At 48.8% G+C, this 57,115-nt stretch carries 45 protein-coding genes and 1 pseudogene; 27 read left to right on the top strand and 19 right to left on the bottom strand.

Annotated features, from left to right (window positions below; genetic code table 11):
- On the top strand, window positions 1-292 hold a 292-nt coding region (locus KKE17_04040; GenBank protein ID MBU1709156.1), incomplete at its 5' end, for a sigma-54-dependent Fis family transcriptional regulator.
- A 15-nt stretch (window positions 293-307) separates the two neighbouring features.
- Here the strand turns inward: KKE17_04040 and KKE17_04035 are convergent.
- Together KKE17_04035 and KKE17_04030 are read right to left on the bottom strand one after the other, a co-directional pair.
- A complete protein-coding gene (locus tag KKE17_04035) occupies window positions 308-730 on the bottom strand; it encodes a hypothetical protein (GenBank protein MBU1709155.1) in 423 nt (140 codons plus the stop codon).
- A 102-nt stretch (window positions 731-832) separates the two neighbouring features.
- Window positions 833-1,582, bottom strand: a complete 750-nt coding sequence (locus tag KKE17_04030; GenBank protein MBU1709154.1) for a choice-of-anchor N protein — start codon at window positions 1,580-1,582, stop codon at window positions 833-835.
- A gap of 297 nt (window positions 1,583-1,879) precedes the next feature.
- On the opposite strand from KKE17_04030, the gene KKE17_04025 reads away from it, so the two are divergent.
- Both KKE17_04025 and bioD read left to right on the top strand, forming a co-directional pair.
- Window positions 1,880-3,349, top strand: coding sequence for an alpha/beta fold hydrolase (locus KKE17_04025; GenBank protein MBU1709153.1), 1,470 nt, complete (start codon window positions 1,880-1,882; stop codon window positions 3,347-3,349).
- A gap of 219 nt (window positions 3,350-3,568) precedes the next feature.
- The gene (gene bioD / locus KKE17_04020) at window positions 3,569-4,285 is read left to right on the top strand and encodes a dethiobiotin synthase (protein MBU1709152.1); all 717 of its coding nucleotides are present in this window, start codon (window positions 3,569-3,571) and stop codon (window positions 4,283-4,285) included.
- A gap of 154 nt (window positions 4,286-4,439) precedes the next feature.
- Here bioD and KKE17_04015 read toward each other — a convergent pair whose 3' ends face one another.
- The 7 genes from KKE17_04015 to KKE17_03985 form a co-directional block, all read right to left on the bottom strand.
- The gene (locus KKE17_04015; protein ID MBU1709151.1) at window positions 4,440-6,164 is read right to left on the bottom strand and encodes a bifunctional sulfate adenylyltransferase/adenylylsulfate kinase; all 1,725 of its coding nucleotides are present in this window, start codon (window positions 6,162-6,164) and stop codon (window positions 4,440-4,442) included.
- A 131-nt stretch (window positions 6,165-6,295) separates the two neighbouring features.
- Window positions 6,296-6,520: a DUF2892 domain-containing protein gene (locus tag KKE17_04010; protein MBU1709150.1), complete on the bottom strand. Its 225-nt coding sequence runs from the start codon at window positions 6,518-6,520 to the stop codon at window positions 6,296-6,298.
- A gap of 71 nt (window positions 6,521-6,591) precedes the next feature.
- Window positions 6,592-7,881, bottom strand: a complete 1,290-nt coding sequence (locus KKE17_04005) for a hypothetical protein (protein ID MBU1709149.1) — start codon at window positions 7,879-7,881, stop codon at window positions 6,592-6,594.
- 6 nt (window positions 7,882-7,887) lie between these two features.
- Complete coding sequence (locus tag KKE17_04000) at window positions 7,888-8,685, bottom strand: outer membrane lipoprotein-sorting protein (GenBank protein MBU1709148.1); 798 nt, start codon at window positions 8,683-8,685, stop codon at window positions 7,888-7,890.
- A gap of 65 nt (window positions 8,686-8,750) precedes the next feature.
- Window positions 8,751-11,360 (bottom strand): MMPL family transporter, encoded by a 2,610-nt coding sequence (locus KKE17_03995; GenBank protein MBU1709147.1) that lies wholly within the window; start codon window positions 11,358-11,360, stop codon window positions 8,751-8,753.
- A gap of 299 nt (window positions 11,361-11,659) precedes the next feature.
- Window positions 11,660-11,944, bottom strand: coding sequence for a metalloregulator ArsR/SmtB family transcription factor (locus KKE17_03990; GenBank protein MBU1709146.1), 285 nt, complete (start codon window positions 11,942-11,944; stop codon window positions 11,660-11,662).
- Between the two features lie 117 nt (window positions 11,945-12,061).
- Entirely contained in the window at window positions 12,062-12,895 is an 834-nt protein-coding gene (locus tag KKE17_03985; protein MBU1709145.1) for an SAM-dependent chlorinase/fluorinase, read from the bottom strand.
- A 343-nt stretch (window positions 12,896-13,238) separates the two neighbouring features.
- Here KKE17_03985 and KKE17_03980 point away from each other — a divergent pair, with 343 nt between their 5' ends.
- The 4 genes from KKE17_03980 to KKE17_03965 all read left to right on the top strand — a co-directional run bounded on the left by KKE17_03980 (window position 13,239) and on the right by KKE17_03965 (window position 15,439).
- Window positions 13,239-13,652: a transcriptional repressor gene (locus tag KKE17_03980; protein MBU1709144.1), complete on the top strand. Its 414-nt coding sequence runs from the start codon at window positions 13,239-13,241 to the stop codon at window positions 13,650-13,652.
- Between the two features lie 243 nt (window positions 13,653-13,895).
- Entirely contained in the window at window positions 13,896-14,471 is a 576-nt protein-coding gene (locus tag KKE17_03975; GenBank protein MBU1709143.1) for a rubrerythrin family protein, read from the top strand.
- Window positions 14,472-14,552: 81 nt separating this feature from the next.
- Window positions 14,553-14,927 (top strand): desulfoferrodoxin, encoded by a 375-nt coding sequence (locus KKE17_03970; GenBank protein ID MBU1709142.1) that lies wholly within the window; start codon window positions 14,553-14,555, stop codon window positions 14,925-14,927.
- A gap of 2 nt (window positions 14,928-14,929) precedes the next feature.
- On the top strand, window positions 14,930-15,439 hold the full coding sequence (locus KKE17_03965) for a ferritin (protein ID MBU1709141.1): 510 nt from the start codon (window positions 14,930-14,932) through the stop codon (window positions 15,437-15,439).
- Window positions 15,440-15,864: 425 nt separating this feature from the next.
- On the opposite strand, the gene KKE17_03960 is transcribed toward KKE17_03965, so the two are convergent.
- Both KKE17_03960 and KKE17_03955 read right to left on the bottom strand, forming a co-directional pair.
- Window positions 15,865-17,745: an Rne/Rng family ribonuclease gene (locus tag KKE17_03960; GenBank protein MBU1709140.1), complete on the bottom strand. Its 1,881-nt coding sequence runs from the start codon at window positions 17,743-17,745 to the stop codon at window positions 15,865-15,867.
- Entirely contained in the window at window positions 17,714-18,646 is a 933-nt protein-coding gene (locus KKE17_03955) for a radical SAM protein (GenBank protein ID MBU1709139.1), read from the bottom strand. Before KKE17_03955 ends, KKE17_03960 begins: the two co-directional genes overlap by 32 nt.
- A gap of 681 nt (window positions 18,647-19,327) precedes the next feature.
- Between KKE17_03955 and ilvD the strand changes: the two genes are divergently transcribed.
- The 8 genes from ilvD (at window position 19,328) to KKE17_03915 (ending at window position 30,535) form a co-directional block, all read left to right on the top strand.
- Window positions 19,328-20,989, top strand: coding sequence for a dihydroxy-acid dehydratase (gene ilvD / locus KKE17_03950; GenBank protein ID MBU1709138.1), 1,662 nt, complete (start codon window positions 19,328-19,330; stop codon window positions 20,987-20,989).
- A gap of 191 nt (window positions 20,990-21,180) precedes the next feature.
- On the top strand, window positions 21,181-23,388 hold the full coding sequence (lptD, locus tag KKE17_03945; GenBank protein MBU1709137.1) for an LPS assembly protein LptD: 2,208 nt from the start codon (window positions 21,181-21,183) through the stop codon (window positions 23,386-23,388).
- 55 nt (window positions 23,389-23,443) lie between these two features.
- Complete coding sequence (locus KKE17_03940; GenBank protein MBU1709136.1) at window positions 23,444-24,409, top strand: acetyltransferase; 966 nt, start codon at window positions 23,444-23,446, stop codon at window positions 24,407-24,409.
- Window positions 24,406-25,449 (top strand): lytic murein transglycosylase, encoded by a 1,044-nt coding sequence (locus KKE17_03935; GenBank protein MBU1709135.1) that lies wholly within the window; start codon window positions 24,406-24,408, stop codon window positions 25,447-25,449. Before KKE17_03940 ends, KKE17_03935 begins: the two co-directional genes overlap by 4 nt.
- Before the next feature lie 112 nt (window positions 25,450-25,561).
- On the top strand, window positions 25,562-26,713 hold the full coding sequence (locus tag KKE17_03930) for an MltA domain-containing protein (protein MBU1709134.1): 1,152 nt from the start codon (window positions 25,562-25,564) through the stop codon (window positions 26,711-26,713).
- A 266-nt stretch (window positions 26,714-26,979) separates the two neighbouring features.
- A complete protein-coding gene (locus KKE17_03925; GenBank protein MBU1709133.1) occupies window positions 26,980-28,155 on the top strand; it encodes a PilT/PilU family type 4a pilus ATPase in 1,176 nt (391 codons plus the stop codon).
- A gap of 132 nt (window positions 28,156-28,287) precedes the next feature.
- Window positions 28,288-29,001 carry a hypothetical protein gene (locus KKE17_03920; protein MBU1709132.1) on the top strand — a complete coding sequence of 238 codons (714 nt, stop codon included), beginning with the start codon at window positions 28,288-28,290 and terminating at the stop codon, window positions 28,999-29,001.
- Between the two features lie 295 nt (window positions 29,002-29,296).
- The gene (locus tag KKE17_03915; protein MBU1709131.1) at window positions 29,297-30,535 is read left to right on the top strand and encodes an alpha/beta fold hydrolase; all 1,239 of its coding nucleotides are present in this window, start codon (window positions 29,297-29,299) and stop codon (window positions 30,533-30,535) included.
- Between the two features lie 48 nt (window positions 30,536-30,583).
- Here KKE17_03915 and KKE17_03910 read toward each other — a convergent pair whose 3' ends face one another.
- Together KKE17_03910 and KKE17_03905 are read right to left on the bottom strand one after the other, a co-directional pair.
- Entirely contained in the window at window positions 30,584-32,713 is a 2,130-nt protein-coding gene (locus KKE17_03910; GenBank protein MBU1709130.1) for a response regulator, read from the bottom strand.
- A 6-nt stretch (window positions 32,714-32,719) separates the two neighbouring features.
- The gene (locus KKE17_03905; protein ID MBU1709129.1) at window positions 32,720-33,586 is read right to left on the bottom strand and encodes an HDOD domain-containing protein; all 867 of its coding nucleotides are present in this window, start codon (window positions 33,584-33,586) and stop codon (window positions 32,720-32,722) included.
- 291 nt (window positions 33,587-33,877) lie between these two features.
- Between KKE17_03905 and KKE17_03900 the strand changes: the two genes are divergently transcribed.
- The 3 genes from KKE17_03900 (at window position 33,878) to KKE17_03890 (ending at window position 36,007) form a co-directional block, all read left to right on the top strand.
- Window positions 33,878-34,249 (top strand): hypothetical protein, encoded by a 372-nt coding sequence (locus KKE17_03900; GenBank protein MBU1709128.1) that lies wholly within the window; start codon window positions 33,878-33,880, stop codon window positions 34,247-34,249.
- A 152-nt stretch (window positions 34,250-34,401) separates the two neighbouring features.
- On the top strand, window positions 34,402-34,965 hold the full coding sequence (locus tag KKE17_03895; protein ID MBU1709127.1) for a M15 family metallopeptidase: 564 nt from the start codon (window positions 34,402-34,404) through the stop codon (window positions 34,963-34,965).
- A 151-nt stretch (window positions 34,966-35,116) separates the two neighbouring features.
- On the top strand, window positions 35,117-36,007 hold the full coding sequence (locus KKE17_03890; GenBank protein MBU1709126.1) for an NAD(P)/FAD-dependent oxidoreductase: 891 nt from the start codon (window positions 35,117-35,119) through the stop codon (window positions 36,005-36,007).
- Between the two features lie 69 nt (window positions 36,008-36,076).
- Here the strand turns inward: KKE17_03890 and KKE17_03885 are convergent, their stop codons facing one another.
- Window positions 36,077-37,102, bottom strand: coding sequence for an ABC transporter permease (locus KKE17_03885; GenBank protein ID MBU1709125.1), 1,026 nt, complete (start codon window positions 37,100-37,102; stop codon window positions 36,077-36,079).
- Between the two features lie 6 nt (window positions 37,103-37,108).
- Entirely contained in the window at window positions 37,109-37,993 is an 885-nt protein-coding gene (locus tag KKE17_03880) for an ABC transporter ATP-binding protein (protein ID MBU1709124.1), read from the bottom strand.
- Between the two features lie 639 nt (window positions 37,994-38,632).
- On the opposite strand from KKE17_03880, the gene KKE17_03875 reads away from it, so the two are divergent.
- Window positions 38,633-39,043, top strand: a complete 411-nt coding sequence (locus KKE17_03875; protein MBU1709123.1) for a DUF2914 domain-containing protein — start codon at window positions 38,633-38,635, stop codon at window positions 39,041-39,043.
- 87 nt (window positions 39,044-39,130) lie between these two features.
- Complete coding sequence (locus KKE17_03870; GenBank protein MBU1709122.1) at window positions 39,131-39,796, top strand: YkgJ family cysteine cluster protein; 666 nt, start codon at window positions 39,131-39,133, stop codon at window positions 39,794-39,796.
- A gap of 131 nt (window positions 39,797-39,927) precedes the next feature.
- Here KKE17_03870 and KKE17_03865 read toward each other — a convergent pair whose 3' ends face one another.
- From KKE17_03865 to KKE17_03850, 4 genes and pseudogenes are all read right to left on the bottom strand, one after another.
- Entirely contained in the window at window positions 39,928-42,909 is a 2,982-nt protein-coding gene (locus KKE17_03865) for a caspase family protein (protein ID MBU1709121.1), read from the bottom strand.
- Window positions 42,910-43,088: 179 nt separating this feature from the next.
- The gene (locus tag KKE17_03860; GenBank protein ID MBU1709120.1) at window positions 43,089-43,670 is read right to left on the bottom strand and encodes a hypothetical protein; all 582 of its coding nucleotides are present in this window, start codon (window positions 43,668-43,670) and stop codon (window positions 43,089-43,091) included.
- Window positions 43,667-43,900: a hypothetical protein gene (locus KKE17_03855; GenBank protein MBU1709119.1), complete on the bottom strand. Its 234-nt coding sequence runs from the start codon at window positions 43,898-43,900 to the stop codon at window positions 43,667-43,669. Before KKE17_03855 ends, KKE17_03860 begins: the two co-directional genes overlap by 4 nt.
- A 338-nt stretch (window positions 43,901-44,238) precedes the next feature.
- Window positions 44,239-45,747: pseudogene (locus tag KKE17_03850) on the bottom strand (catalase).
- Between the two features lie 546 nt (window positions 45,748-46,293).
- Between KKE17_03850 and KKE17_03845 the strand changes: the two are divergent.
- The 7 genes from KKE17_03845 to KKE17_03815 form a co-directional block, all read left to right on the top strand.
- Window positions 46,294-47,871, top strand: coding sequence for an OFA family MFS transporter (locus tag KKE17_03845; protein MBU1709118.1), 1,578 nt, complete (start codon window positions 46,294-46,296; stop codon window positions 47,869-47,871).
- A gap of 395 nt (window positions 47,872-48,266) precedes the next feature.
- Window positions 48,267-48,932 (top strand): hypothetical protein, encoded by a 666-nt coding sequence (locus KKE17_03840; GenBank protein ID MBU1709117.1) that lies wholly within the window; start codon window positions 48,267-48,269, stop codon window positions 48,930-48,932.
- Window positions 48,929-50,170, top strand: coding sequence for a glycosyltransferase (locus KKE17_03835; GenBank protein ID MBU1709116.1), 1,242 nt, complete (start codon window positions 48,929-48,931; stop codon window positions 50,168-50,170). Before KKE17_03840 ends, KKE17_03835 begins: the two co-directional genes overlap by 4 nt.
- 253 nt (window positions 50,171-50,423) lie before the next feature.
- Complete coding sequence (glgX, locus tag KKE17_03830; GenBank protein MBU1709115.1) at window positions 50,424-52,622, top strand: glycogen debranching protein GlgX; 2,199 nt, start codon at window positions 50,424-50,426, stop codon at window positions 52,620-52,622.
- Entirely contained in the window at window positions 52,619-53,821 is a 1,203-nt protein-coding gene (glgA, locus tag KKE17_03825) for a glycogen synthase (protein ID MBU1709114.1), read from the top strand. Before glgX ends, glgA begins: the two co-directional genes overlap by 4 nt.
- A gap of 183 nt (window positions 53,822-54,004) precedes the next feature.
- Entirely contained in the window at window positions 54,005-56,020 is a 2,016-nt protein-coding gene (locus KKE17_03820) for an alpha-1,4-glucan--maltose-1-phosphate maltosyltransferase (GenBank protein MBU1709113.1), read from the top strand.
- A 211-nt stretch (window positions 56,021-56,231) separates the two neighbouring features.
- The coding region (locus KKE17_03815; protein ID MBU1709112.1) for an alpha-amylase at window positions 56,232-57,115 on the top strand (884 nt) is incomplete at its 3' end.

Here is a 57,115-nt window from a genome sequence, read left to right as displayed (position 1 = left end):
GAATATCCGGCAATTGCAAAGGGAAATAGAGCGACTGGTTGCCCTTACACCTGAGGGAAAACCGATCACGGTTGAACGCTGTTCTGATGAAGTTAAGGGGGCGAGTCCGCAACTACAGAGCGAAAAGGAGACGTCCGGGACATTACCGGAACAAATTTCCGCCCTTGAAATACAAGAGATAAAAAAAGCACTTGAGGATTCAAAGGGAAACAAGGTTCAGGCGGCGGCAGTACTCGGAATTACCCGGCAGGGATTATACAAGAAGATGAAGCGATTTGGTTTGGCAGGTTGAGTCTGATCCGGGGGGTTACTGAATAGTTAGAGGGGATGAGAAAGCACTCTCATCCTCGGTGTTATCACTGTATTTTACATAGGCGGTCATGACAAAACTTAAATCTTTTGCGATTACAGGATTTGTGAAAGCTGACATGGGTATTTTCAGCTCTATGGGTTTTTGCTGGTCAGTCCGGTTTTTGTAGTAATCGATATCGAAGTGGGATGGAAAATTTGCTGTGTCCAGTGATATGGTGTTGTTTCTATCGCTATATAAAAGGAGCTTGTTTGAATCACTATAAAAACGGAAACCGGTAAGGTTTGGCACCATAGTCAAGTCATAGGTGAAAGTTATGGTTAAGGTTTTTACTGGGCTTGAAGGATCATCTCCCCCGCCGCCCCCGCATGAGGAAATGGAAAAAAAAATGAATAGCGGGATGAGAAGTATTTTTTTCATGAGAGAAAATCGGGGTAAAACACCTACCCCTTGCAGGGGTTTGTTTAGTAAGAAGTGAAGTTAAACAATACCATGCAAGGGGCAGGATACAAATACAAATATTTATTTTTTCTTCTGCTTGCCGATTAACGCAAGGCCGACAAGTCCGGTGCCGAAAAGAAACAGCGTGCCTGGTTCGGGAACGTCATGGCTTTCTGCATCATGGGAAAAAGGAGCCACGATGTTTTCATTGTTTTTCTTCCCTAGATTATAAAAACCATAGGCGTCGAAGTGGACCCTTGAAAATCCAGCGATGGTCACGGTATACACATTAATTTGCCCGGTGGCTGGAAAAGTTGATGGGAAGCCACCGATGAAGTCTCCAACAGGTGAATCTGTTAAAGTCAGGTCGCCGAGACTCCATTCAAAAAAGCTCACCCCTGCTTTGCCCAATTCTCCATGGCTCGGTAAGGCTTTGCCACGGGAGTCAAGTGGAATTTTGCCGTCATTGTCATAGGGGTCTGATGTATTCAGGTTCGGGGCAACAGGGATTGAGGGATCTGTCACCACGCTTGTCGTTGTTGAAGATAATGAAATAGATCCGGTGGCTAACTCTGAAGTAAGGACCGCAGCGGAGAGTTTCACGCCAGAAAGAGGACCCTTGTTTTCTGAACCGCCAGTATTCCCTATAACCCAGAGTTTGAACGGGTCAGCGGAGTCTATGGTCCATGATTCGGTTGAAGAGTCATATGTTGCGCCTTCCATGTAGATTTGTAAGAGCGGGACTGCCTCTGCTTTAGGAGAAACAGGCAGTGTCCCTAATGTCAAAACAAAAAGGATGGCGATTATTTTACTGAATTTTTTTTCTAACATGATGCTTTTCCTGATTAAATTTTAAGGTGAAGTAAAGTATAGATAATGAGAAATGAATATATTTCAATGATAATCTGATGCAAAAGTTGCACCAATAAACGACGAGGTGTGTAATCTTTTTTTTAAAAGTTATATCAACATGTTACACTTTTGCTTAGGGGCGGAGACGCAGAGGATGGGGTGAATCACCCTGATTATTTCCGGGAATCCGGACCGGATTCCCGGAAAACGTACTTTGTCAAAGATGGAAATCTTCTCCCCATGCCTTGGGGAAAACAACAGAAATTTAATATTCTAATGAAAGAAACTGTGCAACATAAATTCAGTCGAACAGGGCCTGAAAATTTTTCGGGCCTTCCGGTTTTTTTTATCCCGGGCTGGGGCTTTACGTTCGAAAGTGTGGGCCTTGCCGGTCAGGAAAATTCTTTTTATCACCCGGAAATTTTTGTTGATCCGACGAGTTTCGTGAGCGATCTGCAGGAATTTCTCGATTCAGAGAAGATTGACCGCATTATTCTTGCAGGCTGGTCCATGGGCGCGAATCTTGCCCTTGATTTTGCCAAGGTTTATCCTGAAAGGGTTTCAAAACTTATTTTGTTGTCATTGCGAAAAAGTTGGCCGCTCCAGGAGGTTGAGGATATCAAGGCCGGACTTGCTGAAGACTATCAGGTTTTTCTGAGATCATTTTACCGGAAATGTTTTTTAGGTCATAAGGACGCTTACAGGAAATTTCAAACTATTCATCAAGAAAAGCTTCTGGCGAAGATTGACCCAGAACTCCTTGCCATGGGGATGGATTATCTCCATAAAGATGAAGTTATTCCTGTGCAGGGGGTCGAGACGATTCTGCTCCATGGCAAAAAGGATATCATCGCCCCGGTTGAACAGATGCCGGGCTTTCCAGGATGTCGCACTGAGATCGTTGAACATTGCGGGCATCCGGTTTTTTTGGCAGAGCAGTTTAGCAAACTTCTTTCTGTGTCTCCTTCATCCAAAAAAGAAAAAATCAAGGCAGGATTTTCCAAAGCGGCTGGCACCTATGATTTATATTCCCGGGTCCAGAATGATGTTGCTCTTCAATTGAACACAAAGTTTCAACAATCGTCCACTGTTAAGACGGTTTTGGAAATCGGCTGCGGTACTGGAAATTATACATTGATGCTGGCAGAAAAATTTCCTGTGGCAGATATTACCGGGCTTGATTTTTCAGAAGCGATGATTGCTCAAGCTCGAAAGAAATGTTCCGGCAAGGCGCGCGTCAAGTTTCTCTGCGAGGACGGGGAGCGTTTCCTGAGGCAGACAGGAAAAAAGTTTGATTTTGTAACCTCCAATGCCACCATGCAGTGGTTCGATGATACCAGGCAGGCAGTAGAAGGCATCAGCAGGATTCTGCAACCGGGCGGCAGCTTTACCGGCTCTTTTTTTGGACCTCGATCCCTTGAGGAAGTGAGCAAGGGGCTTTCAGCAATTATGAATCGCGATGTTGATCTACCGGCCAGGAAATTTCACGGAAAGAACGAACTGGAAATTTTTTTTGAGCCACATTTCCAGACCGTATCAGTTGAAAGTGAATTTGTCAGGAAGCAATACAGTTCGTTTCTGGATCTCATGGCCCATATTAAAATGACCGGAACCGGCGGCTGGCAGGCGTCGGCGCCTCTGGTTCTGACAAGAAAAAGGCTGGCTGCTCTTGATGCATGGTTTACAGAGCAGTATGGGGGGTATTGTATGAGTTATGAGATTATTTATATTGTGGCGAGAAGGTGAAAGGTTTTAGCTGAAGGCTGATGACAGATGGCTCAAAGCTCAAGGCTGAAAGGCAAAAGCTGGAAAGGACAGCTTAAAGGTCAAGGGGCAGAGCTGAAAGCGAACAGATGGAAGTTGAAAGGTCAAAGCGGAAAGGAAATTAACACATCTCGTTTCACAAGTTCGTTTTTTTCTTGAACCTTGAGCTTTCAGCTTTGAGCAGATGTTTTTTGGTAACGAATGAATACGATTAACAAAACACATAACGTTATATTCATCACCGGCACGGACACGGATGTGGGAAAGACCTTTGTTTGCGCCTTGCTGCTGCGGTTTTTCCGGGAAAAAGGCATTGATGCCTGCTATCAGAAATGGGTGAGCACCGGAAGTGCCGAGATTTCTGGAGATCTGTTCCGGTGTCTTGATTTTGCCGGGATTAATAAAGAATCAATCAATCTTGACGAACTCTCACCATACAGGTTCTCCCTGCCTGCTTCGCCGCATCTTGCTGCGGAAACAGATAAACGGGCCATTGATTCTGCGGTACTTATAGACTGCACCAGGAGTTTGGCGTTAAAGTACGAGATTGTCCTCCTTGAGGGCGTCGGTGGTGTGCTTGTGCCGTTACGGCGCGATCTGCTCCTTGCCGATCTTATCTCAGGGTGTAAGTTCCGGACACTTGTTGTGGCCAGAAGCGGCCTTGGAACGTTGAACCACACCCTGTTGACCCTTGAAGCACTACGAAACAGGGACATTCCCATAACCGGAGTGATTCTTTCCGATTCCTCGCCGGATGAAAATGAACACCTGGTGGAAGATAATATGCGGAGTATTGTTGAAATAGGGGATGTGAAAGTCTTCGGAAGAATACCCTGGTGTGAAAATCTTGATGATGCCTATGGATTCTTCAGGCCAATTGGGGAAAGAATTGTGAAGGAGCTGAAAGCTCAAGGCTGATTGACTTTCTCACGCGGTCAAAATACTTTTCCTCACCCCTCACCCCTCACCCCTCACCCCTCACTCAGCACTCAGCACTCAGCACTCAGCACTCAGCACTCAGCACTCAACACTCAGCACTCAGCACTCAGCACTCAGCACTCAGCACTCAGCACTATTTTATATACCCCTGTTCTTCAAGATACAGCAGGACTTCCTGGGTTGCCTCGGCCGGGGTCATTGTCGAGGTGTCGATGGTGATTTCAGGATTTGAGGGCGGGATATACGGATCGGAGACTCCGGTGACTCCCTTGATTTTTCCGGCCCGGGCTTTTGCGTAAAGGCCTTTTCTGTCGCGCTGCTCGCAGACTTCCATGGGGGTTGACATGAACACTTCAATGTAGCCGCCGTACTGGCTGATCATCTTCCGGCTTATCTGTCGTGATTCCTCATAGGGCGCGATGGGCGCACAGAGGGCGATGCCGCCGTTCTTGGTGATTTCGCTTGCCACGAAACCGATTCTGGTGATGTTGAGATTCCGGTGTTCTTTGGAGAAGTTGAGCTCGCTGGAAAGATTTTTTCTGACAATATCGCCGTCAAGCAGAGTAACCGGGCGATCGCGCATTTCCAGGAATTTCACCATCAAGGCCTTGGCAATAGTGGACTTTCCTGCACCGGACAGGCCGGTGATAAAGATTGTAAAACCCTGTTTGGAGCGGGGCGGAAAGGCGTAGCGCAGCTCTTTTACCACTCCGGGGAAAGAAAACCATTCAGGAATCTCAAGGCCGTTTTCCAGGCGGCGCTTGAGTTCGGTTGAGGTGATATTCTTTACGGTCATGCCTTCCTGTACCTCATCCTCCAGGACATACTGGGCCTTATCCTCAACATAGACCATGTTTCTGAGCGGCACCATGATGATGCCGGTTTCTTCCTCATACTTCTTTACAAGCTCCTGAGCCGATCCTCGTGTATACAAGGGGCCGTTGCTCTTGTTGTTGGCGTTGGGATCGCCGTGGTCCTCGGCAATAATGATATGGCTGCAACCATAGTTTCTTTTGATTATTGCATGCCAGAGGGCTTCACGGGGGCCGGCCATGCGGCTGGCCAGGGGAAGCAAGCCCAGAAGGATCATGTTTTTGGGGAATTGTTTGGCAATTTCCTGGTAGCAACGGACATGGGTATAATGATCAAGATTTCCTGGATGGCCCAAACCGACAACCGGTTGCAGGAGGATATTTGCCCCGGCTTCGCGGGCGGCGCGCAGGATCATTTCCTTGTGAGCGCAATGAAGATATTTATCCGTATGAAAGCCGACAACCTGCCGCCAGCCGCTTTGTGAAAAGAAACGGTGCGTTTCAGAAGGAGTGAGGCGGAGTTCCTTGAAATCAAAATGCAGGGGGAGATGGAGTCCCTCCAGACTGCCGCCCACATACCAGGATTCGGTCTGCTCCAGAAGATTTCTGACTCCGGAATGTTTGTCCGGATCATCGGTTTCGAAAACAGCTTCAGCCTCGAGTTTTTTGTCAGGTCTCCAGATGCTTTCAACGGTGAGAACCGCCAGCATGAATCCTTCCTGGTCGTTCAGCGCCAGTTGTTGGCCGGGCTTTATTGACGTGGCTGTTTTTTCATCAATATCAAGGCAAATGGGCATGGGCCAGAGGGTGCCATCGGCGAGGCGCATGTTTGCAAGCACATTTTCGTAATCCCCTTTATTCATGAAGCCTCTAAGGGGATAAAAAGCTCGGTTCAACAGCATTTCCAGGTCGCAGAGCTGGCGGTGGTTCAGGTCGATTGCCGGAAAAGACAGGGCTTCCTGGCGGAGGCTTTCGATGCGTCTGAAATGAACCAGCAGGCTTTCGGAGTAGTCGGCCGACTTCAGGGGAGTGTTTTGGTCCGGCATGTTTGTTTCCCAATTTGAGGTGGGGGTATTTTACAAAAAAGAAGGTTCAAAGCTCAAATTAACAAAGAATGGCCAGGTTGTAATCAAATGTTTTGCTCCCCCAGATCTGTGTCGTTTTTTGAAATATCCGATCAGGTGTTTTTCGGGGATGCACAGCAGGAAGATTTTGTTTCAGGTATGCCGAGTTTTTTTAGGATGATGCCCATGGGGCAGAATTTTGTAAAGCCGAATTGGAGAAGATTTGCACCAACAAACGCTGTGAAAAAATACCAGTAGGGATGGACCCAGGTGCCAAGGGCCAGGCTTATGAGAATAAATGATCCGGCAATAGAATGGATCCAGTCGTTAACAATCATGTTGAGCTCCTTTAAAGTCAGTAAATAGTGATGAGTGACGAGTAAACGGTAAAGAGTATAGGGAGTTGTGCTTAAAAACTCAGGCGGGTCCCGGCATAGATATTGGTGTTGTCCTCAAACTGTCCCCAGAAGGTATGATCGTTTTTTCCCCGGAACAGGTTGCCACCGGCTTCGATTGACCAGTTATCGTTAAGCTTATAATTTGCTTTGGGGCGAATATAGGCATCCTCGTCAGATGGGGAAAAGTAGGTGAAAACCGATAAGCGCAGATTCTGGTTCATCAGCAGTTTGGTGAGGCGCAGGGTGATTAAATGGCGGTATTCATCTTTTTTCCGGGCACCGGCCGGCATGCTGCTTTCATATTGCGCGTAATCCTCCATGTACTCGAGATAATACTGCAAGCCACCGGAAAAGTTTCTGGCAATCTCCCTTTCATAGCCGGCAAGAAAACGGATTTCACTGTTGCGGATCAACGGGTCGTCGCCGCCGGGGTCCTGTCGTGAATCGTAATAGCCGATTTCGGTATTGCCGATTCCGCCCAATATGGCTTTCCTGGCGCTTGCACCGTAGACGGAAAGGCGCGGATAGATGAGTTCCATGGCAAGGGGATCAACGCCCTCAGGAGTATTCCAGAAGCCGTTGTAGAAATAAAGGGCAAGTTCGGTGCCATTGAGGTTTTTCGAGAGCCGCAGGGCATATTCGCTGTCCCGGGAAAAGTGGTTTCTTTCCTGGTCGGTAAAGATGAAGTCGCGTCCGGCAATTCTGCTCTGCATCGAGTTCCAGTAAGAAATGCGCGATCCATCGATATATTTAGAGCCGTTAAAGACCGGAACATAAACCAAGTCAAGGTTGAAGGCGTCAAGAAACAGGCTGGTTTTGATCGCATCACTGGGCGCTTTAAGATACTCGTCATCCCGGCCGATGAAGAAGGACTCCCAGTCTTTTGGGAAAAGGTCATTGATAAACAGCAGGTCGCCGGTTCCCCAGGTAAGCACCTGACGTCCTGCCTTGATATCCACTGTATCAAAGGGAGAGGAGACAACATTGAGTTCCCGGAGTTCAGCAGTCAGCTCTTCGGTTACAAGATCGCCCAGAATATCGCCTTTCAATTTCAGGGTTCCCCATGTGGCATTTTTCCCGAAATCCAGCTGCAGACGCGTTTCGGCGATTGATGCATCCTTTTCATCGACAGTGTTGTCTATTCTGCCGCCGGCCCGGGCCTCGATAAAACCATTGAAATCTATCTGATATTTATCAGACAGATAGTCCTGTGCCGTTGACACGCCCATCGCGAATACCGGCAAGGGCATGAAGAATAAAAGGGCAGTCAGGACTACTAATGTGTTTTGGCGATAATACATGATCCGTTATCTCACTTCTCTGGGCGCGCGCCGGAGATAGCGTTCCGTGAAGATGTTGTCGGCCAGGCCGATATCATATTGTATTTTGGTGAACTCCGTAACCGTGTTCCCGCCTGAATTCAGATCCTGCACCCGTGAAGAAAGAACCGTGGGGAGACCCTGAATAGTATCGGTTTTGAGCGCTTCAACGGTGCGGTATTTTTTGTTGTTGCTGTCAAAGTATTCGGCTTTCATCGGCAGAAAAGTTTTTTTATCTATCCAGACGGTATAAGAACTGAATTCTACGCTTTTCAGATCTTTGGGGATATTTTTAAGAACATATGAGGAGTCTGTGGTTTCGATGAGTTCGTGGTTGTCTTCGGTTGCCGATCGCCCGGATACATCTTCGTATAAAAAATGGGAGCCGACAAAACTGGTTCGCTTGTCCGCGGCAGCAATGCGTTTTACCAGGTCGAGGGCCGGTAGATACAACCAGCGGTCGTCGTCCTTGTCTATATGTTTGTGGACCATGAAGACCATTTTCCGGACATCGCTGGGTTTCTGGAAATAGACATAGAATTGCTGGTCGCCGCCATCTGCGACATCTCGTCTGAGGATGACGAATTCGCGGTTTCTAATTCTTCCCTGGGAGTCGGTAATCGTCATTGATACTTCCGAACGTCCGTCATTCCCGGCGTAATATGCGGCAAGGTTTGCTCTGTTGACGATTTCATCAACAGAAAGGGCTTGTTCTGCAAATCCCTGGGAGGATAACAGGGCTGCTGAAAGGATAATTCCCAGTATTATAGCGGCTATCTTTTTCATGATTAAACTCCTCTAACGTTTTCAAGAAAATCGGTGATCGCGGAGATCTTCGTGGTTAAATTTTGTCACTTGTTACTTTTTTTAAACAGCCAGGGTTCAAATGTCGCCACCAGAGCGGGCAGGATGATCATCGTGGCAACACCGGACACCGCCATTATGCTGGCCAGGAAAACCCCAACGGTTTGGTATGGAACCAGCGGCGCCGCAAGGAGCGGGGTGAAACCGATGGCGATGACGATTACATTCCTGGTGATCGCCCGGGCAGGTTCTTCAAACATCTCCTCGATTGCAGCTTTCCATGAGCCGGTTTTTTTATAAACCATCCTTGATCGTTCAAGGAAATGGATTGCAAAGTCAACCGCCAGCCCCAGAGTAAGCGACGAAAGCACCGCAACCGGCATGTCATAGTCTTTTCCAATAATGCCGATAATTCCGTAAATAAACGCGATGGTGACGGAAAGCGGAACCATGGCAAGCAGGCCCCAGAGCGGGGAACGGAAAAGAAAAGCCATCATTATGAAGACCACGACAAAGCTGCTCATAAATGACTTCAGCATGCCATTGACCATTTTATCCTGCCATACGACGTTCAGGTATGTGAGTCCGGCCCATTGATATTCGATTTCCATGGGAGGAGGATTTTCTTTAAAAAAAACGTCCATTTTGATGATAACTTTTTCCATGTCCTGATTGTCGCCGCTTTTAAGCTGTACCCAGATATTTGCCTTTGTATAATCAGGGGTGACAAGATGCCAGAGATCGTCGGGTTTGTGGCTGTTCTGAAAAGAGATCAAACTCTGGGCAACGGCATTGCTGGTGTCAGGGATACGATAATATTCCGGATTTGCTTCGTATAATTCCTGGTAAACCTTTTTGACCACATCGGCGACAGAGTTGCTTTTGCCCACAGCGCCTGATTCCACGAGCGATGCTTGCAGTTTTTCGATATAACGCAGCATTTCCGGTTGTTTGAAAATCTGGCCACGGTTTTTTACCTGTGCAACTGAGTCAAGAATATTCCCCCAGACCTCGTAGTCGGCGTCATTTGCAGCATTCATTTTTTCTTCGAAATTCCCGGTCAGTTTCCTGAACAATTCTTCGGGGGTTCCGCTGGTTTTTTGCATCTCATCAAGGGATAAAGCGGCGTCTTCCCTGATCGGACTGTTTTCGCCGCCAGGAATGACGTTGTTAATTTGTTCGTTTATGAGTGCCGCTGTTTCTGAAACACTCATGTCTCTTCCTTGGCCGGTAAGCACCAGATAGGCCTCATAGGTGCCGCCGAAATGATGGTTGAGGACCTTGTCTGCTACGCGGATGGGGTGGTCTTTTTTGAACCATTTTACCGGGTTGTCATTGATGTTTATTTTGGTGATTCCCCAGGCGGCAACGATAAGAATCATCAATGTGGCGGCCAAGATAAGTTTGGATTGATTATAGGTGAGTTTGCCGAGCCAGCGCAGGTGTCTTGACAGAAACCCGCTATGGACGTTTTTATTGCCATGCACGGCTGCGCCAAATCCGGAAAGGCTTTCCTCCTTCAGCATCATTATGTATGCCGGAACAAAAATAATCGTTAACAGCCATGCGAGCATGATTCCGAAAGCGACAAAAATGCCGAATACCTGCACCGGCGGAATCGGGGTAAGGGCAAGGGACAAAAAACCTGCCGCAGAGGTGAGGGAAGTATAGAACATGGGCATGAACAGTTGGTCCATGACATGTTCAAGAGTTTTTCGCCGGTCCCCGATTGACGGATATCTGTCAAAAAATTCCGAAAGTATATGGATACTGTCAACAACAGCAATGGGCATCAGGAAAATAGGGATCATGGAACTCATGATATGAAGCGTGTTTCCCGCGCCGATTAATAGCCCCATGGTTGCAATTACCGAGACCATGGCGATGATCAGCGGAGAAATGATCATGTTGATTTTTTTGAAGAAAATAAACATGAGGATAAAGATGGCAAGCATGGCCAGGGGCGCGGATACCGCCATCTGGATAAACATTTCAACTCCAAAGGTGTCTTCGGCAACAGGAAGACCGGTAATGTAAAATTTATCGCCGTTCGAGGTGTCTAATGTTCTAATATTATCAAGGAGCAGGGTTCGAAGTTCATAGGCAAAATCTTTTGCAGTAATCGGCAGATATATACAGAGAGCCTTGCCGTCTTCAGAGACCAGAGTGCCTTTGAGTAAAGGATTGGACATCGCATTGTCTCTGATTGCAAGGGCGCCTTCGCGAGAGGTCGGGGCTTCTTTCATCAGCCATTCGAAGCGGACCTGGCCCATCCCTGCCTGCTCAATGTTGTCGACGGTTCCCGGAGCAATGACATTTTGGGTGACAACCCTTTTTTGCGGATCTTTTTCAGAAGAAAGGTTCAGTGAATATTCCGTCAGGCTCTGGATGTTTTTCAGGGTGGCCGGGTTGAATACCCCGTCAGGATGTTCTTCGTTGACAATACCGACAACCACTACATCATGGAGAGAGAATTCCTGTTTGACTTTGTTGTGAAAGACGCGGACCGCTTCCTCTTTGGAAAGCATGTTTTCCGGGTCGGTGTCAACATGCACTGTGCTGATTAAAGATCCCAGAAGCAAGGTTGCCAGGATCATTATGACGGTGACCGTTTTCGGCCTTTTCATTGAAAAACCGATGAATTTTGAGGGAGCCATTTTTATTCTCTCCAGTGAGAACAGTTGTTTTAGTTTTATCTGTTGAAAAGCATGAGATGAGAGTTGGAGATCAGGGGAAAGGCCGGATTAGATCCGGACATATTTAAGCATTGATAAAAAGATGGAGCCCGGTCAAGTTTTTTTACAATAACTGTTTTTTATAAATGTCCAGCAGTATCCCATCTTTGCACAATCAGGCAGGATCCGCCGCTCGGCATATAGGCTTCTGGAGCAATGTTGAGCTGTTGCAGCCTGAAGTTTGATGTAATTTTGAGTCCATACTGAGTGGTTACGTTTTTTTACTCATGGCAAAACAATTCCCGCATGTTTTTTATGAGTTTGAGGACCCGTTTATCAGCAATGCGGTTATAAATGAAATTAGCATCTTTTCTGAAGTCGATGACCCCTTGATGTCTGAGAATTGTAAGGTGTTGCGAAACATTGGCTTTGGTTGTTTTTACTTCAGCCCTGATATCTCCAACTGTAAGTTCCTTGTCCTCCAGAAGACAAAGAATTTTTAATCTGATCGGGTGGGACATGGTTTTTAAAAGAGCGGCAACAGCGTCAACATCCTCAGATTTCATGATATTCCCTCGTGGTAGTTTAGAGATTAACTTAATACTTAATTTACTCTTGTCAATATATTTTTTCTGTTTTAGCCTTATCGGTTTGTTGCGTTATGTTGTTCGTATTCTGCCGCTTCATTTTTGGCCAAAGTCCACTGACACCGGGATCTGTTCCAGATTTGTTGTGACGAGCCGCTTTAAGGCGCTTCCCTGATTTACGGCAATTTCCAGATAGCCCCTGCTGCCGATAAGCGCAATGATTTCTCCGGATGATTTGGCAGCGTAGTATTTTGAAATTCCGCAAACAGTGGCGCTGCCGATTGATACGGATGCGCGTTGAAGTTGTTCGTCGTTATGTGGTTTTAGATCGTCTCGATGAATATTGGTTATCAGGTTCCCGAAATGATCGGAATGAATGATGTTGCCCGATAATGAATTGCTGTGGCTATCAAAAAAGACTGCAGGAAGAGATATAACCGTTGGTTCGGATAGCGGAATTTCTTTTCCGAGCTTTTCGGGAGCCAGTCCCGATGCGAGAGCGGCAGCCACCGGCGCAAAAATGTCCCTTCCATGAAAAGTACCGCTTATAGGGTGAAGGAAAAGTTCGCTGTTGGTCACCTCAAAGGCTTTTTCACAGACGCCTTTTTTAAGAATACAGGTCAGTACACCATTATCTGGTGCTAAAAAAAACTGCCGGTGGGCGCATAGTAGAATAATTTTTCTGGCTGATCCCACACCTGGGTCAACGATCACCACATGAAGTGTGCCCGCAGAAAAAAAAGGAAAAGCCGCTTCAATACAATATGCCGCCTGTAAAATATTATATGGATTAATCGTATGGCACAGGTCGACGATGGACACTTCGGGGCGGCGTGATAAAATAATACCTTTAACGATGCCCACATATTCGTCATGCAGTCCGAAGTCAGTCGTCAGTGTTATGATATTATTGTCAATTTCGCCTGGCATTTCTTTGTATGTCCAAAAAGTGGATTGTACCCGAAACCTTCATTTCAGGAAGCGATGATATCTGCCCAAATTCTCTCTATTTGATTTTCTTGTAAATTCTAGTTGTAAATATGGTAAAAACGATGTTATCCAAATGAGTTATTGCATTAAGCGTAATCAACCTTTTGCTTAATTACCCCCGGAAGACCACTTCGTCAAGGGCCAATTAGAAAGAAAGCAAAGTTTTAAGAAAATATTTGTATTTTGGGAGTATTGCCTGATAGAATTTTTTATCTTGCAAATACTGTTCTGAAACTGGTAAACATATAATAACTAGTAATTATTCTCAGTAAGAGGAAGTCACATGATTGACATGCAAAAAATGCGAATGACAAAGCAGAGGCAGCTGATTCTTGAGGAATTGCAGAAGGTTACCAGTCATCCAACCGCGGATGAGATTTATCATATGGTTCGCAGGAAAATGCCCAAAATAAGCCTCGGAACTGTTTATCGTAATCTTGAAATTTTATCATCCTGCGGGGTAATCTGGAAAGTATCGGTGGGAGGCACCCAGAAACGGTTTGACGGGAATATTAATCCCCACTCTCATGTTCGGTGCGGAAGCTGCGGCAGGGTTGACGATGTGCATATCAAACCAGAAAAGAGTGTCAATCTCCAGGCGCAACTACTTACTGATTACAAAATCATTGGACACCATGTGGAATTTTTGGGCATCTGCCCTCAGTGCAACCACTCAGGTAAAGAAAAAATGTCCTGATTGCCAATTAGTAGTCACCTGATCAGATTTTTATAGAAATGGTTGATTCCGCAGGTCAGGGTCCAAAGGTATATTGCATAGCTTCATTCCGGGTAATGACTAGGTGTGGATGAGTTCCTTTCAGACCTGTTCTCTCATTCTATTTTTAATTGTAATAAAATATTTTTTTCAATAAATTCGATTACTATTTGTCGTATTTTGGTATTTCTATATAAGAAATTTATGATATCAGGAGGTTTTTAAATGGGAAGATTATCTGGAACGAAGACAGAAAAAAATATTCTAACTGCCTTTGCCGGGGAGTCTCAAGCGCGGAATCGTTATACATATTTCGCTTCCAAGGCAAAAAAAGAGGAATTTGTTCAAATAGCCAATCTCTTTGAGCGCACCGCAAATCAGGAAAAGGAGCATGCAAAACGATTGTTTAAGTTTCTCGAGGGCGGCGAAGTTGAAATAACCGCAAGTTTTCCTGCAGGTGTAGTAGGAGCCACTTTTGACAATCTTGAAGAGGCCGCCGCAGGAGAAAAGTATGAGCATAGCGAAATGTATCCCGGTTTTGCCAGGATTGCCCGGGAAGAGGGGCTTGATGAAATTGCCGAGGCATTTGAGGCTATTGCTAAAGCGGAAAAGCAACATGAGAAGCAGTACAGGGCCTTGGCTGCGAATATAAAGGCAGAGCGAGTCTTTAAGCGGGATAAAAAGGTACGTTGGCAATGCGGGAATTGCGGATATGTCCATGAAGGTGAAGAGGCCCTGGATAAATGTCCCGCCTGTCTCCACGCCAAGGCTCATTTTGAACTTCTTGGTGAAAATTACTGATGGATGAAAGGTGATCATTATCCCCGTCGTTCTGCGGCGGGGTCTAAATTAATATGAATTTAATGAGCACGGAGGTGAATCATGGCTGAAAAACTAGGTGTTTATAAATGTGAGCTGTGCGGCAATATAGTCGAGGTTCTACATGCAGGCGCAGGGGACCTCGTCTGTTGCGGTCAGCCCATGACGTTGCAGAAAGAAAATACGGTTGATGCCGCAAAAGAAAAACATGTGCCGGTAATAGAGAAAATTGCCGGTGGGTATAAAGTTAAACTGGGTGAAGTGCCCCATCCGATGACTGCTGAGCACTATATTGAATGGATTGAACTGATTGCCGGCGGAAAAGCATATGTCCAATTCCTTAATCCAGGTGATCAACCTGAAGCGATGTTTATGGTAAATGACGCCCAGGTTGCAGCCAGGGCTTACTGTAATTTGCACGGACACTGGAAGGCATAACTATGTTGAGCAAAACTATTGAAAAAGCGCTGAACAACCAGATCAACGCAGAGATGTACTCATCGTATCTGTATCTTTCAATGAGTGCGTACTTTGCTTCTATTTCGCTTTCTGGAAGTTCGAGCTGGATGAAGATGCAGGCCCAGGAAGAGATGTTCCATGCCATGAAGATGTATGATTTCGTCAATGAAAGGGGAGGCAGGGTCTTGCTTGCCGCCATAGATCAACCACCCGCCCAATGGAAGTCGGTTGTTGATGTTTTCAAAAATGTTCTCAGTCATGAGCAGAAAGTGACCGGGCTTATTAATGGTCTGGTCAATATGGCCCTTGATGAACGGGATCATGCAACAAATATTTTCCTGCAATGGTTTGTTTCCGAACAGGTTGAGGAAGAAGCTACGGCAGGGGACGTTTTAAACAAGGCAAAGCTTGTTGAAAAAGACGCAAGCGGCCTGTTTGTTCTTGATAAGGAACTCGGCCAGCGGGTGTTTGCACTGCCGGTAAAGGCATAATCCTGACGGAGTCGTGACAGGTCGCTCTATTTCGTCGTTACAGTGTTGCGGGGTCTGGGTTTGCAAAAGGCTCGGCATGCTTATAATGGATGCCACCGCTTTCGCGAAGCGACTCCTCAGAGTATTCAGGTCCGCGCTTCCCTGTATGTAAATTTTTCGAAGACTGCGCTATCTAATGAGCCAGCCTAAGACTTTGCGATTGATTTTTTGCGAGTCTATCAAGCCTGAAAATTCCAGGAGGGTGTTTAGGGAAAATAAATGTCTTCTTAGGATACTGTAGATTGGCGGGGTCCACTGGTGAATTTTCCGGGATGAGATACAAACCATTTACATAAAAAAACCGTCGAGCCCGAATGAGGCCGGCGGTTTTTTTATGTAAAATAACTGCTGCCAGGAGGAAAAATCCCGACAAATAACCAGAAGGATCAGGATGTTGTTTTGTCTTCGGTCTTCTGTTCTCGGTCTTTTGTCACTGGGCGTTCCTTTTTGATTATTCTGATTTCCTCTTCTGACGGTTTTATGTCGGGATCCCCTTGAATGGAAATACGGACGTTGTTCTTTTTTTCCAGTTCCTGGATTTCGTCGCGTTTATTGTCTAACAGGTATTGGGCGGCTTCAAGAGGCAGGCGGCATTTGATCCGCTCTACTCTTTTGCGGGAAGCGCTGGTCTGAATTCTCCGGAGATAAACCAGCGCCAGGGTTTCTACGGACCGGACCATGCCCCGCCCCTGACAATGCTCACATACCCGGTAGCTGCCCCGCTGGACCGGGGAGGCCATTTTTTGCCGTGAAATCTGCAAAAGTCCGAACTTGGAAATCCGGCTTATATCCACTTTGGCCTTGTCCCGTTTCATGCAGGTTTTGACTTGTTTTTCCACCTCTCGTATGTGGCGGGTATTGCGCATGTCGATGAAATCAACGACAATGAGGCCACCGAGATCCCTGAGTCGTAACTGTCTGGCCAGTTCCTCCGCCGCTTCCATATTGGCAATAAAAATACTTTCTTCAAAGCTTTTATCCTTACCTGTCCGGCCGGAGTTTACGTCTATTGCCACCAACGCCTCGGTGGGACTGATAACAATTGAGCCACCGGAAGGCAATTGGACTGTTGGCTGGTAAATCTGCTCGATCTGTTTTTCAACATCAAAGTGGGAAAAAATCGGCCTGGAATCTTTGTGCAGGCGAGCCTTGGTCCGTTTCTGCTTTGCGGGCAGCAGGTCAAGGAAGCGAACAACTTTCTGATAGGCTTCTTCATTGTCCACCAGGATTTCGTCAATATCCGGGGTGAAATAATCACGCAAGAATCGCGATATGATATCCTGCTCTTTGTAAATTAATGAAGGAGAGGGCGCGTCCTGACCTTTTTGTTTGATCTCATTCCAGAGATTGAGCAGGTATTTCATGTCCTGGGACAGGGATGTCTTGGTGATGTCCTTACTGGCGGTTCTGACGATATAGCCGATACCTTCAGGGCGCTTGACGCTGTTGATCATGCTTCTGAGCGTTGCACGCTCGGCCTCATCGTCGATTTTTCGCGAGATTCCGGCGCTGTCGCTTCCCGGCATCAAAACCAGATAACGCCCCGGCAAAGAAAGGTAGGTGGTCATGTTGGCGCCTTTATTGCCGGTAGCCTCTTTGACGACCTCGACAAGCACTTCCTGGCCTTTACTGATTGCATCTTTGATGTTGAGCTGTTTCCAGTTGGCGCCCGGTTTGATTTCAGGATTATAGTATTCCGGGTGAATATCGCTGAACGGCAGAAAGCCGTTTTTCTCTTCTCCTATATCAACAAAAGCCGCCTGCAGATTGGCCTCAACCGCTACAATTTTTCCCTTATAGATATTGCCCTTGGTTTGTGTATGGACAACGGTTTCAACCTGAAAGGATTCGACCTTGCCATCCTCAAGAAGGGCAATGCGGCATTCTTCGGGCTCATCCGTATTGATCAGCAGTGTATATTTCGATGTTGACTCATTTACTTCAACGGTTTCCTTTGCTGCACTGGCAGAAGGTTTCGTGATTTCTCTTTTTTGGGGCTTCCTTGCAGGAGTCGGTCCGGATCTTTTTCTAGGTGGGCGGCCAGTGCGTTGGTACTTTTTGTTCCGCTTTTCAGGGTCTTTATTTGTTCCTTCCGGTTGGTCCTGGACCTGTGGAGCATCCTCGAGATGCACTGTTTGTAAATCAGTCTTTTTTTTCTTGGGGGTAAACCATTGTCCGATTCTGGAAAGCAGTGAGCCTGCATTTTCCTCTTCAGAGGTCTGTTGATTCTTGTTGTCAGTTTGTGGTTTGGTAGTATTCGTTGTCATTATGATTAGTTTTCGTTATGGATGATTTTTTTAATAGTAGTTTCAGGTGGTTATCGGTTGATTTAATGTCCAGGTTGAGTGCCTGGCTTATTTCCTTTGCCGTGCAAGGTCTTCTTTTAATTAAATCAACTATATCTTTTTCAGTTACGTTTATGGAATTATTCTCATGTCCGGAGTTGAATGATGCGATTATTTCCACCGGTCCCGAAAGCTGATCTTTAATTCGGATCATTTCAGCATTGCTTAAGGAAACAGCAAATTTTTCCAGGGGCGGTCTTGCAACAGTATTCAGCTGAATTCGGTCCGGTGAAATGCTTTGGAGGATTTTGTTGAGCGCGACAATATCCTCATTTCTATCGTTTACTCCTTTAACCAACAATATTTCAAGCCATATTTTTCCTTTGAACTCCTTTGCGAAAACTTCGAGACCGGTGATTATCCGCTCAAGGTCAGTGCCGGAAACCGGGCGGTTTATTTTCCTGAAACTGTCGGGTAGTACTGCATCCAGGGAAGGAATAACGATATCCGCCAGGAGAAGGGAATCTCTTACCTCTTTCCTGTGCAACAGGGAGCCATTGGTTATCACAACTACTGGTTTGTCAGTGTTGGTTTTGAGATAGGAGATTATTGCCTCAAGTCCCGAGTGCAGGGTCGGTTCTCCTGAAGCAGTGAGGGTGAAAACATCGATTGATTCAAGCTTTTTGCCGTCTGCAAGAATAGCATCGATTTCAGCAAGGATTTCCTTGACCGGTGCATATTCCTTGCGTTTATCGGTGAAAAGGGAATTTGGGCCGACCTCACAATATATGCAATCAAAATTGCAGGTTTTTGTCTGAAAAAGATCAATTCCAAGGGATCGGCCGAGCCGTCTTGAGTTGACAGGTCCAAAAATATATTTCATTTATTAAAAAGTTGTTATTGGATTGTTTAGGTTGATACACTGATGCGGTTTGCATGGCAGGATCAATGTTAATTAAAGAATATCAATCTGTTGTAATAAAAATTCTAAGGGGGGCAGCTCATTGTTAAACTGATTGTCACCCCTAATAATTTCAATAAGTTAGAAGCGTTTTAGTTCTCCGCAGTGTGTTTTTCGGATGCCGGCAATTTTGCCTTGACACTCATCCATGAGAAGCGTAGATTCTTCATTCTACAATAAAATGCTGGAATTTACTCGATTTTATTGTTTACCTTAACATATTGGAATAAAAAAGAAATTGATGTGTTAAGCGTTGGGTGTTTCCGACCGCATTCCGGAGAAAATGAACATCAACTGCGCGTGCATTCCCGTAGCTTCTTGCTACGGGGGCAATGAGCGAGTCCGACAATAGTTAAGTATAGTTAGGTTAAGTGTTCAATTGCCACGTGGCGTGGAGTCCTTGCTGTCCTGCCGCGAGGCGCTTCAATGTAATTAATAGACTCCTTGCAATAGGAGCAGTTCAGTTGCCCTGAGACAGGATAGAGAAACGAGCCCGAAGTATTCGTTTCACCCCGCTTATCTGCGAGATGTCGAAGAGACCATTTATGGACAGGCACTAACTAATAATCACTCAATTCATAAATTACAAACAGGATAGAAAAAATGCGCAGTGATGCAATGAAAAAAGGATTGGAAAGGGCACCTCATCGTTCTCTCTTTAAAGCCATGGGATATACCAATGAGGAAATCAGCCGCCCATTGATCGGTATCGGGCATGCACATAATGAAATAATTCCCGGCCATATCCACCTTGATAAAATAGTCGATGCGGTCAAGGCGGGAGTTCTCCTGGCAGGCGGGACTCCGGTTGCATTCGGGACAATAGGGGTTTGTGATGGCATTGCGATGAATCATTCAGGAATGAAATATTCCCTGGCCAGTCGTGAGATAGTTGCGGATTCAGTAGAAATCATGGCCCGTGCGCATCCTTTTGACGCCATGGTGCTGGTGCCCAATTGCGACAAGGTGGTTCCGGGGATGCTCATGGCAATGCTGCGGGTGAACATCCCGGCAGTCATGGTCAGTGGCGGCCCGATGCTCACCGGCCGTTTTCAGGGCAAAGATGTTCATCTGGTCAGTGTCTTTGAGGGAGTCGGCAAGGTGAAAGCCAACACCATGACAGAAGAAGAACTCAATGAGCTTGAGGATTGCGCCTGTCCCGGATGCGGTTCATGTGCCGGTATGTTTACGGCAAATTCCATGAACTGCCTCACTGAGGCCCTTGGTTTGGGATTGCCCGGTAACGGCACAATACCTGCGGTGTCAGCCGCGCGCATCAGGCTAGCCAAGCAGGCGGGCATGGCAATAATGAATTTGCTCTCGGAAAACATCTGCCCACGGGATATTGCAACGTTGGCGGCCTTTGAAAATGCCATGGCGGTTGATATGGCACTGGGTTGTTCGACGAATACGGTCCTCCATGTCCCGGCCATTGCAGCGGAAGCGGATGTGGATCTTTCTCTGGAGATGTTCAATCAGGTCAGCCGAAAAACACCGCATCTCTGCAGCTTGATTCCCGGCGGGCCTCACAGTCTCCAGCAACTGGACGAGGCGGGTGGTGTTCAGGCGGTCATGAAGGAGTTGCTCAACACTGAGGCTGGTTTGAACACCGATGTTATGACCGCAACCGGCAAAACTTTAAAAGAAAATCTGGCCAAGGCTTCAGTTCGTGACCAGAATGTCATTAAGCCTGTGGCGTTTCCTTATCATAAGGTAGGTGGGATCGGCGTACTGTACGGCAATCTGGCACCGGACGGCGCGGTTGTCAAGCAGTCGGCGGTGGCGGAGGAGATGCTTAAGCACACCGGGCCGGCAAGGGTTTTTAATTCTGAGGACGAGGCCCAGGCGGCGATTCTTGGCAACAAGATTAATCCCGGCGATGTGGTGATTATCCGATATTGCGGACCTAAAGGCGGTCCGGGCATGCCGGAAATGCTGTCTCCCACCTCGGCGATAATCGGCATGGGGCTTGGTAAGAGTGTGGCGCTGCTCACCGACGGCAGGTTCAGCGGCGGGACGCAAGGGGCCTGTATCGGCCACGTCTCACCGGAAGCGGCAGAAGCCGGCCCCATTGGTCTTGTCCATGAAGGGGACAGAATAATTATTGATATTCCAGGCAACATCCTGACCCTTGATGTGTCTCCTGAAGAGCTTGAAAAAAGAAAAGCTTCATGGAAACCGCTGCCTCCGAAGATAACCAGCGGTTATGTGGCACGTTACGCAAGGCAAGTGACTTCAGGAAGTACCGGGGCGAGATTGAAGTAAATTACCCGTGGCTCTGCTGGACCGGAAGTTACACCATACTACGATAGGCTCAGACTCCCAACTGGGTTGAGGGATTTAAGAGAGTATAAATCAAAGGCTTGTGCGCAAATATTTTGAGCTTTATTTCACCCTTACATCTGATTGAGAATCCGCTTCACTCCTGTTTCCTGATAATGCGGCGCGTTATTTTCGTGAGTTTTGTATTTCTCATGCCTTCATATGCGATTGCAGGAGAAATACTCCCAGAACCATGGCAGCTTGAAGCGGATCGGATTACAAGTGTCCAGGAATCGGAAGAGGTAATTGCCGAAGGAAATGTTATCTTCAGCCGTGAAGAACAGCCCGGAGTCAAGGCGATCACCATTAAAGCCGACAAAATTTTCTATAATAAAAAAACGAGTACCATTGATGCCATCGGCAATATTTCCATTCTTTCTCCAGAGGAAACCATCTATTCCGACAAAGCCAGGCTCAATCTTGATACGCAGACCGGGGTGCTCAATAGAATTTCACTGTATATCAAAGAGCAGAATCTGTATTTTACCGGTGAGTCGGTAAAAAAAGAGGGAGAACTGACCTATTCGTTCAAGGACGGCTGGGTCAGCGCCTGCGATACCCCGCCCGGTGGCACTGCTCCCTGGTGTATCAGAAGTAAGGAGGCGCGGGTGACCATGGACGATTTTGCCGTTTTGAAGCACGCCACTTTCCGGATCAAGGATTGGCCCATAGCGTATACCCCCTACCTCATTTTCCCGGTAAAGACCAAGCGCGAGAGCGGGTTTCTTTTCCCGGAAATATTGCATTCCAATAGAGACGGCTCCGGGTTTATGGCGCCTTATTTTATCGATATATCGCCAAGCATGGATATAACTCTGTATCCAGGATATTTGAGTAAAAGGGGTGTTGCCTCGGCTGTAGAGTTTCGTTATGTGGCTGATTCCTATTCCAGAGGAACTTTTGCGATAAATTACCTGGAGGACGAAACCACTGATTATCAAAAGGATCCTGCTGATCCTAATGATAGCAATATTGATTATCGTAGTGACGGCAAGTTCAGGGATCTTCATGATCGCTATTGGGTCCGAGGGAAAATTGACCAGAATCTGGCAAAGGATTTAATATTGAGATTTGATCTCGATCTCGTTTCTGATTGGGATTATCTGATAGAATATCGTGAAGGAATGACCGGCTACAGCAAGAGCAATGCCGATTTTGTCAAAGGGTTTAATCGAGGCTTTCAGGAAGAAAGTATTCCTTTGCGGGAGTCAACGGTGGAGTTGTCAAAATCCTGGAATTCCACGGTGCTTGGCGGTGAAATGCGTGCCGTGGATGATGCCCGGAGCGACAAATCCTTGTCTGAGCCGGTGCACACCCTGCCGCGGCTGATATTCAATAATCATCCCATTTTTACTTTCCTGCCTGTCAGCCTCGACTGGGATACCGAATATGTCTATTATTGGCGCGAAGAGGATTATGGCTACCAACGGCTTGACACCCATCCGCGGCTCAGTATTCCTGTGCCCCTGGGAAGTCTTGTTGAAGGCAAGATGTCTGCTGGGGTACGTGAGACCCTTTATTTAATAGAAAACAACGGGGAAAGCGCTGATCCCTGGGAGGAAGGTGACAGTAAAAACCGGACGATTGTGGATTTTGACATAAACGCCGCAACAGTTCTGACTAAAGATTACGAGATGGATATTGGTTCACTGCGCTTCGTAAATCATACATTCCGGCCGAATATTCAATACAGCTATATTAATTCCAGAACACAAAAGGAGCTGCCGAATCTCGACAGCTTTGACAGGATTTCACTGGCAAACGGCCTTACCTATGAATTAAATAATTATTTCAGTGTCGGTAGTATTCTCGATGAAGGTATCTTCTCCGAACGCTACATCGGTAAACTGAAAATAAGCCAGACCTATGACATTGCCGAGGCCAGGCGACAACTCAAAACCAACTCCAACGATGAACGCCGGCCTTTTTCAGATATCCTTCTTGATCTCAACATCCAGCCGTTGAACAGGCTCTCCCTTGAGTACCATACGGCCTGGGATATTTATGAAGACCGGATTGAAAGATACCAGTTCAAGGGAGCCTATACCGACACCAGGGGCGATAATCTCACTTTTGACTATAATTATGTGCCCGGCACCGCAAGGGATCTGACCGGCACATTGACTGTCAAGGTGACTCAGGATCTGCAAATCAAAGGTGACACGACACGATCATTGCTCTATGACCGGACGGTGAGTGAAAAAATCGGGCTTATATACGCGCCTCATTGCTGGCAGGTGGAAATTAATTTTTCCAAGACCTCGGATGATCAGCGGATTATATTTCTGTTCACACTCTCAGGATTCGGCAAAGCCTTTGAATGGGGCAAGGATAATTTGTAACCTGCATTTCTCACCAACATTTGGTAAAGAATGGATAACCGACAGGAATTAAATAATGGCCGCGGTTCAACAGCATTACGATGTTTTCAACGGGGACGCAGACGGAATCTGCGCCTTGCACCAGCTCAGACTTGATGATCCCAAGCCGGCGCAATTGATAACCGGGGTAAAACGGGACATTAAGCTCCTCAGGCATTTAGTCGGGGTGCAAAACGCCGTGTTAACGGTTTTTGATATTTCACTGGACAGCAACCGTGAATATCTCGATGATCTTCTTGAGACCTGCACGATAAACTATTATGATCATCATTATGCAGGACAAATACCAGATTCAGGCAATCTCATATCACATATTGATCCAGGCGCCGATGTCTGCACATCGATGATTGTTGACCGGCGGTTAAAGGGTAAACACAGAGGTTGGGCAGTTGCTGCTGCATTTGGGGACAATCTCCATGAAAGTGCAGCGGCTCTGGCTCAGGGATTCTGTTCGGAAGAGCAGCTGGCAGTTTTAAGAGAAATAGGGGAATTAATGAATTACAACGGGTATGGCTCATCCATGGAGGATCTGCATTTTACCCCGATTGAACTTTATGAGGCGTTGAAACCCTATGAGGACCCTCTTGAGTTTTATGATAAATCCCAGGTTTTTGCCGTGCTTCGCGACGGGTTTCATGGAGACATGCGGTCGGCTCGAAGTCATGATCCGATTCATGTGAGTCTTGGTGGCAGGGTTTTTCGTTTTCCATGCGAGTCCTGGGCCAGGAGAACTGCCGGGGTCTTCAGTAATGAAAAGGCGCGGGAAAAGCCGGACCTCGCCCATGCCTTGATAGTTGACAATCCGGACGGCACCTTTCTGATTAGTGTCAGAGCCCCTTTGCAAAACAAGCAGGGTGCTGATATCCTTTGCCGGGCATTTCCGACTGGTGGCGGGCGTTCTGCAGCGGCGGGGCTCAATGCATTACCCCCTGAAATGCTGGGCGATTTCATACACTCATTTGATGAGGTTTTTGCAGGATGAAAAAGCACTGTAACAGTTGGAAATGGTTTGCGGCTCTTCTCTGGTTTGTTTTTTTTACGCCGGATTTTTCATCTGCTGAACCCGGGGCGGCACCCCTTGCTGCGGATCTTGTTGAAGATGGGCAGTTAATTGACCTTGCCACCCCGAGATATAAAGGTGTCTTTAAGGAACTTAGGCTTCGCCATAATTTTTCACAGGAAGAAATTGATCGTATTTTCAAAGGAGTGACGATTCGAAAACGGGTTCTGGAATTGATGGACACCCAGTGGGAAGCCAAGCCCTATTATGAGTATTACCCTCGCTTTATTACCAGGGATGTGATTAAGGAAGGAAGGAATAATCTTGAAAAATATCGGTTGCTCCTTGACCGGGTTGAGGAAAAGTTTGGTGTAGAACGTGAAATCGTTATTGCCATCTGGGGTATTGAAACGCGTTACGGCAAATATGAAGGGGCTTTCAACCTGTTTAGAACCTTGAACACAATGTTTGATGCCTATCCCAGAAGAAGGGATTTTTATCGGAAACAGCTTGTCGAATTTCTGCTGCTTTGCAGAGAAAATGGGGTTGAACCCCAGTCGGTAACAAGTTCCTATGGCGGCGCATTCGGCCAGACGCAGTTTATCCCTTCGAGTTTCAGGGCCTATGCCGTTGATTTTGACGGAGACAACAAGAGAGACGTCTGGAATTCAATCCCCGATATTCTGGCAAGCATTGCAAATTATCTGAAGAATTTTGATTGGACCTACGGAGCGCCGATTTATGGGGAGATCGGCACTTTACTCAAGGAACAGAAACTTGAAGACGCCTATAAGAATGGCAGGAAGGGGCTTATGGCGCTTGAGGATGTTGCAAAAGCCCAGGGTCTCGATTTGCCGGCTTCTCCGGACAATAAAGCGGTCAGTATTGTCGGCCTTGAACTTGAAAATGGCGCGATGCGCTATGTGGTCGGTTATCCTAATTTTCAGGCCATTACAAAATGGAACAATTCCAATCGTTACGCCATGGCAGTGACGGAACTTGCCGCGAACTATAAAAAGTAATGCGACGTGTTGTCCATCAAGCGTTTTATAAAAAGGCAGGATAGGCTGGAAATGTGAGGTTTTCAGCTTCTTTCAAAGACCGGACGGACTAATTTTTATGCAGGCACTGGGGATGGTTCGATTCGCAACACTTGTAACCCTGCTCTTCATTTTTTTCTCCCAGTTAAATCCGGCAGAAGTAAGGGCCCAGGGTTTTTCGCAGGGGAAAAATCACAGGCTCCTGAATTTTTCCGACGATTATACTCCGCAATCTTTGCACGAAGCCCTGTCTTCAAGTTTGCAGTATCTGGCGTGCATTCCTGAAGACAGGGAGTATAAAGTCTGTGGTAGTATTGTTCGCGCCGGAGATATTGCCGACTCCCTGAAATTTTTTGAACAACTCCTTCAAGAACATCACTCACCTGCAGAATTCAATCGTCTGGTTCAGGAAAATTTTCAGATATGCCAGGCCGAAAGCACCGAGAAAGCAGAGGAAATTCTGGTGACCGGCTATTTTGAACCGGTTTATCGGGGGAGCCTTGAACGGAAACACCCCTATTTTTACCCCTTATATGAGCAACCCCTGGACCTGATTAAAAAGGATGGGGGTGAAGGAATAAAATCCTGCCGTATGGAGAACGGTAAGGATGTTCCGTATTGGACACGCGCCGAAATCGAGGAGGGGCAACTGCTTGCTGGTCGGGAATTGGTCTATCTCGCTGACCCGGTTGAAGCATTCATCCTTCATGTCCAGGGGTCCGGAACTATCCGGTTTGAAAATGGTACAACCCGCCGGATTCATTATGCGGCAAAAAACGGCAGGGAGTACAGCAGTATCGGCAGACTCCTGGTTGACGAGGGCCGGATGGAACTGGAGCAGGTGAATCTTCCTTCGATCATTGCCTACCTTAAGGAACATCCTGAACAAAGAAAGCGCATTCTGTATCACAACGAATCGTATATTTTTTTCAGATGGGGGGAATCCGGCCCCAGGGGGGTATTGGATGAAGAGCTTACTCCGGAAAGGTCGGTTGCCCTTGACCAGGCCTACTTTCCACCCGGGATGTTGGGTTATCTGGTCACGGAAAAACCCGTTACCGATAAAGCGGGAAATGTGGTCAGCTGGCTGCCGATGAAACGTTTCGTACTCAATCATGATACCGGGTCGGCAATAAAGGGCCCGGGGAGGCTGGATTTTTTCTGGGGCCGGGGAGATTATGCGGAAACTGCTGCGGGGATGATGAAACACCCGGGCAGGTTCTATGTTCTCCTGCAAAAGAAATAGTTGCCAGGTATTGCCGGTTGATTGTAGAATTCATACACAATGCCATAAGTCCGATCCATCTTGACGGGCTGCGTCACTCATTGCGGTGGCCTGCTCACAGCGCGGCAAGGCTGCTCCGCCGGCCTCCTCGTTCGTTCCTTGCCTGATCAAGCGCCTCGAACTTATGTCGCTATGTATAAAATCGAAGCCGGGCCCGTTTCGCGGCCGGCAAATCTAACATGACCTATGCTGTTTGAGAGAAAAGCGGCTTAGCCGGGGGGCGATACATGAAACAACCTGAGATCGATTATTGGATAGCTTCAATGCTGGAGTCACACGGCAATGTTTCAGATCTGAATATTACCGTGGGCATGCCGTTGCAGGTGGAGTCGGCCGGAGAACTCAAGCCGGTTCGAGTGAAACCTGATGTCAAGACCCTGACCCCTTTTCAGGCTGAAACTTTTGCCCTGAATCTGCTCAGCGGTAATCAGCGTTTACTGGACGATCTCGCCTCCACCGGCTCCTGTGACATGTCCTACTGGTTGGGCGATAAGGCCCGGTTCAGGGTCAATATTTTTTCTCAAAAGAACAATTTGTCAACGGTTTTGCGAAAACTTGAAACAACCATTCCGACTATTGATAAGCTGAATCTGCCGCCGGTCTTCAATAAAATGGCTGAGGAATTAAATGGCATGGTCCTGGTTACCGGTGCCACCGGTTCCGGTAAATCAACCACCCTTGCCGCACTTCTTCACAAAATCGGCGATGAAAAGCCGGTTCATATTGTAACCCTTGAAGACCCCATTGAGTACGTACATCCTCATAGCGTCGCAACTTTTAATCAACGAGAACTGGGCAATGATTTTGACGCGTTCGCTTCAGGATTGCGTGCCGCTTTAAGGCAGGCGCCAAAAGTTATTCTGGTGGGTGAGATGCGTGACCGTGAAACCATGGAGATCGGCCTTTCCGCTGCTGAAACCGGCCATCTGGTTTTCAGCACCTTGCATACTATTGAGGCGGGCCAGACCATCAACCGCGTTATTGGTATGTTTGACAAGGAAGAGCATGATCAGGTACGCAGCCGGCTTCAGGAGACTCTGCGCTGGGTGGTCTGTCAGCGATTGTTGCCAAAGATCGGTGGTGGCCGTGTCGGGGCTTTTGAAGTAATGGGTATGAATCTGCGGATTCAGGAAGTTATCATAAATGGCGAGTCAGAAGGCAAGACTTATTATGAAATTATCGAAAGCGGCGCCACGCAGGGGATGATGACCTTTGATCAGCATATTCTTCATCTGTTTGAGGAAGGACTGGTTACCGAGGAAGTGGCAATGAATTACTGTTCCAGAAGAAGCGCGCTCGGTCGTGGCCTTGATCAGATCAAGGCGGCCAGAGGCGAGGCAACCAGTCATATTACCGGGTTGAAGATGGATCAGAAAGAAGATGAGAGGAAGTCCGGCTTCTGAACCGCGAAGAATGAGATGTGATGTGCCCTGCATGTGCAAGATGTATAAAAGAAGCCTTAACGGGATTATAAGATGAGGAAGAATAATGCGCCATTCGTCGTTGCCTGTCATTTGGATTAAGAGGAGGAATAGATGATTTCTCAATGCCCGCATTGTAATCAGTCTTTAAACCTTAAACCCGCACAGATTGAGAAGGTTGAAAACGCTCTCGACCGCCTTCAGTCCGGATCACTCAAGCTGAATTGTCCCCATTGCAATAAGTCCATGGAACTGGGAAAGGACGGATCCCTTGCCGGCTCAGGCGGAACGAAACAAAAAATCAAGGGAGCAGTCAGTAAACTGTCGCCGCCGGCCCCTCCTGATCTAAAATGGCTTGCCTCCACCACCACTGTGGGGGAGGGTGATGAGATTAAGGATATTCCCATGGCCCTGTTTCTGATGAAGGAGGGTGATCTCAGGGATTCGGTGGCCGGGAGTTTTATTGAATTGTTTTATCAGCCGGTTTATGCCGAGACAGCGGAACAGGCCATGGGCAAAATGCGCTTTGTTAATTTTTCCGCGGTTATTCTCCATTCCGGGTTTGAAGGCGGTTCCCTTGAAAATTCGGTTTTTCACAAATATATGAAAAACATGGCCATGTCACGCCGCCGTTATATTTATTATGTTCTTGTCGGACCGGATTTCCACACCCTGTATGATCTCGAAGCCCTGGCAAACAGCGCCAACCTCGTTGTCAATGAGAAAGAGGTGGATTATCTTAAAACCATCGTCAAGAAAGGTCAGGCGGATTATGAGGCATTATTCGGTTCCTGGCTTGCAGCCCTTAAGGGGCACGGCAATAAATGATCGGAGGCTACACGAACATTTAATAGCCTTGCAATAACGTGTTCCAAAAGCCAATTTGTCCGGAACGACTAAGGGCTATTTACTTCCGAAATTTCACACCCGGAGGGGGTGCTGATCAAGGCGAATATACAGCGCTTCAAAGCAATCAGCCTATTTTTTGTAAGAGTGTTTCTTTGAATTTTTTTTATTTGCTCTTCAGCCTGTTTAGCTCGTGAAATATCCAGGCGTGCTGGATTCAGCGCATAGAGCTTTTGAGCAACGAGGAGCCAAATTTTGCTGGTTTTGTAACCTGAATATGATTTATCAAAAAAGCATCTTCAAAAAACTTTGTTTCATTTGTTGCAGCGTAGCTTTTTTACTTCTGTCGTGCGCCTGCGGCCAAAACCCACCCCGTCTGCATGAATCAGGTATCAACCGAGATTTTTCCTTTGCCGAGGATATTTCTTTTGCGGATTACATTGCCAAAACCCGGGAGATGATAACCCTGGCGCGGCAGGATTTTGATATTCACCCGAAGCAGACGGTGGTGGAGGCCAACAGCCCGTTTCAGTTGGCGCCGGACAGCCTTAAATTTCCTAAACAGCAAAATGGCAAATATCAAAAGGGCATTCTGCTCATTCACGGACTTTCCGATTCCCCCTATCACTTGAAATCCCTGGCCGGTCATTTCAGGAGCAAAGGGTTTTTTGTTCGAGGGATTTTGCTGCCCGGTCATGGCACTGTCCCCGCTGATCTCCTGCATGTCAGTTACCAGGACTGGATTAAGGCTACCGAATACGGCATGAATCGTTTGCGGATGCAGGCTTCAGAAGTTTACATCGGTGGTTTTTCAACTGGCGGTGCCTTAGGGGTGCATTATGCCTTGGAGCACCAGGACGTTAAGGGCCTGTTTCTTTTTGCTCCCGCCCTGGGAATCAGAAGTAAATTTGCCAAACTCGCCGGGATTGTCAATTTATTCAAGAGCTGGCTTGATATCCATGCCGATGCTGATTATGCGAAGTATGAGTCTTTTGCAACCAATGCCGGGGTGCAGATCAATGCGTTGATCAAGGATATTGATGCCAAGGCTGAAGACAGGGAGGGGCTCTTGAGGAGCATGCCGGTATTCATGGCTTTGAGTGCCGAGGATTTTACGATTGATCCTGATAAGGCGCTGGGGTTTATCAGGAAACAGGCAGTCAATAACCGGATTGTTCTATTCACTGCAAAAGATGGAACATCGCCTGATTTGGCAGAGAATATTCATAGATTAAACAGCTATCTGCCCCAGGAGAAAATCATCGACTTTTCACACCTGGCAGTGATTATTTCTCCTGATGACCCCCATTACGGCAGAAACGGCGATTATAAAAATTGTCTGCATTATAAAGGGGATAAAGAGAAACAAACAACCTGCCAGACCGGCAATGACATCTGGTACGGCGAACGAAGTCCGGAAAATCTTGACAGGTATCTCCTGCGCCGCCTCACCTTCAACCCGCTTTATTCTGAAATGATCAAAGACCTGGACCGTTTTATTGATTCCATTGAGTAGGTGCGATTGGTTTTACTATTGTTGGGTCTGTGAACCCGGCCGGCGCAACTATTTTTTGTTGGAAAGTTCCTGCTGCAGGGCGAGACCGAGGTCCCTCAGGAGATAGGGTTTCCTTATATAGGACCCGGCGCCGAGTTTCTGGGTCTCCTTCACATCGGAGGATTCGGAAAAGCCGCTGACAATTATTGCCTTCTGGCCGGGATGGATTTTGAGGATTTCCCTGAAGGCGTCAAGTCCGGTCTTGCCTGGTCCGAGGATCATATCGAGTACAAGAATATCCGCGGTATTTTCTTTAAGATATTCAATGGCCATTTCCCCGGAACTTACGGTGTTTACCGTGTAGCCGATCAGTTCCAGCATGTCTTTAGCGATCTCCCGCTGCTCTTCCATGTCATCAATGACCAGAACAGATTCGCCATTGCCCATGTAATCTTCAATGGAAAAAATGTTTGAATTTTGATCTATCGATGCTCTGACCGCCGGAAAATACATCGTAAAGGTTGTCCCTAAGCCCGGCGATGTCTGGACTTCTATGTGGCCGTTATGATCGGAAATGGTTCCCTGAACGACTGCAAGGCCAAGGCCCGTGCCGCTTTTTCCCATCTCTTTCCGGGTGTAAAATGGTTCAAAAATTTTGTCGATCTCCTCTGCCGGGATGCCGATACCGGTATCCGATACGGCAAGGATGGCATATTCGCCTTCCTTGATTTTGGCATCATCATCCTGGGGCATTTCAACATATCTGTTTTCAGTGGTTATCCGGATTGTCCCTTCCCCGAGCATTGCCTCGGCGGCGTTTGAAAGAAGGTTCATGATAACCTTGGAAAGCTGAAACGGCGCGCCGTTGATGTTGAACAGGGTGTCGTCGGTGATAACATCAATGTTGATCTTGGGATATTGTTTCTTTATGCTTTTATATTCCGTACTTTCAATATAATCAGCGATGATGGTGTTGAGATTGATAACTTTTGATACGGTGACCCCTCTTCTAGCAAGAGCGAGGAGGTCCTGAACAATAGCCGCAGCTTTCATGCCGGAATTCTGAATGGTCTGAAGTGGTTTTTTCAGGGGGCTATCCTTGGGCAGGCCGATAATCAGGAGTTCCGGGTAACTGACCAGTCCGGTGAGGATGTTATTCAGGTCATGGGCAACGGTTCCGGCCAGGGTACCGATAACCTCCATTTTCTGGGCATGACGGAGTTGTTTTTCAAGCTTCAATCTGTTGCTCTGGTCGCGGGCGGCAATGATCGCCGCATATTTGCCGTTATAAATAATGGATGAACAATTTATCTCAACCGGCAAGGTTGAGCCGCTTTTATGGGAAATTTCATCTTCAAACTGGATGTTGGTTTTTTCGCCCCTGAGCAAAGAGTCAAGCTCGCCGGATCTCCCTTTTCGTTCAAGAAGAGAAACAAAGGTGGTGGTTTGGAGTTTTTTAAAACTGAGCCCGGTGAACTCAAGATATCGGGGATTAGCATAAATGTGGGTGCCGTCCTGAATAATCGCAATGGCGTCGCTTGAGTTTTCCGAAAGGGCCCTGTATTTGGCTTCGGAATACAGCAGCTGCTCGTGCTCAAGGGTGCCGTGGATGGAAAGAGCGACAAAATTGGTGATTATCTGCAAGAGATTGACATCGTTTTCTTTGAAGATTTTTTTGCCCGCATGACTCAAATTGAGAACGCCTATGGGTTCATCTTCAACCAGCAGCGGCAAAGAAAGAAGACTGCCGACCTCGACCTTGCTTTTATGGTCAGCAGAAAAAAAAGCGGCAGCCCCGACTTCATCCACCAGAATAGGTTTTTTGTCCTTTAAGGCCTGGCCGGCAATGCCTTCACCGAGTTTGAAGCTGTAATCGACATGTTCTTTGGAAAAGACATTCTGGCTGGAAAGAATGAACGGCTCTTTACCCGGAGAGGTTGCACAGGCGAGGAAAAGACGGTTCAGGTCCTTGTCCAGGAGCATCACCGAACAATTCTGGGCAATAGTGTTATTGATAATCACATCGAGAAGGAAGCGGCAGGTTTCCTCAAAGCTCCTGACGTAGAGCAGGGACATGCCGATTTCGCGGACCATGGAGAGTTCGGCGATCTTGTCCTCGAACCGGCCCTGTATCCGGGTTACCTGCTCACGGAGAAGTTTGTTTTCCTTCTCAAGTTGTTTTATCCTATCTCCAGGCATATGACTTCAATCCAGGAATTTCAGAAATTCTTCCATTTTTGAGCGTTGACGGTTCAAATCCATGGCGATCTTTTTAAGATCATCAATCTGGAGTCCCAGGTTTTTGGCGGTAATCTTCACATCTTTCAATTCGGGAGTGCCACTTAATCCGATGCCGGATTTGAGGCAGACGAAATCAGCGACTTCAAGCAACATCGCCTGTTTTTTATGTTCATCAGGGCATTTGAAGGGATTGTGATGATACTTGCAGGGGACAAGCAGCTTATCCGGGAAATTCCATTGCTCCATCAGGTATCCGGCAATGGTGGCATGCTCGATTCCGAGGATTTCATGTTCAACCATGAACAGGGGTTTTTGCTGGATCCTGGCCTGGTCAAGCACCTCTTTATACTCTTCGGGAAAATGGATCGCAAAAATGATTTTACCCATGTCGTGGAGCAAGCCGCATAAGAATATCTGTTCATCAACAGGGAGGTTGATTTTTGTGGCGATGGATTTTGCAGCAGTTGCGCAGCAGATGGAGTGCAGCCATAAGTCGTGCATGCTGACAACCTTGTCAACCCCCTTGAGGTCAAAAGAGGAAAAAACACTCATGCCGATGGCAAGACTGGTTACATCGCTGAAACCGATGACCGTTATGGCCCGGGATATATTGTCGACCTTCTTGATCAATCCGTAATAAGCTGAATTGGCGAGTCTTAAGAGTTTATTGACAATGGCCTGGTCGTTTATGATGAAATCAGCCAGGTCCCTGGCCGAAGTGCTATCATCGCTGGTAATTTTGAGGATATTGCCTGCGACCACAGGCAATGTGGGGAGTTGGGTCCTTTTGTTGCGGATTATGTCGAAAACTCTGTTATTCGTGCTGGTCATGCTTGTTTATCCATAATCCTCTGTCCCAAGGCTTTAAGGCTTACGCCTGATAGATATACAGATTACTATAAATTATTTTAAAACATACGCTTTATTTTTTTGTTATGGGATGAAGTTTTGTTATATAAATGATATTACTATCAGTAATGGTTATCTTTTTGTAGATTACAGGTGGACTGAAGTTAGTCGCTGGATGGTACCATATTCATTTTCTGAGATGAATGGTTGCTCCGGCAAAACTTGATTTTTTGTTTTGGATTGCTCGGTTTGTATAAGAATGGGATTGGGAAAATGACTTATATACCTGGGAAAAGCTCAGATAGAAGGAAGGGTGCAGACCTGTGGCTTAAAACCCTTGGGTGGCTGAGTGTTGTGAGCTGGGCGCTGATGTTTGCAGCCCTGGTGCTTTTCGGCAAGGCAAGACCGCAGATTCAGACCTACATTGATACCAAGTTTAATGTGCCTTTGCGAGCTGAATGGAATATCGAATTGGCAAATTACCTTTTCTATCTTATGATTGTCGGACTGTTTCTCAGTCTGGCTGGGATTGTCATAAATTTAAAAAGGCATCGTCGCAGAAACGATGAATTCATTATATCTTTAATAATGCTGGGCATTGTTTCACTTGCCGGTATAATTTTTTATCTGTTTTTTTTCTTGTAATCGATGATCAAAAAACCTTTTATGGAAGAGTTTACTCTGTTCAAATGATTTCGCTTAAACCAAAATTTTGTCTGCTATTTATTTCCATATGGTTGTTTCCATGTATAATTTTTCTTTTGTCCGGGTTTGTGAGTGCAGCGGATTTAGATAACATGAAATGGGAGCATAACTCTCTGGTTGAGACTGACACTCCTGCGGAAGAGTTCGTGACAATAAACGGCGAAACCTATCCGGTGCAGCTGCCCTGGAAAGGACACGTTTTCGGCATTAAAGATAATCCGAAATCCATGGACCTTGTGAAGGTGCCAATTGATTTTTCTTTTGAGGAAAGCAAGATTTATGTGACCAGAAAGACCCGGGACGCATTTGTCAGGATGGCCAATGCCGCAGCACTTGAAGGTATTGAGCTTAAAGTCGATTCCGGCTATCGGAGCATGTATTATCAGCGGCAGGTATTTATGAGACTCATTGCAAAGGGGAAGACCTTTGAGGAGATTGCCGGAAGGGGGACGGCCCCGCCCGGCTATTCCGAGCATATGCTTGGAATAGCCTTTGATATGGTGCCGAGCAATTCTTCTTTTGTAAAAACCGAGTCCAGGAAATGGCTTGAAGGAAATGCCCATAAATTCTGCTTTGAGGAAAGTTATCCTGAGGATCTGCGGGATGGTTTTCTCTGGGAGCCATGGCATTGGCGTTATACAGGATGTGATACCTGAGCATTCAAATTATAACTTCGCTGCAATTGCTGCTGTCGGCAGCTTCTTCGGCGTATTTATCCTTCTGGGCCGCCCTCTTTGCCTCCTTATTACCTCTTTGAATGCAAGCTGGTATATGGTGAGGAATATCAGGTGCCAGGCATGTTAATACATGAAAAATGAAAATCCATATGATTGCATCGTAACTGGCGGCGGCCCCGGCGGTTTACAGGCGGCGCTTCATCTTGCCAGGTTTAACCGGAGAGTTCTGGTTCTTGACAAGGGGGGCGGCAGGACCAGGCATGCATCCCACATTGAGAACTATCTCGGCAGAGAACTTGTTACCGGGCGGGAGTTGATTGAGGGAGGTTTTGACCAGGTACGAAATTTCGGGGTTGAAATAGCGCGGCTGCGCGTTTCAAAAGTTCTTAAAAAAGAGTTATTTGAAGTCCGCACACCTGAAAAGAATTTTTTTTCAAAGTTTGTTATTGCCTCCACCGGCGCCACTGAAAATCTCCCAAGAATCGCCAACCTGCATCGTTTTTTTGCCAAGAGTTATTTTACCTGTGTCGACTGCGACGGATACAGGACGAAAGGCAAAAAACTGGTTATTCTCGGGCTTTCGATCAATGCCGTGCGTCTTGCTTTTGCAGTCAAGCAGATGTTCACCAAAGACATCACCCTGATTCTTGACAACTTTATTCCTCCGGACGATTTTGTTGAAATGCTTGGGGAGGACGGCATCGTCCTCAAATACGGCAAGGCCGTTGAGCTTGAAGGTGAGGATCAGCTGACGGGCATGCAGCTTGACACTGGTGAATTTGTGCCGTGTGAGGTGATTCTTGCAAGCTTCGGTTATATTTTAAATGATGATTATTTAAATGATCTCGCCCTTGATCGGGACTCTATCAGGAAAATTACCGTGAGCAGCAAGGGAGAGTCCTCCTGCCCGGGGCTGTATGCGGTTGGCGCAATCAGGACCGGAAGCTCTCAGGCGATCATCGCCGCCGGACGGGGCGCTGTTGCGGCGATTGATATCAATCAGAAGATCCTTGAGTTGTAATTGGTGTCCTGTTGAGCAAGAAATGACACCGGGATTCCATTCGGACAGACCCTGAATAGAATGACAGAATCAGTCTTTCTGCCACTTGAAAAGCAATGATCCAAAGAGCAGGAAAAGAGATGACATGGCGATAAGAGTTATGATCTGGTAGCGGATATCATACAGGCTTGCCCCGTCGTTCATCACTTTTCTGGCGCTGTCTATCATATGGGTGAGTGGAAAGATCCTTGCCAGCTTCTGCACCCAGGGCTCAGCACCTTCCAGAGAAAACCACACCTCCGAAAGAAACATCATGGGCCAGGTGGTAAGATTTAATATCCCACCGGCAAATTCCTCGCTGCTGCTCCTTGATGCAATGAGCAGCCCAAGGGCAATCATGCTGAAGCCACCCAGTGCAAAAACCAGGATCAGGGTAAGATAGGAACCCCGGCACTGAAAGCCATAGAGCATTGCACAGCCCGTATACACAATGGCGGTTGTGGCCATCAGCAGAAACATTCTTGAAATTACCTGGGCAGTGAGGAATTCATAAGGTCTTGTAGGTGTGACGCTCAAGCGTTTCAGCACGCCGTTTTTCCTGTATCTGACCACGACAAAACCAACCCCGAAGAGTGAGCTGAACATGATATTCATCCCGAGGATTCCCGGGAAAAGCCATTCCACATAGGGTATTTCCCGACCATTGACACTTTGCCTGAGGAAAATCGATTGGCCGCCGTTTTGTGCTTTGAGGAGCTGCTCGACAACATATCCTTTGGGAGATGAACTGCTGACCCAGTATTTACCTTCGGCAGGATGAATGAGCAGGTCGATTCTGTGATGCAGCAGCTTGTCAAGTGCCGATTCCCTGGAGTCAAAGGTGATGAATTCGATATATTTTGTTTGCTGAAAAGCTTTAAACTCCGTTGTGTATTCAATGGAGGTCGTGTCCCCGACATAACCGACTTTATAGATGTTCTGGCGATCGCCGCTGAACATCAGGTTAAAGCCGATGATAATCAGAAACGGAAAAAGAAAATTCCAGCCCAGGGCTGATTTGTCCCGGTAAAATTCTTTATTGCGGGCCTCAAAAATTGTCCAGATTCGTCTCCACATGAAGTATCAGCTCCGAATTTCCTTGCCGGTAAGTTTCAGGAAAAGGTCTTCCAGGTTCTGGGCGCGGACCGTCATCGATGTCAAATCAATATCCAATTCCATCAAGTGGGTTATGCATTCATTGGCCGCCTCGGTCCGGATTTCAATTCTGTCCTCGATGCGGAACCAGGTGCACGGCAGTTTGTCGAGGCTTGCATCGGCAATGTCTCCACGCAGGATAATTGAACTGCCTTTGCAGTATTTTTCGAGAAGTTCCCTGGGGGAACCCATGGCGATAATTTTGCCGTTATCCATAATTGCAATCCGGTCACAGAGAATCTGCGCCTCTTCCATGTAATGGGTGGTCAGGACAACCGTTTTGTTGTTTGCCTTGATTTTTCGGACAATATCCCAGAGATAGCGGCGAGCCTGGGGGTCGAGCCCGGTTGTCGGTTCATCGAGAAAAACAAGCTCCGGATCGTTGGCCAGGGCGATTGACAGCAGCAGCCTTTGTTTCTGGCCGCCGGAAATTTTGCGGTTGTCCCTGTTCAGGAGATCTTCAAGGCGGCAGCTGGAGACCAGTTCATCCAGGTCAGCCTTTTTGTTATAGAGATTCCGAAAGGTCTCAAGGGTTTCCTTGACGGTGAGATACTGGGGTAATTCGGTGTTCTGGAGCTGGATGCCGATTTCTTCCTTGAAGGTAACTTCTCGGGGTTTGCCTTTGTAGAGGATTTCTCCTGAAGTGGGTTTGGAAATTCCCTCGATCACTTCGATTGTCGTGGTTTTTCCAGCGCCGTTGGGGCCCAGGAGGCCGAAGCATTCACCGCTTTCGATATGAAAGCTGATACCGTCCACGGCGCGCACCTCGGGAAAGGTTTTAACAAGGTTGATTATTTCTAAAAGGTGATTCATGTCGTGGTCGAGGGCGGGTTATATTTTATCCTGGCCTGATTAGAGCCGTGGCGAAGTCAACAAAAAAACTTTTGAAAAACAGTATAACCGGATACTGCCTTCGTCAAATAAAAATATGCGATGTGATTGATTTAATTTCGGCAGAAGCAGTACTTCTTTTCCTGGATGGGTTCTTGCTATTGACGCGATTTGTGTGATAGTTACAATAAAAGCATGCTTTTATGAATCCGCGGATTTTAGCCTGAATTCCCTCCCAGAGATGTGGAGATAAGCGTTGTTGGCTTTAATTGCGTTGGAATCCTAATGAATGGGCCCCTTATAATGCTCATCTAACAGTATGATAATCTGATGAAGTGAGCTGGTTTCATTTCCTTTGAATTGATCCTCTCCATGGCATGAAAGGAGTGACCCCAAACCTCGGGGAGTTTCAGTTTTTTTGCTGACCATGGCTGCAAGCCTGGCAGGTCTGCCCGATTTGCGCCGAGAAATTGTCGATATTGACAGAGGGGATTATATCATCTAATTTGGAAATAACTTGGTACATTTCAGGTGGGCGAATAATTACCAAAAGACAGAATGTTCACAGCAAGCTCAAGAATATCTTAGGGATTGTTAAATTATACAACAGGAGGATCACGTATGAAAAAAGTTCTAAATGTAATTGCCGCGTTATCAGTGATGGTTTTATTGGGAATAACAGTTAATTCAGCATTTGCTCAAGATGCCCCTGGTTTCACTGTAGCCAGGATGGTTGTTTGTGAAGACGTTGCAGACCGTGAACCGGTTGGCGCCGGGGAGACGTTTCCACTATCTCTGGGGGCGGTGTATGGTTACCTTGAGGCCAAGGATATTGATGCAGACACTGAGATCCGTTTTGTCTGGATGCATAACGATATTCAAACGGCGGTTGTTCCTCTGACAATCCGTAAAGGTAACCGCTGGCGGACATATTCAAGTAAGAAACTTGGAAACCGGACCGGGGCCTGGAAGGTTGAACTTCAGGATACTGAGGGGACTGTGCTGAAAACTGTAGCGTTTACAGTGGAATAATCAGCTATACTATTGAAAAGCAAGGGGGCGGCGGTATAGATTTCTATCTAGCGCTGCCCTTTATTATGCCCGGGAACTGAGCGAAAAGTGGAAAACAAAGTAATAATTAATCAGTGTCAAAGATGCGGGACCTGCTGCCACAAGGGAGGGCCGGCATTACATATTCAGGACAAAGAGCTTCTTCTTGCCGGGAATATTTCCTACCGGGATCTTGTTACATTGCGCAAAGGGGAACGGGCATACTCGCCGTTGACCGGTAAAATTGAACCCATCGAACAGGAGCTGGTCAAGATAAGTGGCAAGGAAGGGGAATGGACCTGCCGTTTCATTGGCGAGGATTTATTGTGCGGTATTTATGGGAACCGTCCCCTTGAATGCCGCCTGCTGAAGTGTTGGGACCCTGATGAGCTTCTGGGAGTCATTAATAAGGATTTAATCTCCCGGCTGGACATAATTCATCCCGATGACCCGATCATCGGGTTGCTACAAGAGCATGATCAGGAATGTGGTTGCGTAATTATCGATGGATTGGCGGTGAGGGTTTTGCAGAGCAATGGCGATCAGGAAACCCTTGAAGAACTCAACAAAATAGTCAGAAAAGACCTTGCCATCCGTGCCAGGGCCAATGAAGAATACGGCATAACAATGGAAGTCGAGATGTTTCTTTTCGGGCGTCCGGTCTTTATTTTTCTCTCATCCTATGGATTTTCCGCCTATGAGAATGAAGGGGAGATTTATTTAAAAAGAATGTGATCCCTCGTCGCATTCAAATTCCATGAGCAGGCTGCGTCGTCGGTTCCTCGACGTATTTCAATGTACGCCTCCGGGGCCTGATATTGCCGCCGTATCTCTTTGAATGTAACTTGGTATGATATTGTCGTTTCTTATTCTCGTAATGCCATGCCGATAGGAAATTCCCGGCCCAGAAGATTTACCTGCGGAACCTGTTCATATCCCCATTTATTATAAGTTATCTCCGGGACCTGCTCATTAATGTATGAGGCGATTTCGCCGGTGCTGGTAAAGCCGTCGCGATTGCCGTTTTGGTGATCCGCCCTGGAAAGGGCCTCCAGCAGGGCATAGGTGAAAACCCCGTGGTTTTCGTATCCTTCAAGGGCGACCTGGGAATCCGACGAAGCGGCGATAATCGCCCGACCGGTGGCGCGGGTGAGTTTGTCAATTGCTGTTTTTTCTGCAATCCCGCGAGTTGCTGCCTGGGCCATGACATAGGAGCCGCTATTACAGGTGTCGAGCAGGATAAGGCTTTTCTGGGCGGATACCTGACTCATCCAGGTCTGCAGATGGTCTTGATTGATCCCCTTATCCCGCACTGAATCTTCATTATGATAACGAAAATCAACCGGCAGAAAATGATAGCGGCCGTCAAGAGTAATGCCGTGACCTGCCAGGTAAAGCATGAATACATCGTTGCTTTGGGCTTTTTGGGCGATTTGATTGATGGCTTCAAGGACCCCCTGACTTGTAGCTTTGGCATCGTAAAGCTCAGTTACGGAAATATCTTTGAATATTGTGTGAGATGTTTCAGTAATTTTAGCAACCAGGCTTTGTGCATCCGGAACCGCAAATTTCAGCCAAAGGGATTTGTCACGGTATTGGTTGATGCCGATGGCCAGAATGTGAAGGGATGGGGGTTCTGAAATCATATCTTTCAGCAGGAGGGACATCTTTGCCGGATCTGAAGCGATGCTGCCGGTTTTATTATACGCAACCACCTCGATGGTGTTGTTGCCCGGGCTGAGAGTCAGGAGTTTGGTGAGGCTGAAAATTTGTTGGGCGGTCTTTGTTTTCCTGGGGAGAGCAGTAATGCCCCTTCCGTCCTTTTCAACGCCGATGGTGACCCCATTGAGTTTCCAGATGATTTTGCCGACACCTCCTCCCTGATCGATTAAAGCGATGGCAGCCTTGATATCCCTCTGAGAAGTTTCATTAAGAACGGGTTCGAGAAATTTTACCACCGGAGCTGAACCGCTTTCAAGGGTCTGATCAAGATTAAATCGCGAAGAAGCCTCAAGAATCTTTGCCTCGTCTTTTCCCATAAGTATTGCCTGGACTATGTCCGGCCGATAAAATTGATCATACAGGCGTGAGGCTGGAAAATATTTGGCAGCTTTTGAAATACCCTGATTCACATGCCAACCGATATACCTGCTGCCGTTTTCCGAGTTGACAAAGAATCCCTCAGGAGTCCAGGCAATCCATTCGTTATCTCTGGCGCAGAAAATTGTCAGCAATAATCTGGCCGAGGCTATTTCCCAGAGCCGTACGGTCTGGTCGGAAGAACCGGAAACCAGGAGCCGCCCGTCCGGGGATGCGGCCAACGCCCAGACATCACTTTCATGGCCAATGAATTTATTGAGTTTTTTCCCGGTTGTTGTTTCAAAGGATTCAAGTTTGCCGCCGTTGCCGCCGCTGATCAAGGTTTTTCCGTCCGGGGTCAGAGTGACGCTTTTATGGACTGCGCCGTTTGTTTCGGTTCGAGTAATTGTGAAAAGGGGGGTGCTGTATTTTAAAATTGTCAAAGCTGTATCGGGCTTGTTTCTTTCAGTCCGGACCTGCCAGGGGCCTGATGACTTAAGTCCCTGTGCATACTTAGTCGAAGACAGTAATTCCGGTTTAAGGGAAGGATCGAAAAAATTCTGCGAGGTGGAAAGCTGAAATGCCTGTTGCAGCGGACCGTATGAAAATATATTAAATTCTTTTCGAGTATGGCCCCAGGCAATGGATCGTCCGTCTTTGGCAAATCCTACGGACCAGACTTGCCTGCCATTTCCTTCCAGGGTTTGAATGAGATTGCCTGTATTAATATCCCAGAGGTGGACTTTTCCTTCATTGTCACCGCTTGCTGCGGTTAAGCCGTCAGGAGAAATGGCTGTAGCAGGGGCAAAAGATTTATGTTCTTTAAATGTGGATAGCTTTTCCCCTTCAGGGAGTTTGATGGAAACGCAATTGAAAGGCTCTTTTCTGGCGGCATTTCCGACAACTATGGTGCCTCCATCCGGGCTTATGGAAATTCCCCTTATTCTACTATTAAAGTTGGCAATTTTTTTTAAGTGTGTCCCGTCCGCAGCCCACAATTGAACAGTTTTGTCGCTGCTGCCTGATAGTATCTTCCCGTCAGGAGTGTAGGCGACAGTTCGAACCGGTTCGGAATGGCCGGACATGGTTTTGATGAGTCGCCCGTTTGTACTGTCCCAGAGGCAGAGGTTGTTGTCATCGCTTCCGGTAACAATATGTTTGCCGTCAGGAGAAAAGGCGACTGTGAAAATCGCGTCCTTATGGTCTTTCAGGGTGGCAAGGTGATTACCGGTGGTAAAATCCCATACTTTAGCGGAGCCGTCTTTGCTTGCGGAAACGATTTTTTTGCCGTCAGGAGAAAAGGCCAGATCAAGGATGGTTGAAGAAACGGTTTTCGATCCGCTTGGATCTTCATGACCGGCTAATGTCCGGATGATATTCCCGGATTCCATTTCAAAGATAAGTATTGGTGCAAATCGTTTTTGCTTTTTTTGATATCCTGCCCCGGCAATTGCCAGATAACGATTATCCGGCGACAATGCAGCACAGGTAATTTTTCCCCCCGGTCCCGGTTCTATTTGAGCACGGAAGATTTGCACTGTCTCGCCGGTTGCAAGATCCCAGAGGCGAACTGTTTTATCCTCCGAGGCGGAGATCAGCTGCTTGCCGTCTGCGGTGAATATCAGCTCATGGATTCTGCTGTTATGGCCAGCGGTATTAATGATTAATGTGGGTTTTTCAGCGGCAGATGTCTGGGCGATTGAAATCGTCAAAAAAAGAAAAAAGGAAAAAGCAAAAAACGGGGCGCCATGATAATTTTTATGCGGCATGTCAAGGCCCTTATTAAGTTTTTTTTATTTACAGGTAAGGGCTACCAAAAACATATGCCGGCGTCAATAAATATGGCGTGTTTGGCGAGGGTTCATGTATGTCATTGCATGTGAAACGTAAAGGAACCTGTAAGAAGCAGAGACAGTAAGGGGCCAAAATCGGCCCCTTACCACTTTTCTTATTTTGCCTTCATCCTGTTCTGTAATTCCTCAATAACCGTGTCGATATAATCCCGGAACAGATCCCGCACCGTGATCTCCACAACCACCGAAGACTTCTGCGCCGGATCATAGAAATCCAGAAGAAATTTTACTTCGGTGATCAGCCCCCTGGTGGGAGCGACAATGGTATCCCTGCTGACGATCGTGCCGAAGAGAATCAAATCGGGCAAGCCGCCATCCCGCCCCAGTCTTTTCTGGAGTTTGGCGGCGCTCTCGGACTTCATTTCCATGATGTCTTTGGTCAGGGTGCCGTATTTTCGCAGGAAATAAATTTCGGTGTCAAACAGGTGGTGCCTTTTCAGTTTATCAGCAAGAATCACTGCTTCATCGCCTCTGGCAATGGAATAGGCACCTTCTTTGAGGTCAAAAGGACCGACCACGACGATATCCATGCCGGGCTTGACTGTCCCCAGATTTCCGGACACAACGGTAAAGTCTTTTATGCCTTCGGACATACGCATCAGCTGGCCGATTATCGGGCCGCATCCCGCTAAAATGAAAAGCAGCGCAAGCACAAGGAGAGTTCGAAAATATTTCATGGTAATGACCCCCTCTCGAGTTGATGACAACTGAGGCAATTGCCTCGTTTAAGGCCGTGGGGCGGAGCTTTGTCGCCGGAATGGCATTCAATGCAGTCTTCCATGGTCTGGGCCTGTTTATGGGCGTCGGTGTTATACCGCCTCGGAGAAAAAGGCGGTCTGCGCACCGCACAGCCGTAGAAGAGGAGAACAATAAGGGCAATGATGATAAGCTGGATATTTATTTTCATAATCAGACCCTCGCTCATAAAAAGAATTAAAATTTTCGTATCTGCTTTCGGTATACACCTTTCCGTGTACGGCAAGAAAGTTTTTTTTAAAAATCAGTAATTTTTAGTTATGATTATCAATGTGCGCAGGTGAAAAGCACAGCTACTGGGTGCCGGTTGGTCAACCGGTTGAAAGCTCAGGTGTAACTGATGAATATTCTCTGGTTCTGCGTAGCTGAATTGACCAGGTCGATGTTTTTATTTTTGTACTTGAAGTGCTAAAGCAGAAGGATGAGTCACGATACGCCGTTGGCTTCGGTCTAAGTCTGACCGAAGCCAACGGTTGTGCTGTATCAGCCTTATGCTGCGGTGGCCTTGACCCGGTCTTCCTGGGACAGCGAGGCAAGTAGCTTGATTTTTTTCAGATCAAGGCCCAGTCCTTTGGCAACTCTGCTGCCGTAATCCGGGTCTGCCTTATAAAAAAGTACGGTCTGGCGTAATTGGAGGCGGGTCTGAGCACCTTTCAAGTGCCCGACAATATTGTTTATCAGGTTTGTCCTGTCCTGATCTTTCATAACTTTGCGGTACAAATCACCTGCCTGAACAAAATCATCATCCACAAGGGCGTACGCATGGCGATCCGCCTGGCCGGATAAATCCGCGGCAGGCTCATTTGCATCGGCCTTGGGGTTTGGCCTGCCAAAACTGTTGGGCCAGTAATTCGGGCCGCCACCACCGTTATTATCGGAGCGCATGGCACCGTCCCGCTGGTAGTTGTGCATCGGGCAGGCTTTGGCAGAGTTCACCGGCAATAGATGGTAGTTGGCGCCCAGGCGGTGCCGATGGGTGTCGTGGTAACTGAACAGCCGGCCCTGCAGCATTTTGTCGGAGGAGGCCGCAATGCCGGGGACAAAGTTGCCGGGTGAGAACGCCTACTGCTCCACCTCGGCAAAATAATTCTCGGGATTGCGGTTAAGAACCATGCGGCCGACGTCCATGGGCGGAAAGTCCGCATGAGGCCATACCTTGATGATATCAAACGGATCGAACCGGTAATCTTTAGCCTGCTCCGGGGTCATGATCTGTAATTCCAGTCGCCAGGATGGATATTCACCCCGGACTATCGATTCATAAAGGTCGCGGGTTGCACAGTCAGGATCAATGCTTTTCATCCGATCCGCCTCTTCGGCGGTGAAGGTCAGATTTCCCTGCTCGGTCTTGAAATGATATTGGACCCAGTAATATTCACCTTTTTTGTTATACCACTTAAAGGTGTGGCTGCTGTAGCCGTTCATGTGGCGCAAACTTCTGGGGGTGACGCGGTCGGAAAAGAGAATGGTCACCTGATGAATTGATTCCGGGGTCAGTGACAGGAAATCCCAGAACATGTCGGCATCCTTAAGGTTGGTGGCGGGATTTCTTTTCTGAGTGTGGATGAAGTCCGGGAATTTCAGTGGGTCGCGGATAAAAAACACCGGGGTGTTGTTGCCCACCATGTCATAGTTTCCCTCTTCGGTATAGAACTTGATGGCAAACCCCCTGGGGTCGCGTTCTGAATCAGCAGAGCCTTTTTCGCCACCCACGGTGGAAAATCGGACGAAAAGATCGGTTTTCTTTCCGACCTTGGAGAGAAACTTGGCCTTGGTATACTGGCTCGCGTCATTGGTGACTTCAAAATAGCCAAAGGCTCCAGCGCCCTTGGCATGGACCACCCGTTCCGGTATGCGTTCCCGGTCGAAATGAGCGAGTTTTTCCAGCAGGTGAACATCCTGCATTAAAGCAGGACCTTTCAGTCCGGCGGTTATGGTATTCAGGTCGTTGCCGACCGGCGCTCCAAAATTACTGGTGAGGACTTTTCTCTCAGACATGTGACACCTGCATTTCAAAATTATAATTATATTTCAAACGGTTGGGGAAAAGATCAGCGATGGAAATACGGTATTTTAAGGTGTACTTAAAGTATTACATTTTTTTTCAGGCAATATGTCAAGGCTGGTGTAGGAGTCTCAATAGATTATTCAACGACAGATAATCTTATGTTAATTTAACTGGTTTTGTTGAGGGGGTATTTTCCAGTGAAGAAAAAAAATCCGGGTCAAATTTTTTGGAATAGCGGAAAAGAAAGACTCCCTTTTGAAAAAAACGGGGAAAAAGCAAAACCGAATTATTTCAGTACAAATTATAGGTTGAAATAAAAACTTGCTGGAAGGTGTTGTGGCCCCCATCTTCAATGCCAATCGTTACGCACCTTTCCGTCACTCCCCCAACAAAACATATATGATTCTCATTTTATCCTTTTGCATTAATCCAGGCTTGACTTGATTTGACCTTCCGTGTGAACATCAACAATTATGTGGTGGAAACAGGCGAGGAATATGGCAGACATCTTCAAATTGGAGGTGAAAAAGAAAATCATGACAACTCAGGCATCTACTTTAGCAGAAATCGGAAAAGGTAAGCGCTTTCAGGTTCTGGCAGGAGCGATCCTTGTTCAGCTCGTCCTGGGTACGGTTTATGGCTACAGCATTTTCTGGGAACCCTTGACCTCAAATATCTTCCCGCCGGTGATCACAGAGGAACAGCAAGCTGCGCAGCTTGCTGCGGGGACCCCTGCAGATGTTGTCATTGTGGTTCGGGATGCCGTTGCGGTTAAGATGGAGATTGCAAAACAGCAGGGAATCCTGAAGTATGCCTTTTCGATCTGTATCTTGAGTTTTGCGGCGGTCATGGTCATTGCCGGACGCGTGCAGGACATCAAGGGTCCCCGGGTGCCGGCAATCATTGGCGGCCTATTGATTGGCAGCGGATTCATCTATGCCGGACTCATGACAAACGCCATTGTCTTTTATCTCGCCCACGCGATTTTTGCCGGAGTGGTGACAGTTCTCATCCTCATGGTTTTTCATGCATTTTTCGGCCATTTGGGCGAAGAGTCGGTCATTGTACGTTACGCACCCATGGGTATTATGACGACGTGCATTGTGGCTGGTATCATGATGGGCAACCAGTATGTCGGAAAGCTTGCGGAAATTGACAGGCTCCTCTTGCTCTGGGGTACGATCGGTTTCATGGCCGGTGCCGGGACCGGATTTGCTTATGTCTGCCCCATTGCCGCTCTGGTGAAATGGTTTCCTGAACATAAAGGATTGGTAAGCGGGATTGCGGTAGCCGGATTCGGCATGGGTGCCTATCTTTTCAGCCAGAAATGGGGGGCATTAGGCTATATCGGCAAACAGGGAATATTCCCGTTCTTTATTATGCATGGCATTGTCTGCATCGTTGTCGTCACTGCCGGCGCGCTCCTTCTGTGTAACCCTCCCTCGGCTGCGCCCTTGACAGACAGGACAGTGCAGAATTCAACCTGGCAGGAGACACTGAAAGATCCGGCATTTTATCTCCTTTGGTTGATGTTCTTCAGCGGTGCTGTGGCCGGGCTTATGGTCATAGGGATCATCAAGGTCTTTGCCGGTGAGCAGCTGGTGGCTGCGGCCAGCGAGGCTGGCAGGAAGTTGAGTGCATCGGAAACAAACGCACTGATGCTGAAGGGGGCTGCTGCCGTCGGACTGCTTGCCATTTTCAACGCGGTGGGCAGAATATTCTGGGGTTTTATCTCGGATCGGATCGGCCGTACTGCGACCTTTGTTGCCATGTTTCTTCTCCAGGCGGGCATTATGTTTTTTCTTGCCGGTATGAAAACGGAAGCGGCGCTCAGTATCGGAGCGGCGCTGGTCGGTTTTAATTTTGGTGGCAACTTCGCACTCTTCCCATCCGCAACCGCGGATCTCTTCGGGGCAAAAAATCTCGGGGCAAATTATGGCTGGGTTTTCACCTCATATGGTATTGCAGGCGTAGTAGGGATTGCGGCAGGAAACTTCGCAAAAGTCCTGACCGACAGCTACGCCGCGGCATTCACCATGGCGGCAGTCCTCTGTCTGTTGTCTGCGGGGCTGGCGATCATTTTACAGGTTATGCACAAAAATAAAGAAAGATAGGCTTTTTTGTTCAAACGAACTTATAGGGACAGCGATGAGGTTGCGCTAAATAGCTAATTCCCTCAACATGTTGAGGCCCCACCACATGTTGAGGCATGACAGATCCTCTCTGTCTTCTCTTCTCTTTTCGCCGCTTCCTCTCATCTCTCTGACTTAGGGCTTCGCCAGCTTCTTTCACCCTGACTTCGTACGCCGGCATGCCTTTTGCTAATATTATTCATATGATTCCCGTTATCACCGTGATGAGGGGATTTACCGAAAAATCAGCAAGGTTCCCCCGGCCCATCACCCCGCTGATTTGCGCTCATCAAAATGGAACCGGCCCATAAGGACTTGAAAAATATATCTACGTTTAACAGCAGCGGGAGAGATCCCACCGCTCCAGGAGACTCACCATGACCGACACCTCCATTTTCCTGATCAATGACTGCGCCCTTATTTCCATCGCCACTGGCCAAAAGGCCATGACCCTTGCCGAACTGCGGAACAATCTGACCCTCGTTTCACTGGACAGCATCTACCATCATTTCTGGGGTGGGCTGCTGGTCCCTCGCTTTGAGGAACGGGAGTTCAATAACGATTTTGCCGGCTGGGTGCGGCACAGTCTTCGGGACCCGGTGCTGGCCGAGAGGCTGGCGGCAATCGATCCGTCGGCAAGCGGCAACCTTGAAGAACTGCGCCAAAATCTGCTCGATCTTATTGAGGAACGGCTTGATGAAAATGAAAACGTCGAATGGACGAGGGGGTACCGGCAGTTTGAATTTATCCGGTCGCAGCTGGTGGTTTTTGACACCAATCGCCGCCTCGAAAAACCGGAAGACCTGGCTGTGCAGATCCCGCTCCTGTCAACTAGCTCCATCTTTTATCACTTTATAGACGCACGCCGCAGGCTTGATCAGGGTGGCGATGATTTCTGCCATTGGCTGACCGGCCTGGGGGATGAGCACCAGGGTCTCTGCGCCCAGCTTGCCGCTATCGATCCCTATTTTTCAAGTCTCAGCCAGATTCGAACTGAGCTGACAGTTCTCTTTCAAACGTATTTTACCGGAGGATTATCATGACTTCTCTGCTTGAATCCTACGCAGCCATCACCGGCAACGATGTCATTGATCAGCTCCGGCAACTGGCAAAGCCTCTGCTCAATATGAAGGTGGTGCATGTCAACTCGACCAAGGTCGGTGGCGGTGTTGCGGAAATACTTGAAAAACTGGTGCCTTTAACGAACGAACTGGGCATTGCGACCCAATGGGAGGTCATTACCGGCGAAGCTGGTTTCTATGAATGCACGAAATCGATGCACAACGCCCTCCAGGGAAAACAGGAGCATATTTCCCCGGCGCTGCTTAAGCTTTACGAACAGACCAACCTGGCCAACGCTGAAAAGCTGCGACCGGTTCTGGAAGAGGCGGACTTCGTTATTATCCACGATCCGCAGCCGGCAGCCCTTATAAATCATTATCCCAATCGTCGCGGCAAATGGATATGGCGTTGTCATATCGATGCCAGCCATCCCTATCGGCCGGTATGGAAATATCTGCAAAAAAGTGTCGGTCTTTATGATGCCAGTATCTTCTCTTTACCGGCTTTTGCCCAACCCCTGCAGCATCTGCAATATATCATCCCGCCCAGTATCGATCCACTGAGCGATAAGAATATCGATCTGCCGCCCGAGGAAGCCGCCAAGGTCTACAGTGATTTCAATCTGGATCCGGACCGGCATCTTATTGTCCAGGTATCCCGTTACGACCGGTTTAAGGACCCGGTTGGTGTTATCCGCGCATACCGGCTGGCCAAAAAATTTGTGCCGGAACTGCAATTAGTCCTTGCCGGCGGAACTGCTTCCGATGACCCGGAAGGCGCGATGGTGCTAGGAGAAGTCCGCGAAGCCGCCGGCAATGACCCCGATATTCACGTGCTGCTCCTGCCGCCGGATGCACACCGCACCATCAATGCCCTGCAGCGTGCCGCCGATATTGTTTTGCAGAAATCTACCAAAGAGGGTTTCGGCCTGACCGTCACCGAGGCGATGTGGAAAAGCAAGCCGGTGATCGGGGGCGATACCGGCGGCATTCGCCTGCAGGTGGTCAACTACCATACCGGGTTCCTGGTCCACACCCCTGAAGGCGCCGCCCTGCGCATTCGGTATCTGCTGCACTCCCAGGAGATGCTGGCGCACATAGGAGCCAAGGCAAAGCACTTTGTACGGGAAAATTTTCTCCTGACCCGGCACCTCAGGGAGTATCTGACCCTGATGGTCGGCCTGCAAGATGAATCGAAATACCGTATTAAGCTGGGCTAGAGGGGCTACGCTTGTTTCAAAACTTTGTTTGGAACAAGAGGCCCGGTGGGCAGTTTTCTCAAACTTGATATATGAGAATCCAGAAGTCAGAATCCAGAAGAAAAGAAAAAATATTTTTATAATGTTTTCATTCTGACTTCTGGCTCCTGGATACTGGCGCGACATCAATTGTAACAAGCTGATTTTAAAATTAAAAACGCACCATAACAAATAAATTTGTTATATGATTCCACAAAGCGCCTAAGGAAAGAGCATGGAAAAAAAACAGATGACCGTGTGGCCGGGTGAACCATATCCCCTCGGCGCCACCTGGAACGGCGAAGGGGTTAACTTCTCCATTTTTTCGGAAAATGCGGAAAAAGTTGAGCTCTGCCTTTTCGACACCAAAGGACGCCAGGAGATCGAACGTATCGACCTGCGCTGGCAGACAGATCAAATCTTCCACTGCTATCTCCCCGAGGCCCGCCCCCATCAGCTCTATGGCTACCGGGTACACGGCCCTTACGATCCGGGACGCGGCCATCGCTTCAATCCTCACAAGCTCCTTCTGGACCCCTACGCTAAAGCACTGTGGGGGGAGTTCAAGTGGAGCGACGCGCTCTTCGGCTACCGGGTAGGCAGCCCCCGCGGCGATCTTGCCCGGGACAGACGAGACAGCGCTGCGGGAATGCCGAAATGCCGGGTGGTAGAAACCGCTTTCACCTGGGGCGATGATCGACCGCCCCACACCCCGTGGCATGATACGATCATCTACGAGCTCCACGTCAAGGGGTTCACCTGGCAAAATCCAGAGGTGCCGACGTCGCTGCGCGGTACCTATGCCGGTCTCGCCACTTACCCGAGTGTGGAATACCTGAAACGGCTTGGCATCACCGCGGTCGAGCTTATGCCGGTACACGCCTTTGTCGACGATCGCCATCTCGTGGAGCAGGGACTCAAGAATTACTGGGGGTATAACTCCATTGGCTTTTTCGCCCCGGAAATGCGCTATTCCGCAACTGGTCACATCAGTGAATTCAAAACCATGGTGAAGGCCCTCCATTCAGCCGGCATCGAGGTCATCCTGGACGTGGTTTACAACCATACGGCCGAGGGCAATCATCTCGGACCAACGTTTTGCTTCCGGGGCATAGACAACGCCTCCTATTACCGGCTCATGCCTGATGATCCCCGCTATCTCATGGATTTCACCGGCTGCGGCAACACCCTCAACATGCGTCACCCCCGGGTACTGCAGCTCATCATGGACAGCCTTCGTTACTGGGTGCTGGAGATGCACGTGGACGGCTTCCGTTTCGACCTTGCTTCAGCGCTGGCCAGGGAGCTTCACGAAGTGGACCGACTATCCGCCTTTTTCGATATCATCCATCAGGATCCGATCATTTCCCAGGTAAAACTCATCGCCGAACCATGGGATCTCGGCGAAGGCGGCTATCAGGTAGGAAACTTCCCCGTTGGCTGGACCGAATGGAACGGCATATACCGGGACACGGTACGCGCCTATTGGAAAGGTGACGACAGCCATATCGGCGAAATCGCCCACCGCCTCACGGGATCGAGTGACCTCTACGAAAAGAGCGGCCGGCGGCCATATGCCAGCATCAACTTCGTCACCTGCCATGACGGCTTCACCCTGCATGATCTCGTGAGCTATAACCACAAACACAACGAGGCCAATATCGAGAACAACGGCGACGGCTCGGATGACAACCTCAGCTGGAACTGTGGCGTTGAAGGCCCCACCGACGATCCCGGGATCAAGGCCCTCAGGGCCAGGCAGAAACGCAATTTCATGGCCACCCTGCTCCTCTCCCAAGGCGTACCGATGATTCTTTCCGGCGATGAGATCGGCCGCAGCCAGGGCGGCAACAATAACTCCTACTGTCAGGACAGTGAGCTCAGCTGGCATAATTGGCAACTCGATGACGAGGAGCAGGGCTTCCTGGAATTCGTGCGCCGGCTCATCGCCCTGCGCAAACGTCATCCGGCCTTTTGTCGGCAAAACTTTTTTCTTGGCCGACGGCTGAAAGGCGCCGGCATCAAGGATATCCTCTGGCTACAGCCGAACGGCACGGAAATGTCCGACGAGGAATGGGGGGATTCATACGCCCGCTGTCTCGGCATGTACCTGGGCGGCGATGCCATCGATGAATCCGATAGCCGCGGCCGCCGTATCAGGGACTGCGACCATCTTCTGCTCTTTAACGCCCACCACGAAGAAATCGCCTTCCAGCTCCCGCCGCTTCTCGCCGCGAGGTCATGGCAAACGGTGTTTGACACCAGTAATACCTCGCCTGACAACGCCCCAACCGGCCTGTATCAGGGCCGGGAGCCTTACGTGCTGCAGGCCCGGTCTCTTGTCTGGCTGCTGGCCGACCAATCCGATTCATTCTGCCAGGGACCGGAAAAATCTCCCAACACCAACAACAAAGAGGAGGAGACATCCACATGAAAGTCGTCATCATGACTCGTGAGTACCCGCCGCACGTCTATGGAGGCGCCGGGGTGCACGTGGAATATCTCGCCCGGGAACTGGCCCGCATGGCCACCGTGGAGGTGAAATGCTTCGGCGAGCAACGACTCGACTTCGACAACCCGTCCGTGCACGGCTACCCCTTTGGCAGCGACATGTTCGAGGGCAACCCGCGCCGTGTGCGCCAGGCGCTCATGGTGCTCCAGAGCTGCCTGCACTTCAACGCTGCGCCCGTAGAGGCGGACGTCGTGCACTGCCATACCTGGTATTCCATGTGGGGTGGCATCCTCGCCAAGATCTGTTACGGCGTGCCGCTGGTGATCACCGTGCATTCCCTGGAGCCTCTGAGGCCCTGGAAGCGTGAGCAGCTCGGCCGCGGCTACGATCTCTCGACCTGGGTAGAGAAGACCGCCATCGAGATGGCCGACGCGGTGATTGCGGTCTCGGAAAGCGATCGACGGGAAATAGCGAGCCGTTTTCAGGTGGCGAAAAACCGCCTGCAGGTTATACCCAACGGCATCGATACCAGCCAATACAGGCCGGTAACCACCACCTCGGCCCTTGAGAAATACGGCATTGACCCCGACCGCCCCTATGTGCTCTTTCTCGGCCGGGTCAGCCGCCAGAAAGGCATATCCCACTTCATCGCGGCCGGCCGGCAACTCAAGCCGGAGATCCAGGCGGTCATCTGTGCTTCGGCCCCCGACACCCCAGAGTTCGCCCTGGAAATAAAAAAATCCGTGGAAACATTGCAAAAGGAACGGGGCAATGTGATATGGTTACAGGAAATGGTCACGCGCCCCGAGGCCATCGAACTCTATTCCCACGCCGCAGTGTTCTGCTGTCCCTCCATTTACGAGCCTTTCGGCATCATAAACCTCGAAGCGATGGCCTGCGAAACGCCGGTGGTGGCGAGCCGTGTCGGCGGCATCAAGGATGTCGTGGTGCCGGGAGAAACCGGTTTTCTCGTGGAATTTGCGCCAGCCGCTCCGGATGACTTTGAACCGGCCGAGCCGGAGAGGTTCGCATCCGAGCTTGCGGCGCGCATAAACGAGCTCGTCGCCAACGAGAACCTGCGCCGGGAAATGGGCCGCAAGGGGCGGGAGCGGGTGGTCTCGCAGTTCGGGTGGGCTGCGGTAGCCGAAAAGGTGCTTGCTGTCTACGATATGGTGACCTAATCCGGCGAAGCCGGAAATGTCGAATATCGAACAAGAAACCGCAGAATGATGAAGTTTTTCAGTTACTTCGACATTCGATATTCCTTGTTCGATATTCTGCGGTTCAAAAGCACCCGTTAAGATCTACGCAAAAACGCAGATGTTTCGGACTTAGGGTCTAAAAGGGTAAAGGGAGAAAATAAGATGGATCATGCCAGCCAGGACCTGCAAGGAAGGATCGACCCGGAAATCGCACGCCGGGTATGGATAGAGAATGTCCAGCCGACAGTTGATGCCGGCCGGTTTCCGATCAAGCGATGCGTGGGAGAAGATGTCCTGGTAACGGCCGACATTTTGGCCGACGGTCATGATCTTCTGGCCGCCGTGCTCCGCTATCGTCCCCTCTCCGAGGCCGCATGGCATGAGGTGCGCATGGAACCGCGGGTGAACGATGCCTGGGCGGGCCGCTTCAGCGTAGAACGCCTGGAGCCTTATGAATACACCATAGAAGCCTGGGTCGACCATTTTGCCAGTTGGCAGGACGAAGTCCGAAAAAAACACCAGGCCGGCCAGGATATCGAGAGTGAACTTCTGGAGGGCGCTGCTCTGATCGAGGAAGCGGCCGGGCGGGCGGTGGAGCCCGACTGCGGCTGGCTGACGAATATCGCGCTTCTCCTCAAATCCCAGGCAGCCCAGGGTGAGCGCGTGGAGCGCGGGCTGTCGCCGGATCTCACCGCCTTTATGAACCGTTATCCGGACCGGTCGCAGAGCTCCCGTTACCGCCAGGCTCTGCAGGTTATTGTGGAACGTATCCGGGCCAGATACGGCGCCTGGTACGAGATGTTCCCACGTTCGACCGGCAGCGGCCCCAAGCAGAGCGGCACCTTCAGTGATGCCGCAAGGCATCTGTCCTACATCGCCGAGATGGGCTTTGACGTCGTCTATCTGCCGCCCATTCACCCCATCGGCCACACCCATCGAAAAGGGCCGAACAATACCCTCGCGGCCGGACCGGACGACCCCGGCAGCCCTTGGGCAATCGGCGGTCCGGAAGGGGGGCACAAGGCGGTCCATCCGGATCTCGGCACCCTGGCAGATTTTGATTTTTTTGTGGCGGCAGCCGCCGGCCACGGCCTTGAGGTGGCTCTCGACATTGCCTTTCAATGCTCGCCGGACCATCCCTACGTCAGAGAACATCCGGAATGGTTTCGGCATCGTCCCGACGGCAGCATCAAATACGCGGAAAACCCGCCCAAGAAATACCAGGACATCTACCCCCTCAACTTCGAGAGCCCTGCCTGGGAGTCACTCTGGCACGAGCTCAAGGATGTCATCGTCTTCTGGGCCGCAAGGGGAGTACGAGTCTTCCGGGTGGACAACCCCCATACCAAGCCGCTTTGCTTCTGGGAGTGGGTTATCGCCGAAGTGCGAAAAAGCTTTCCGGATGCGGTCTTTCTCGCCGAGGCCTTTACCCGGCCGAAAATCATGCATGCCCTGGCTAAGGCTGGTTTCAGCCAGTCCTATACTTACTTCACCTGGCGCAATACCAAACACGAACTGATCGAATATGTGACTGCCCTCACCCGCTCCGGGGTGCGCGAGTTCTTCCGGCCCAATTTTTTTGCCAATACGCCGGACATCCTGCCGGAATTTCTCCAGTTCGGCGGCCGCCCGGCCTTTCTTTCCCGACTGGTGCTGGCTGCCACCCTGGGAGCGAGCTACGGCATCTACAGCGGGTATGAACTCTGCGAAAACGAGGCCATACCGGGTTCGGAAGAATACCACCAGTCGGAAAAATATCAGCTCCGGCATCGGGACTGGAACCGGGCGGAAAGCCTGCGGGAATATATCGCTCTGGTCAACCGGATACGTCGTGAAAATTCGGCACTCCACACCAACAAGGGCCTTGACTTCTATCCGGTGGACAACGAACAGCTGCTCTTTTTCGGCAAGACCACGCCGAACCACGACAACATCATCCTGGTGGTGATCAATCTCGACCCGCATCACGTGCACGAGGGCTGGGTGGAGGTGCCCCTCGAAGAACTGGGCATCGGCCCAAGCGAGGTTTACCAGGTTCACGACCTCATCGGGGAAGGGCGCTACCTCTGGCAGGGACGGCGCAATTACGTGCGTCTTGATCCGGCCGAGAGCCCGGCCCAGGTCTATAGGCTCCGCCGCCGGGTCCGCACCGAGCGGGACTTTGAATATTTCATGTGAAAATTCAGGTAGATAGGTTGGGAGGGGACTGATTTTATTTTTCCCTTTCTCTAAGCCGGGGACAGAATAATTTTCGCAGGTAAGCGGAACGAAGTGAAGACTCCGAAAAGACGCTAAAAAAATTCAGTCCCCGCAGACTTCCGGAAAAATTAAATCTGTCTCCCGGGGTTACGAATGAGATCACCAAATTATGTAAAGGATTCATACTGTTATGATCAAGAAAAAAGACAGCCTCTGGTACAAGGATGCCATCATTTATGAGCTGCATGTCAAGGCCTTCTGCGACAGCAACGGCAACGGCATGGGCGACTTCCGCGGGCTGCGCCAAAAGCTTGACTATCTCCAGGATCTCGGCATAACCGCCATCTGGCTGCTGCCCTTTTATCCGTCCCCGCTACGGGACGATGGTTACGACATCGCCGACTATCGCGGCATTCATCCCGATTATGGCACCTTGCGGGACTTCCGCGCCTTTGTCCGGGAGGCCCACCAGCGGGACATGAAGGTAATCATCGAACTCGTCGTGAACCATACCTCGGATCAGCACGGCTGGTTCCAGGCGGCACGGCGCGCCAAAGCCGGGTCGGCCCGCCGCAACTTCTACGTGTGGAGCGACACGGATACGAAGTTTGCCGAAACCCGGATCATCTTCACCGACAGCGAATCCTCCAACTGGGCTTGGGACCCGGTGGCCGGGGCCTATTACTGGCACCGCTTCTTTTCCCACCAGCCCGACCTCAATCTCAACAATCCCAGGGTCGTGGAGGCCGTCTGCCGGGTCATGCGCTTCTGGTTCGACATGGGGGTGGACGGCATGCGGCTCGATGCGGTGCCCTATCTCTGCGTCCGGGAAGGGACCAACAACGAGAATCTGCCGGAAACGCACGAGGTGCTCAAGGAATTCCGCCGTCAGCTCGACCGCCATTATGACAATCGCATGTTTCTGGCTGAGGCCAACCAGTGGCCGGAAGACGTGCGGCCCTATTTCGGCGATGGCGATGAATGCCACATGGCCTTTCATTTTCCGCTTATGCCGCGCATTTTCATGGCCATCCACCAGGAAGACCGCCACCCCATCACTGAGATCCTCAAGCG

The organism is Pseudomonadota bacterium (assembly GCA_018823135.1).
Taxonomy (GTDB): domain Bacteria; phylum Desulfobacterota; class Desulfobulbia; order Desulfobulbales; family CALZHT01; genus JAHJJF01.
This window is presented reverse-complemented; position numbering and strand designations above follow the sequence as displayed.

Excerpts from the sequence above, each read along its gene's own strand:
- KKE17_04035 (MBU1709155.1), bottom strand. The coding sequence starts at position 730 with ATGAAAAAAATACTTCTCATCCCGCTATTCATTTTTTTTTCCATTTCC.
- KKE17_04030 (MBU1709154.1), bottom strand. The coding sequence starts at position 1,582 with ATGTTAGAAAAAAAATTCAGTAAAATAATCGCCATCCTTTTTGTTTTG.
- KKE17_04025 (MBU1709153.1), top strand. The coding sequence starts at position 1,880 with ATGAAAGAAACTGTGCAACATAAATTCAGTCGAACAGGGCCTGAAAAT.
- bioD (MBU1709152.1), top strand. The coding sequence starts at position 3,569 with ATGAATACGATTAACAAAACACATAACGTTATATTCATCACCGGCACG.
- KKE17_04015 (MBU1709151.1), bottom strand. The coding sequence starts at position 6,164 with ATGCCGGACCAAAACACTCCCCTGAAGTCGGCCGACTACTCCGAAAGC.
- KKE17_04010 (MBU1709150.1), bottom strand. The coding sequence starts at position 6,520 with ATGATTGTTAACGACTGGATCCATTCTATTGCCGGATCATTTATTCTC.
- KKE17_04005 (MBU1709149.1), bottom strand. The coding sequence starts at position 7,881 with ATGTATTATCGCCAAAACACATTAGTAGTCCTGACTGCCCTTTTATTC.
- KKE17_04000 (MBU1709148.1), bottom strand. The coding sequence starts at position 8,685 with ATGAAAAAGATAGCCGCTATAATACTGGGAATTATCCTTTCAGCAGCC.
- KKE17_03995 (MBU1709147.1), bottom strand. The coding sequence starts at position 11,360 with ATGGCTCCCTCAAAATTCATCGGTTTTTCAATGAAAAGGCCGAAAACG.
- KKE17_03990 (MBU1709146.1), bottom strand. The coding sequence starts at position 11,944 with ATGAAATCTGAGGATGTTGACGCTGTTGCCGCTCTTTTAAAAACCATG.
- KKE17_03985 (MBU1709145.1), bottom strand. The coding sequence starts at position 12,895 with ATGCCAGGCGAAATTGACAATAATATCATAACACTGACGACTGACTTC.
- KKE17_03980 (MBU1709144.1), top strand. The coding sequence starts at position 13,239 with ATGATTGACATGCAAAAAATGCGAATGACAAAGCAGAGGCAGCTGATT.
- KKE17_03975 (MBU1709143.1), top strand. The coding sequence starts at position 13,896 with ATGGGAAGATTATCTGGAACGAAGACAGAAAAAAATATTCTAACTGCC.
- KKE17_03970 (MBU1709142.1), top strand. The coding sequence starts at position 14,553 with ATGGCTGAAAAACTAGGTGTTTATAAATGTGAGCTGTGCGGCAATATA.
- KKE17_03965 (MBU1709141.1), top strand. The coding sequence starts at position 14,930 with ATGTTGAGCAAAACTATTGAAAAAGCGCTGAACAACCAGATCAACGCA.
- KKE17_03960 (MBU1709140.1), bottom strand. The coding sequence starts at position 17,745 with ATGACAACGAATACTACCAAACCACAAACTGACAACAAGAATCAACAG.
- KKE17_03955 (MBU1709139.1), bottom strand. The coding sequence starts at position 18,646 with ATGAAATATATTTTTGGACCTGTCAACTCAAGACGGCTCGGCCGATCC.
- ilvD (MBU1709138.1), top strand. The coding sequence starts at position 19,328 with ATGCGCAGTGATGCAATGAAAAAAGGATTGGAAAGGGCACCTCATCGT.
- KKE17_03940 (MBU1709136.1), top strand. The coding sequence starts at position 23,444 with ATGGCCGCGGTTCAACAGCATTACGATGTTTTCAACGGGGACGCAGAC.
- KKE17_03935 (MBU1709135.1), top strand. The coding sequence starts at position 24,406 with ATGAAAAAGCACTGTAACAGTTGGAAATGGTTTGCGGCTCTTCTCTGG.
- KKE17_03930 (MBU1709134.1), top strand. The coding sequence starts at position 25,562 with ATGGTTCGATTCGCAACACTTGTAACCCTGCTCTTCATTTTTTTCTCC.
- KKE17_03925 (MBU1709133.1), top strand. The coding sequence starts at position 26,980 with ATGAAACAACCTGAGATCGATTATTGGATAGCTTCAATGCTGGAGTCA.
- KKE17_03920 (MBU1709132.1), top strand. The coding sequence starts at position 28,288 with ATGATTTCTCAATGCCCGCATTGTAATCAGTCTTTAAACCTTAAACCC.
- KKE17_03915 (MBU1709131.1), top strand. The coding sequence starts at position 29,297 with ATGATTTATCAAAAAAGCATCTTCAAAAAACTTTGTTTCATTTGTTGC.
- KKE17_03910 (MBU1709130.1), bottom strand. The coding sequence starts at position 32,713 with ATGCCTGGAGATAGGATAAAACAACTTGAGAAGGAAAACAAACTTCTC.
- KKE17_03905 (MBU1709129.1), bottom strand. The coding sequence starts at position 33,586 with ATGACCAGCACGAATAACAGAGTTTTCGACATAATCCGCAACAAAAGG.
- KKE17_03900 (MBU1709128.1), top strand. The coding sequence starts at position 33,878 with ATGACTTATATACCTGGGAAAAGCTCAGATAGAAGGAAGGGTGCAGAC.
- KKE17_03895 (MBU1709127.1), top strand. The coding sequence starts at position 34,402 with ATGAAATGGGAGCATAACTCTCTGGTTGAGACTGACACTCCTGCGGAA.
- KKE17_03890 (MBU1709126.1), top strand. The coding sequence starts at position 35,117 with ATGAAAAATGAAAATCCATATGATTGCATCGTAACTGGCGGCGGCCCC.
- KKE17_03885 (MBU1709125.1), bottom strand. The coding sequence starts at position 37,102 with ATGTGGAGACGAATCTGGACAATTTTTGAGGCCCGCAATAAAGAATTT.
- KKE17_03880 (MBU1709124.1), bottom strand. The coding sequence starts at position 37,993 with ATGAATCACCTTTTAGAAATAATCAACCTTGTTAAAACCTTTCCCGAG.
- KKE17_03875 (MBU1709123.1), top strand. The coding sequence starts at position 38,633 with ATGAAAAAAGTTCTAAATGTAATTGCCGCGTTATCAGTGATGGTTTTA.
- KKE17_03865 (MBU1709121.1), bottom strand. The coding sequence starts at position 42,909 with ATGCCGCATAAAAATTATCATGGCGCCCCGTTTTTTGCTTTTTCCTTT.
- KKE17_03860 (MBU1709120.1), bottom strand. The coding sequence starts at position 43,670 with ATGAAATATTTTCGAACTCTCCTTGTGCTTGCGCTGCTTTTCATTTTA.
- KKE17_03855 (MBU1709119.1), bottom strand. The coding sequence starts at position 43,900 with ATGAAAATAAATATCCAGCTTATCATCATTGCCCTTATTGTTCTCCTC.
- KKE17_03845 (MBU1709118.1), top strand. The coding sequence starts at position 46,294 with ATGACAACTCAGGCATCTACTTTAGCAGAAATCGGAAAAGGTAAGCGC.
- KKE17_03840 (MBU1709117.1), top strand. The coding sequence starts at position 48,267 with ATGACCGACACCTCCATTTTCCTGATCAATGACTGCGCCCTTATTTCC.
- KKE17_03835 (MBU1709116.1), top strand. The coding sequence starts at position 48,929 with ATGACTTCTCTGCTTGAATCCTACGCAGCCATCACCGGCAACGATGTC.
- glgX (MBU1709115.1), top strand. The coding sequence starts at position 50,424 with ATGGAAAAAAAACAGATGACCGTGTGGCCGGGTGAACCATATCCCCTC.
- glgA (MBU1709114.1), top strand. The coding sequence starts at position 52,619 with ATGAAAGTCGTCATCATGACTCGTGAGTACCCGCCGCACGTCTATGGA.
- KKE17_03820 (MBU1709113.1), top strand. The coding sequence starts at position 54,005 with ATGGATCATGCCAGCCAGGACCTGCAAGGAAGGATCGACCCGGAAATC.